This is a genomic window from Rhodoplanes sp. (genome assembly GCF_013377085.1).
Taxonomy (GTDB): domain Bacteria; phylum Pseudomonadota; class Alphaproteobacteria; order Rhizobiales; family Xanthobacteraceae; genus Rhodoplanes.
Genome location: NZ_JACAAX010000018.1, coordinates 1 through 57671, shown reverse-complemented (window position 1 = coordinate 57671; position 57671 = coordinate 1). Strand labels below are relative to the sequence as shown.

The 57671-nt window shown below is 69.3% G+C and carries 49 protein-coding genes and 1 pseudogene (1 of these 50 running past the window's edge); 25 read left to right on the top strand and 25 right to left on the bottom strand.

Annotated elements, in window-relative coordinates:
* A protein-coding gene (locus HXX10_RS14335) for a M3 family oligoendopeptidase (RefSeq protein ID WP_296523178.1) crosses the window boundary here: on the top strand, positions 1-899 show its 3' end. It extends 949 nt beyond the left edge of the window; the window shows 899 of its 1848 coding nt (coding positions 950-1848); the start codon falls outside the window, past its left edge; it ends in the stop codon at positions 897-899.
* A 177-nt stretch (positions 900-1076) separates the two neighbouring features.
* Here the strand turns inward: HXX10_RS14335 and HXX10_RS14330 are convergent, their stop codons facing one another.
* Positions 1077-1670, bottom strand: a complete 594-nt coding sequence (locus HXX10_RS14330) for a TetR/AcrR family transcriptional regulator (RefSeq protein WP_367141977.1) — start codon at positions 1668-1670, stop codon at positions 1077-1079.
* A 169-nt stretch (positions 1671-1839) separates the two neighbouring features.
* Between HXX10_RS14330 and HXX10_RS14325 the strand changes: the two genes are divergently transcribed.
* Together HXX10_RS14325 and HXX10_RS14320 are read left to right on the top strand one after the other, a co-directional pair.
* Positions 1840-2988, top strand: a complete 1149-nt coding sequence (locus HXX10_RS14325; protein WP_296523287.1) for an efflux RND transporter periplasmic adaptor subunit — start codon at positions 1840-1842, stop codon at positions 2986-2988.
* A 164-nt stretch (positions 2989-3152) separates the two neighbouring features.
* Positions 3153-6368, top strand: a complete 3216-nt coding sequence (locus tag HXX10_RS14320) for an efflux RND transporter permease subunit (RefSeq protein ID WP_296523175.1) — start codon at positions 3153-3155, stop codon at positions 6366-6368.
* 183 nt (positions 6369-6551) lie between these two features.
* On the opposite strand, the gene HXX10_RS14315 is transcribed toward HXX10_RS14320, so the two are convergent.
* Positions 6552-6740 carry a hypothetical protein gene (locus tag HXX10_RS14315; protein ID WP_296523174.1) on the bottom strand — a complete coding sequence of 63 codons (189 nt, stop codon included), beginning with the start codon at positions 6738-6740 and terminating at the stop codon, positions 6552-6554.
* A gap of 279 nt (positions 6741-7019) precedes the next feature.
* On the opposite strand from HXX10_RS14315, the gene HXX10_RS14310 reads away from it, so the two are divergent.
* From HXX10_RS14310 to HXX10_RS14290, 5 genes are all read left to right on the top strand, one after another.
* Positions 7020-8165, top strand: a complete 1146-nt coding sequence (locus HXX10_RS14310) for a poly(3-hydroxyalkanoate) synthetase (protein WP_296523172.1) — start codon at positions 7020-7022, stop codon at positions 8163-8165.
* 104 nt (positions 8166-8269) lie between these two features.
* Positions 8270-9649 carry an AarF/ABC1/UbiB kinase family protein gene (locus HXX10_RS14305; RefSeq protein ID WP_296523170.1) on the top strand — a complete coding sequence of 460 codons (1380 nt, stop codon included), beginning with the start codon at positions 8270-8272 and terminating at the stop codon, positions 9647-9649.
* A 95-nt stretch (positions 9650-9744) separates the two neighbouring features.
* Positions 9745-10446, top strand: a complete 702-nt coding sequence (locus HXX10_RS14300; protein WP_296523168.1) for a TetR/AcrR family transcriptional regulator — start codon at positions 9745-9747, stop codon at positions 10444-10446.
* Between the two features lie 58 nt (positions 10447-10504).
* On the top strand, positions 10505-12307 hold the full coding sequence (locus HXX10_RS14295) for a hypothetical protein (protein ID WP_296523166.1): 1803 nt from the start codon (positions 10505-10507) through the stop codon (positions 12305-12307).
* Between the two features lie 280 nt (positions 12308-12587).
* On the top strand, positions 12588-14126 hold the full coding sequence (locus HXX10_RS14290) for a DUF1254 domain-containing protein (protein ID WP_296523164.1): 1539 nt from the start codon (positions 12588-12590) through the stop codon (positions 14124-14126).
* On the opposite strand, the pseudogene HXX10_RS14285 reads toward HXX10_RS14290, so the two are convergent.
* From HXX10_RS14285 to HXX10_RS14265, 5 genes and pseudogenes are all read right to left on the bottom strand, one after another.
* Positions 14083-15093 (bottom strand): annotated as a pseudogene (locus tag HXX10_RS14285) (IS630 family transposase); the annotation flags it as partial. The gene HXX10_RS14290 and the pseudogene HXX10_RS14285 sit on opposite strands and share 44 nt — an antisense overlap.
* 102 nt (positions 15094-15195) lie before the next feature.
* Positions 15196-16428, bottom strand: a complete 1233-nt coding sequence (locus HXX10_RS14280; RefSeq protein ID WP_296523162.1) for a glycosyltransferase family 4 protein — start codon at positions 16426-16428, stop codon at positions 15196-15198.
* Positions 16425-16847 (bottom strand): GtrA family protein, encoded by a 423-nt coding sequence (locus HXX10_RS14275; RefSeq protein ID WP_296523161.1) that lies wholly within the window; start codon positions 16845-16847, stop codon positions 16425-16427. The genes HXX10_RS14280 and HXX10_RS14275 overlap by 4 nt, the downstream gene beginning before the upstream one ends.
* The gene (locus HXX10_RS14270; protein WP_296523159.1) at positions 16844-17587 is read right to left on the bottom strand and encodes a methyltransferase domain-containing protein; all 744 of its coding nucleotides are present in this window, start codon (positions 17585-17587) and stop codon (positions 16844-16846) included. Before HXX10_RS14270 ends, HXX10_RS14275 begins: the two co-directional genes overlap by 4 nt.
* Positions 17571-18839, bottom strand: a complete 1269-nt coding sequence (locus tag HXX10_RS14265; protein ID WP_296523157.1) for a glycosyltransferase family 2 protein — start codon at positions 18837-18839, stop codon at positions 17571-17573. Before HXX10_RS14265 ends, HXX10_RS14270 begins: the two co-directional genes overlap by 17 nt.
* 157 nt (positions 18840-18996) lie before the next feature.
* Here HXX10_RS14265 and HXX10_RS14260 point away from each other — a divergent pair, with 157 nt between their 5' ends.
* Complete coding sequence (locus tag HXX10_RS14260; protein ID WP_296523155.1) at positions 18997-19590, top strand: DUF2478 domain-containing protein; 594 nt, start codon at positions 18997-18999, stop codon at positions 19588-19590.
* A 43-nt stretch (positions 19591-19633) separates the two neighbouring features.
* Here HXX10_RS14260 and HXX10_RS14255 read toward each other — a convergent pair whose 3' ends face one another.
* The 4 genes from HXX10_RS14255 to HXX10_RS14240 form a co-directional block, all read right to left on the bottom strand.
* Positions 19634-20362: an ABC transporter ATP-binding protein gene (locus tag HXX10_RS14255; RefSeq protein WP_296523154.1), complete on the bottom strand. Its 729-nt coding sequence runs from the start codon at positions 20360-20362 to the stop codon at positions 19634-19636.
* A 3-nt stretch (positions 20363-20365) separates the two neighbouring features.
* A complete protein-coding gene (locus HXX10_RS14250) occupies positions 20366-21115 on the bottom strand; it encodes an ABC transporter permease (RefSeq protein ID WP_296523152.1) in 750 nt (249 codons plus the stop codon).
* A gap of 143 nt (positions 21116-21258) precedes the next feature.
* A complete protein-coding gene (locus tag HXX10_RS14245; RefSeq protein ID WP_296523150.1) occupies positions 21259-22245 on the bottom strand; it encodes an ABC transporter substrate-binding protein in 987 nt (328 codons plus the stop codon).
* Positions 22246-22446: 201 nt separating this feature from the next.
* Positions 22447-22650: a TOBE domain-containing protein gene (locus tag HXX10_RS14240; protein WP_296523149.1), complete on the bottom strand. Its 204-nt coding sequence runs from the start codon at positions 22648-22650 to the stop codon at positions 22447-22449.
* Positions 22651-22786: 136 nt separating this feature from the next.
* On the opposite strand from HXX10_RS14240, the gene modD reads away from it, so the two are divergent.
* Both modD and HXX10_RS14230 read left to right on the top strand, forming a co-directional pair.
* Entirely contained in the window at positions 22787-23641 is an 855-nt protein-coding gene (gene modD / locus HXX10_RS14235) for a ModD protein (RefSeq protein ID WP_296523146.1), read from the top strand.
* Between the two features lie 52 nt (positions 23642-23693).
* Positions 23694-24182: a TOBE domain-containing protein gene (locus HXX10_RS14230; RefSeq protein ID WP_296523144.1), complete on the top strand. Its 489-nt coding sequence runs from the start codon at positions 23694-23696 to the stop codon at positions 24180-24182.
* Here the strand turns inward: HXX10_RS14230 and HXX10_RS14225 are convergent.
* Positions 24082-24555, bottom strand: a complete 474-nt coding sequence (locus HXX10_RS14225) for a winged helix-turn-helix domain-containing protein (protein ID WP_296523143.1) — start codon at positions 24553-24555, stop codon at positions 24082-24084. The two genes, HXX10_RS14230 and HXX10_RS14225, sit on opposite strands and share 101 nt — an antisense overlap.
* A gap of 39 nt (positions 24556-24594) precedes the next feature.
* Entirely contained in the window at positions 24595-25446 is an 852-nt protein-coding gene (locus HXX10_RS14220) for a xanthine dehydrogenase (RefSeq protein ID WP_296523141.1), read from the bottom strand.
* Between the two features lie 632 nt (positions 25447-26078).
* On the opposite strand from HXX10_RS14220, the gene HXX10_RS14215 reads away from it, so the two are divergent.
* On the top strand, positions 26079-27821 hold the full coding sequence (locus HXX10_RS14215; protein WP_296523285.1) for an MFS transporter: 1743 nt from the start codon (positions 26079-26081) through the stop codon (positions 27819-27821).
* Positions 27822-27930: 109 nt separating this feature from the next.
* Here the strand turns inward: HXX10_RS14215 and HXX10_RS14210 are convergent, their stop codons facing one another.
* The 11 genes from HXX10_RS14210 to HXX10_RS14160 all read right to left on the bottom strand — a co-directional run bounded on the left by HXX10_RS14210 (position 27931) and on the right by HXX10_RS14160 (position 38734).
* Positions 27931-29382: a bifunctional serine/threonine-protein kinase/universal stress protein gene (locus HXX10_RS14210; RefSeq protein WP_296523139.1), complete on the bottom strand. Its 1452-nt coding sequence runs from the start codon at positions 29380-29382 to the stop codon at positions 27931-27933.
* 55 nt (positions 29383-29437) lie between these two features.
* Positions 29438-30208 carry a metallophosphoesterase gene (locus tag HXX10_RS14205; protein WP_296523137.1) on the bottom strand — a complete coding sequence of 257 codons (771 nt, stop codon included), beginning with the start codon at positions 30206-30208 and terminating at the stop codon, positions 29438-29440.
* Between the two features lie 99 nt (positions 30209-30307).
* A complete protein-coding gene (locus tag HXX10_RS14200; RefSeq protein ID WP_296523134.1) occupies positions 30308-31012 on the bottom strand; it encodes an ABC transporter ATP-binding protein in 705 nt (234 codons plus the stop codon).
* On the bottom strand, positions 30999-31826 hold the full coding sequence (locus HXX10_RS14195; RefSeq protein WP_296523133.1) for an ABC transporter ATP-binding protein: 828 nt from the start codon (positions 31824-31826) through the stop codon (positions 30999-31001). Before HXX10_RS14195 ends, HXX10_RS14200 begins: the two co-directional genes overlap by 14 nt.
* On the bottom strand, positions 31823-32878 hold the full coding sequence (locus tag HXX10_RS14190; RefSeq protein ID WP_296523131.1) for a branched-chain amino acid ABC transporter permease: 1056 nt from the start codon (positions 32876-32878) through the stop codon (positions 31823-31825). Before HXX10_RS14190 ends, HXX10_RS14195 begins: the two co-directional genes overlap by 4 nt.
* A complete protein-coding gene (locus HXX10_RS14185) occupies positions 32875-33747 on the bottom strand; it encodes a branched-chain amino acid ABC transporter permease (RefSeq protein ID WP_296523130.1) in 873 nt (290 codons plus the stop codon). The genes HXX10_RS14190 and HXX10_RS14185 overlap by 4 nt, the downstream gene beginning before the upstream one ends.
* Positions 33748-33832: 85 nt before the next feature.
* A complete protein-coding gene (locus HXX10_RS14180) occupies positions 33833-34990 on the bottom strand; it encodes an ABC transporter substrate-binding protein (RefSeq protein WP_296523128.1) in 1158 nt (385 codons plus the stop codon).
* A gap of 131 nt (positions 34991-35121) precedes the next feature.
* Positions 35122-36093, bottom strand: coding sequence for an LLM class flavin-dependent oxidoreductase (locus HXX10_RS14175; protein WP_296523126.1), 972 nt, complete (start codon positions 36091-36093; stop codon positions 35122-35124).
* A gap of 115 nt (positions 36094-36208) precedes the next feature.
* Positions 36209-36991 (bottom strand): CoA-transferase subunit beta, encoded by a 783-nt coding sequence (locus HXX10_RS14170; protein ID WP_296523124.1) that lies wholly within the window; start codon positions 36989-36991, stop codon positions 36209-36211.
* Positions 36984-37955, bottom strand: a complete 972-nt coding sequence (locus HXX10_RS14165; protein WP_296523121.1) for a CoA transferase subunit A — start codon at positions 37953-37955, stop codon at positions 36984-36986. The genes HXX10_RS14170 and HXX10_RS14165 overlap by 8 nt, the downstream gene beginning before the upstream one ends.
* Positions 37956-37960: 5 nt before the next feature.
* The gene (locus HXX10_RS14160; RefSeq protein WP_296523120.1) at positions 37961-38734 is read right to left on the bottom strand and encodes a LamB/YcsF family protein; all 774 of its coding nucleotides are present in this window, start codon (positions 38732-38734) and stop codon (positions 37961-37963) included.
* A gap of 177 nt (positions 38735-38911) precedes the next feature.
* Here HXX10_RS14160 and HXX10_RS14155 point away from each other — a divergent pair, with 177 nt between their 5' ends.
* From HXX10_RS14155 to HXX10_RS14125, 7 genes are all read left to right on the top strand, one after another.
* Positions 38912-39037, top strand: coding sequence for a hypothetical protein (locus HXX10_RS14155; RefSeq protein WP_296523118.1), 126 nt, complete (start codon positions 38912-38914; stop codon positions 39035-39037).
* A 38-nt stretch (positions 39038-39075) separates the two neighbouring features.
* Positions 39076-40167, top strand: coding sequence for a biotin-dependent carboxyltransferase family protein (locus HXX10_RS14150; RefSeq protein WP_296523117.1), 1092 nt, complete (start codon positions 39076-39078; stop codon positions 40165-40167).
* Complete coding sequence (locus HXX10_RS14145; RefSeq protein WP_296523115.1) at positions 40164-41030, top strand: GntR family transcriptional regulator; 867 nt, start codon at positions 40164-40166, stop codon at positions 41028-41030. The genes HXX10_RS14150 and HXX10_RS14145 overlap by 4 nt, the downstream gene beginning before the upstream one ends.
* A 120-nt stretch (positions 41031-41150) precedes the next feature.
* A complete protein-coding gene (locus tag HXX10_RS14140; protein ID WP_296523283.1) occupies positions 41151-43442 on the top strand; it encodes a xanthine dehydrogenase family protein molybdopterin-binding subunit in 2292 nt (763 codons plus the stop codon).
* Positions 43443-43581: 139 nt separating this feature from the next.
* Positions 43582-44412: a xanthine dehydrogenase family protein subunit M gene (locus tag HXX10_RS14135; protein WP_296523114.1), complete on the top strand. Its 831-nt coding sequence runs from the start codon at positions 43582-43584 to the stop codon at positions 44410-44412.
* A complete protein-coding gene (locus tag HXX10_RS14130; RefSeq protein WP_296523112.1) occupies positions 44409-45635 on the top strand; it encodes a 2Fe-2S iron-sulfur cluster-binding protein in 1227 nt (408 codons plus the stop codon). Before HXX10_RS14135 ends, HXX10_RS14130 begins: the two co-directional genes overlap by 4 nt.
* Positions 45636-45771: 136 nt before the next feature.
* Positions 45772-46758 (top strand): tripartite tricarboxylate transporter substrate-binding protein, encoded by a 987-nt coding sequence (locus tag HXX10_RS14125; RefSeq protein ID WP_296523110.1) that lies wholly within the window; start codon positions 45772-45774, stop codon positions 46756-46758.
* Between the two features lie 226 nt (positions 46759-46984).
* Here HXX10_RS14125 and HXX10_RS14120 read toward each other — a convergent pair whose 3' ends face one another.
* The gene (locus HXX10_RS14120) at positions 46985-47782 is read right to left on the bottom strand and encodes an alpha/beta fold hydrolase (RefSeq protein WP_296523108.1); all 798 of its coding nucleotides are present in this window, start codon (positions 47780-47782) and stop codon (positions 46985-46987) included.
* Between the two features lie 222 nt (positions 47783-48004).
* Between HXX10_RS14120 and HXX10_RS14115 the strand changes: the two genes are divergently transcribed.
* From HXX10_RS14115 to HXX10_RS14090, 6 genes are all read left to right on the top strand, one after another.
* Positions 48005-48397, top strand: coding sequence for a hypothetical protein (locus HXX10_RS14115; protein ID WP_296523106.1), 393 nt, complete (start codon positions 48005-48007; stop codon positions 48395-48397).
* Complete coding sequence (locus tag HXX10_RS14110) at positions 48394-51114, top strand: glucosidase (RefSeq protein ID WP_296523105.1); 2721 nt, start codon at positions 48394-48396, stop codon at positions 51112-51114. The genes HXX10_RS14115 and HXX10_RS14110 overlap by 4 nt, the downstream gene beginning before the upstream one ends.
* A gap of 30 nt (positions 51115-51144) precedes the next feature.
* Positions 51145-51996 (top strand): SDR family oxidoreductase, encoded by an 852-nt coding sequence (locus HXX10_RS14105; protein WP_296523104.1) that lies wholly within the window; start codon positions 51145-51147, stop codon positions 51994-51996.
* Positions 51997-52375: 379 nt separating this feature from the next.
* Positions 52376-53341: a tripartite tricarboxylate transporter substrate-binding protein gene (locus tag HXX10_RS14100; RefSeq protein WP_296523102.1), complete on the top strand. Its 966-nt coding sequence runs from the start codon at positions 52376-52378 to the stop codon at positions 53339-53341.
* A 237-nt stretch (positions 53342-53578) separates the two neighbouring features.
* Positions 53579-54865: an ATP citrate lyase citrate-binding domain-containing protein gene (locus HXX10_RS14095; RefSeq protein ID WP_296523100.1), complete on the top strand. Its 1287-nt coding sequence runs from the start codon at positions 53579-53581 to the stop codon at positions 54863-54865.
* A gap of 42 nt (positions 54866-54907) precedes the next feature.
* Positions 54908-57613 carry a CoA-binding protein gene (locus HXX10_RS14090; protein ID WP_296523098.1) on the top strand — a complete coding sequence of 902 codons (2706 nt, stop codon included), beginning with the start codon at positions 54908-54910 and terminating at the stop codon, positions 57611-57613.
* Positions 57614-57671 lie beyond the last annotated feature (58 nt).

The window sequence follows — 57671 nt, the reverse complement described above, 5'->3', positions numbered from 1 at the left end:
ATTGGGACCGCAACGCGCCGCTGCCCAAGGTCGCGACCCCGACGATTCCGTGGGACGAGGCGAAGGGCGCCGTGCTGTCGGCCTACGGGCAGTTCTCGCCCAAGATGGCGGAGATCGCCGAGCGCTTCTTCACCGACCGCTGGATCGACGCGCCGACCCGACCCGGCAAGGCGCCGGGCGCCTTCGCGCATCCGACCGTGCCGTCGGCGCACCCCTATGTGCTGCTCAACTACCAGGGCAAGCCGCGCGACGTGATGACGCTCGCCCATGAGCTCGGCCACGGCGTCCATCAGGTGCTGGCCGCCAGGAACGGCCCGCTGATGGCGCCGACCCCGCTGACGCTCGCCGAGACGGCGAGCGTGTTCGGCGAGATGCTGACCTTCCGCAAGCTCCTGGCCGGCCTCGAGGACAAGAAGCGCCGCCGCGCCATGCTGGCCTCCAAGGTCGAGGACATGCTCAACACGGTGGTGCGGCAGATCGCCTTCTACACGTTCGAGCGCGACATCCACACCGAGCGCCGCGAGGGCGAGCTGACCACCGACCGGATCGGCGAGATCTGGATGAAGGTGCAGAGCGAGAGCCTCGGCCCGGCGATCGAGCTGAAGGAAGGCTACGAGGCGTTCTGGGCCTATATCGGCCACTTCGTCCACGCGCCGTTCTACGTCTACGCCTACGCGTTCGGCGACTGCCTGGTGAACGCGCTGTACGCCGTCTACGAGAACGCCCACGAGGGCTTTGCCGAGCGCTATCTCGCCATGCTGGCGGCCGGTGGCACCAAGCCGCACGCCGAGCTTTTAGCCCCGTTCGGCCTCGACGCCCGCGACCCCGGCTTCTGGCAGGGCGGCCTCGGCCTGATCGCCAGCATGATCGACGAGCTGGAGGCGATGGAGACGGCGTAGGGGCTTCGGGCCGGAAGGCACCTCCTCGTCATTCCGGGACGCTGCAAAGCAGCGGGCCCGGAATCCATAAACACAGACCGGGGTTATGGATTCCGGGCTCGCGGGCTTACAGCCCGCGCCCCAGAATGACTGGATGTCTCAGGCACTGCGCCCGGAATACGAGGCTTCGAGGATCGCCTACACGGGCCACGCCCGCATCGCCGTGGCGGCGATCTTGTGAAGGTCGTCGCGGCTGGCGCCGCCGGCGGCGTGGATCGACATGCCTTCCAGCACGGTGGCGACGAAGCGGGCGAAGTCGGCCGGATCGAGGTCGTCCGGCAGCTCGCCTGCGGCCTTGGCGCTCATCAGTCGCTCGCACAGACGCCGCTCGCCTTCGCGGCGGCGCCCGATGAGCTCCTGGTGGACGTCCTGGGCCATGTCGGAGCAGGCGATCGTGCCGCGCACCAGCATGCAGCCGGGCGGGTTGCAGGCTTCGGTCATGAAGTCGGCGGTGCCGTGCAGCAGCCGCTCGACCATGTCGCGCGGCGACGGCGTGGCGAGCGCATCGTCCCAGAACTTGGTGCGGACCGCGACGTAGCGCTCCAAGACCTTGCGGAACAGGCCTTCCTTGTTGCCGAAGGCGGCGTAGAGGCTCGGAGGGTTGATGCCGATCGCGTGGGTCAGCTCCGCGACCGAGGCCCCCTCGTAGCCGCGGCGCCAGAACACCTGCAGGGCCCGATCGAGCGCCTCGTCCATGTCGAATCCACGCGGACGTCCCAGTCCCACGGCCATCACCTTCTTGTTTTTTACTGATCGCTATATAAGTCCCTTGACGGCGCCCGTCCAGACCTTTATGTAGCGACCACTAAATAAGTCGACGGAGCGCCACATGACCCCCAATCGTACCATTTTCGCCGGCACTGCGCTGGTCGCGATCCTGGCGGCCGGGACCGCCGGCGTGATGCAGCTCGGCATCGCCCCGGCGCGGTCCAGCACCCCGGCCGCAGCGGCGCCGGCGGCCGTGCCGGTCTCGGTCGCGGCGGTGGAGCGGCGGGAGGTGGCGCTGTTCGACGAGTTCTCCGGCCGGCTGGAGGCGATCGAGCGGGTCGAGGTGCGGCCGCGGGTCTCCGGCGCCATCCAGGACGTGCACTTCGTCGAAGGCGCCCTGGTGAACAAGGGCGACCTGTTGGTCACCATCGATCCGGCCCCCTATGCGGCCGAGGTGGCCCGCGCCGAGGCGCAGGTCGCCGCCGCGCAGGCCCGCGTCGCGCTTGCCGCCAGCGACCTCGAGCGCGGCCAGCAGCTCTTCGGCAACCGCACGGTGTCGCAGCGCGACCTCGACCAGCGCGTCAATGCCGAGCGCGAGGCCGCCGCCAACCTGAAATCGGCCGAGGCGAGCCTGCAGACGGCGCGCCTCAATCTCGGCTGGACCGAGGTCCGCGCCCCGGTGTCGGGCCGGGTCGGCCGCCAGGAGATCACGGTCGGCAATCTGGTGGCGTCCGGCGGCGGCGCGCCGGTGCTGACCACGCTGGTCTCGATCGATCCCATCTATGCGAGCTTCAACGCCGACGAGCAGGCCGTGCAGCGGGCCCTGAAGGGCCTCGGCACGACGGCCGACCCGCACACCGCGGTCGACCGCATCCCGGTGCTGCTGGACACGCCCCACGGCGAGCCGCTGCGCGGCTGGATGCAGCTCATCGACAACCAGGTCGACGGCCGCACCGGCACGGTGCGGGTGCGGGCCGTGTTCGACAATCCGAAGAGCACGCTGATGCCCGGCCAGTTCGTGCGGTTGCGCATGGGCCAGCCCAAGGCCGAGCCGGCCCTGCTGGTCAACGAGCGGGCGGTCGGCACCGACCAGGACAAGCGCTTCGTCCTGGTCGTCGGCGCCGACAACAAGGCGGCCTACCGGGTGGTCGGGCTCGGAGCCGCGACCGACGGCCTGCGGGTCGTCACCCAAGGCCTCGCCGAGGGCGAGCGCATCGTCGTCAACGGGCTGCAGCGGGTGCGGCCCGGCGCCGTCGTGGCGCCGAAGCAGGTCGGCATGGAGACGGCGTCGTGGTCGACGCCCAGCCCCGTGCACGTGACCGAGGCGACGGCGCGCGACTGAGCGCCGAAGGAAGCAACGTTTGCATTGCCGGTCATTCCGGGGCGCGCCGAAGGCGCGAACCCGGAATCCAGACACGAACTCAGAACACGACGTTGGATTCCGGGTTCGCCGCTCCGCGGCGCCCCGGAATGACCACCTGACGTGTTCTTAGAAAGACACCCCCGATGTCCTTCTCGCGCTTCTTCATCGATCGGCCGATCTTCGCCGGCGTGCTGTCGGTGCTGATCTTCCTCGCCGGCCTCCTCGCCATGCGGGTGATGCCGATCTCGGAATATCCCGAGGTGGCACCGCCCTCGGTGGTGGTGCGCGCCACCTATCCGGGCGCCAACCCGAAGGTGATCGCCGAATCGGTGGCGACCCCGATCGAGGAGGCCGTGAACGGCGTCGAGGGCATGCTCTACATGGCGAGCCAGGCGACCACCGACGGCCTGATGACGCTGACGGTGACGTTCCGGCTCGGCACCGATCCCGACAAGGCGCAGCAGCTCGTGCAGAACCGCGTCTCGCAGGCCGAGCCGCGGCTGCCCGAGGACGTCCGCCGGCTCGGCATCACCACGGTGAAGAGCTCGCCCGACCTCACCATGGTGGTGCATCTCCTGTCGCCCAACGACCGCTACGACATCACGTATCTGCGCAACTACGCGGTGCTCAACGTACGCGACCGGCTCAAGCGCATCGAGGGCATCGGCGACGTGCAGATCTTCGGCGCCGGCGACTACGCGATGCGGGTGTGGCTCGATCCGCCCAAGATCGCCCAGCACGGCCTGTCGCCCGGCGACATCGTGCGGGAAATCCGCAACCAGAACGTCCAGGCCGCCGCCGGCGTGATCGGCGGCCCGCCCAACGCCGCCGGCCTCGACTATCAGCTCTCGGTGAACGCCCAGGGGCGCCTGCAGAACGAGGAGGAGTTCGGCGACATCATCGTCAAGACCGGCGCCGACGGCGCCGTGGTGCGGCTGCGCGACGTCGCCCGCATCGAGCTCGGCGCCTCCGAATACGCGCTGCGCTCGCTCCTCAACAACAAAGCGGCGGTGGCGCTCGGCATCTTCCAGTCGCCGGGCTCGAACGCGCTCGCCATCTCGGACAATGTCCGCCGCGTGATGGCCGAGCTGCAGGGGGCCATGCCGGAGGGCGTCGCGTACGCGATCGTCTACGACCCGACCCAGTTCATCCGCGCCTCCATCGAAGCCGTCGTGCACACGCTACTCGAGGCCATCGCGCTGGTCGTGCTGGTGGTGATCGTCTTCCTGCAGACCTGGCGCGCCTCGATCATCCCGCTGCTCGCCGTGCCGGTGTCGATCATCGGCACGTTCGCCGTGATGTACGCCTTCGGCTTCTCGATCAACGCGCTGACGCTGTTCGGCCTGGTGCTGGCGATCGGCATCGTGGTCGACGACGCCATCGTCGTGGTCGAGAATGTCGAGCGCAACATCGAGGCCGGTCTCTCGCCCCGCGAGGCGAGCTACCGCGCCATGGAGGAGGTGTCGGGCCCGATCGTCGCCATCGCGCTGGTCCTGATCGCCGTGTTCGTGCCGCTCGCCTTCATCTCGGGGCTCACCGGCCAGTTCTACCGGCAGTTCGCCCTCACCATCGCGATCTCGACCGTGATCTCGGCGATCAATTCGCTGACGCTGTCGCCGGCGCTCGCCGCCCTGCTGCTGCAGGGCCACGGCACCCCCAAGGATGCATTGTCGCGCTTTCTCGACCGCGTGCTCGGCTGGTTCTTCCGCGGGTTCAACAAGGCGTTCGGCGGCGCCTCGCGCTCATACGGCGGCGGCGTCGGCCGGGTGATCTCGCATCGCGCCGTGGCGATGGGCGTCTATCTGGTGCTGGTCGGGCTCACGGTCGGGCTGTTCCAGGCGGTGCCGGGCGGCTTCGTGCCGGGCCAGGACAAGCAGTATCTGGTCGGCTTCGCCCGGCTGCCGGATGGCGCGACGCTCGACCGCACCGAGGAGGTGATCCGCAAGATGAGCGAGATCGCGCTCAAGACCGAGGGCGTCCAGGACGCCATCGCGTTTCCGGGCCTGTCGATCTCCGGCTTCACCAACTCGTCCAATGCCGGCATCGTCTTCGTCGGCCTCAAACCGTTCGACGAGCGCAAGAGCGCGGCGCTGTCCGGGCCGGCGCTGGCGCTGGCTCTCAACAAGAAATTCGCCGTGATCGAGGAGGCCTTCGTCGCCATGTTCCCGCCGCCGCCGGTGTCGGGGCTGGGCACCATCGGCGGCTTCAAGCTGCAGATCGAGGACCGGACCGGGCAGGGCTACGACGCGCTCAAGGCGGCGACCGACGCGTTCACGGCGAAGGCCATGCAGACGCCGGAGATCGCCGGCGTCTTCTCCAGCTTCCAGGTCAACGTGCCGCAGCTCTATGCCGACATCGACCGCACCAAGGCGCGCCAGCTCGCGGTCGCGGTGCCGGACGTTTTCGAGGCCCTGCAGGTCTATCTCGGCTCGGCCTACGTGAACGACTTCAACAAGTTCGGCCGCACCTACTCGGTCCGGGTGCAGGCTGACGCGCCGTTCCGGGCCCGCCCCGACGATCTCGGCGCCCTGAAGGTGCGCTCGACCACGGGCGAGATGGTGCCGCTCGCCGCCGTGCTGCGGGTGCAGCCCTCGGCCGGACCGGAACGCGCCATGCGTTACAACGGCTTCCTGTCGGCCGACATCAACGGCGCGGCGGCGCCCGGATTCTCCACCGGCCAGGCCCAGGACGCGGTGGCGCGCATCGCCGCCGAGACGCTGCCGAAAGGCTTCGATTACGAGTGGACCGAGCTGACCTATCAGGAAATCCTCGCCGGCAATTCCGGCGTGATCGTCTTCCCGATCGCGCTGCTGCTGGTGTTCCTTGTGCTGGCGGCGCTCTACGAGAGCCTGACCCTGCCGCTGTCCATCATCCTGATCGTGCCGATGGGGATTTTGGCCGCCATGACGGGGGTGTGGATCGCCGGCGGCGACAACAACATCTTCACCCAGATCGGCCTGATCGTGCTGGTCGGCCTGTCGGCCAAGAACGCCATCCTGATCGTCGAGTTTGCGCGCGAACTCGAGCTCGGCGGGCGCACGCCGGTCCAGGCCGCCATCGAGGCGAGCCGGCTGCGGCTGCGGCCGATCCTGATGACGTCGATGGCCTTCGTCATGGGAGTGCTGCCGCTCGTCACCTCGACGGGCGCCGGCGCCGAGATGCGCCGCGCCATGGGCGTCGCGGTGTTCTCCGGCATGATCGGCGTGACGCTGTTCGGCATCTTCCTGACGCCGGTGTTCTACGTCCTGCTGCGGGCGCTGACCGGCAACCGGCCGCTCAAGCATCCGGCCGGCGGGACGGAAGGCCACGGCGAGAACGCCACGCACGCCCACGAACAGACGCCCGCGCCGGCGGAGTGATCGAAAGCCGCACCGTCCTCGACGCGGGGTGCAAGGCTCGGTCCGCTTCACCTCTCCCCGGCGGGGAGAGGTCGGATCGCGGAGCGATTCGGGTGAGGGGGTGCTGAAGCCAGCGTTCGCGCCTTCACCCCGGCGCGCAGGAATGCGCCGATCCTCTCACCACGGGTGAGGGCAACATCCGCCTCACGCCCGGGCGGCGTGGCGCTCGGCGAACTCGGCGTAGCTGTGCTTCTGTCCGTCCGGACCCGTGATCTGCACGTCCGTGACGCCCTCGCCCAACAGCTCGTCGGCCTTCTTGATCGCTGCCGCGGGCGAGTCCCGCTTCAGGGTGATGGCGCCTGCGGTGTCGTGGCCGGTGATGGTGTAGCTCATGGGCCTCTCGCTGTTGATCCGTGGCGAGCATACAGGGTTCGGCGCGGGCGCGCGACCGGCCGCGGCGAAACCCCGCCGCGCGTGCGGACGTCTGGACACGCATGGCATTCCGCGCGTGGCGGCACCGGCTCGACACGCCGTGCGTGCTTGTGGAGGCCGGCCGGAAGGCGTAACCTGAGGTTGCGAGCTTTTCGGGCATGCGGACGCGTTCCGAGCCCATGCCCGTCACGCTGGGATCCGTGTCGATTCCGGCGGGGCCGTCAGTGCAGAGGGACGCGTATGGCGGGTCCGTCATTCCCCTCGGCGTTTCTGTGGCCGATGCTGGCCGCCATGTCGGCGAGCGAGGCGACCGCCGCCTTTGTGCACGACCTCGCCCGGATGACGGCAACCGAGGCGCCGCTGCGGCCGCCGCTGGTCCAGCCCGAATGGACCACCCCCAACACCATCGTGCTCGAGCTGCCGACCCTGTCGCTGCGCGACTTTTCGAGCCCCGGCCAGCCTGCCGACACGCGGCCGACCCTGATCTGTGCCCCGTATGCGCTGCACGGCGCGACGGTCGCCGATTTTGCGCCCGGCCACAGCCTGGTCGAGGTCCTCAGGGCTTGCGGGAGACGTAACCTGCATCTCGCCGAATGGCGCTCGGCGACCCCCGGCATGCGCTACTTCTCGATCGACACGCTGCTCGCCGACCTCAACGTGGCGGTCGACGAGTTCGGCGAGCCGGTCGACCTGATCGGCATCTGCCAGGGCGGCTGGATGGCACTGCTGTTCGCCGCCCGCTTCCCCCGAAAGGTGCGCCGGCTGGTGATCGGCGGCGCACCGCTCGACCTCGCGGCCGGCGATTCCGGGCTGTCGCGGCTCGCTGCGACCACCCCCCTCTCGGCCTTCACCGAGCTGCTGCGGTTCGGCGACGGACGGCTGCTCGGACAGCTCATGCTCGGCCTGTGGGGCCCGGCGCCGACCACGCCCGGCGCGATCCGGCACGAGCTGCAGCTTCCGCCGCCGAACCCGGACCTGCCGCCGTCCGTCGAGGAGGAGGCGCTGCACCAGCGATTCCGCGACTGGTACGACTGGACCGTCGACCTGCCCGGCACCTATTACCTGCAGGTCGTCGAGTGGCTCTACAAGGAGAACCGGCTGGCGCGCGGCGAGTTCGTCGCGCTGGGCCGACGGATCGACCTGTCGGCCGTGCGGCTGCCCGTGCTGCTGCTCGCCGGCCGCGACGACGCCCTGATCGGCACGGCCGCGGTGCTGGCCGCCGCAAAGGCACTGGGCACGCCGCGCGAAAACCTCGTGACCCAGGTGACGCCGGCCACCCATCTCGGCTTGTTCATGGGGCGCGGCTGCCTCACCGAGACCTGGCCCGGCATCGTCGCCTGGCTGGACCGATCCGAGCCCTCCCGCCCGGCCGCGACCGCGGCCTGACCCTTCTCCCGGCGCTCGGGGCCGTCGCCGGCGGCCCGTTCACGCTGACGCCGCACACCGGTGGCGCTTCGCCACCCACCACCCTATATCGGACACTCCGACCGATGGGTGCCATGAACGATCTCGAGAAGAACCGTTTTTCGGCGCGGGCCAAGCGCTACGCGCGAGTCGGCGCCAATGTGGGCGGGGTTGCCGCCCGGCTGGCGGCGACCCGCATCCTCAGCGGCAGTCACGATCGCGAGAGCGGCGCCGCGGATCTGGCCGCCGCACTCGGCAGCCTGAAAGGCCCGATCATGAAGGTGGCCCAGCTCATGGCCACCATCCCGGACCTGCTGCCGCCCGAATACACCGCCGAGCTCGCCAAGCTGCAGAGCGAGGCCCCGCCGATGGGCTGGGCCTTCGTCAAGCGGCGCATGCAGGCCGAGCTCGGGCCGGACTGGACGGCGAGGTTCGCCGGCTTCGAGCACAAGCCGGCCGCTGCCGCCTCCCTCGGCCAGGTCCACCGGGCGACCTCGCACGACGGCGCCGCCCTCGCCTGCAAGCTCCAGTATCCGGACATGCAGTCGGCCGTGGAGGCGGACCTGCAGCAGCTCGGCTGGCTGTTCGCGCTGCACCGGCGCATGGACCCGGCGATCGACACCACCGAGATCGCCAAGGAGATCGCCGCGCGGGTGCGCGAGGAGCTCGACTACGAGCGCGAGGCCAAGCATGTCCGGCTCTACCAGACCGTGCTGGCCGACGAGCCGAGCGTCCGGGTGCCCGGCGTGTGGCCGGAGCTGTCGACCCGGAGGCTGCTGACGCTCGACTGGCTCGAGGGCCGCAAGCTCCTGAGCTTCAAGGGCGACGACATCGAGATCCGAAACCGCCTCGCCACCGCGCTCTACCGCGCCTGGTGGATGCCGTTCGCCCGCTTCGGCGTGATCCACGGCGACCCGCATCTCGGCAACTACACGGCGTTCTCGCAGGACGGCGAGCCGTCCGGCATCAACCTGCTCGACTACGGCTGCATCCGCATCTTCCCGCCGCGTTTCGTGAGCGGCGTCGTCGACCTCTATCACGGGCTCCTGAAGAACGACCGCGACCAGACCGTCCAGGCCTACCAGGCCTGGGGCTTCCGCGATCTCACGCACGACGTCATCGACATCCTGAACATCTGGGCGCGGTTCATCTTCGGGCCCTTGATGGAGGACCGGGTGCGGACCATCGCGGACGGCGTCAAGCCGGGCGAGTACGGCCGCCGCGAGGCCTTCGTGGTGCACCGCGCGCTCAAGGAGAAGGGCCCGGTGACGATCCCGCAGGAATTCGTGTTCATGGACCGCGCCGCGATCGGGCTCGGCGGCGTGTTCCTGCATCTCGATTCGCGGCTCAACTACCATCGCCTGTTCAACGAGGCGATCGAGCACTTCTCGGTCGCCCAGGTGGCCGAGCGGCAGCGCAAGGCGCTCGCCGGCGCCGGCCTGCCGGCGAACGCCGGGCAAGGCTGACGCTTGTCGCACCGTGCCGGCTCCGAAACAGCGTGTTGCATCGCGCCGGGAGTGCTCTAAACGGATACGCACTGCTTCAGCCGAGAGCCGGGCCCATGCCGACGTCGAGAAGCTCCACGTCCACGCGCGCGCGGCATGGCAGCCGCCCGACCTCCGACCCGTCGGCCCGTCTGACCAAGCGCATCATCGAGGTGGCGACGACGCTGTTCCTCGGCGCCGGCTACGGGGCGACCACCATCGACATCATCGTGGCAAAGGCCGGGATCTCGAAACGGACATTCTATGCACACTTCGGCAGCAAGGCGGATCTGTTCGCCGCCGTCGTGATCCGTCTGGCCGAGCTGAATTTCCCCAGCCTCGACTCGCTCCAGGTGGCCACCGGTCCGCTGGAGCTGCAACTCGAGCAGGTCGCGGTGGAGATCCTGCGGATCACCGGAAAGCCGGAAGGAGTCGCGCTGGACCGGATGGTGACGGCGGAGGTGGGCCGGTTCCCGGAGCTCGGGCGGATTCTCTACGACTTCGCCGGCTCGCGCGTGCTGGGGGCGGTCTGCAAGATCCTCGACCAAGCGTGCGCCAAGGGCGAAATCGGTCCGCTGGACACCCAGTTCACGGCCCAGCATTTCCTCCAGGCCGCCGTGCTCGGCCCGCGCCGCTTCATCGTGCTCGGCCTCGAGGACAGCCGCATGACGCCCAAGAAGCTCGAGCGGCTGCGGCGGGCCGTGAGGCTGTTCCTCGACGGCGCCCGCGGCGCGACCCACGGAGCACGGACCGTGCCTCGACGGCCCTCCCGCGCTTAAGCGGTCCCTAACGCCGCTCGGCTAGGCTCGTCGCGAGCGACGGACAGGGGGGCGCGCGGTGGCGGAGGAGACCGTCGTCGTACAAACAAGCACTGCGGTCGGGCGTGCGGCCCTGCCCGCACCACTGCGGCAAACCTGCATCGGTTCGGCGCTGGCGATCCTGATCGGCCTCGTCGTCGCGCCGCCGCTGCTCGCGGCGCTGACCACGCAGGGGCTGCCGCAGTTCTATCTGGTCCGCCAGGATACGGTCTGGCTCGCCGTGACGGTGGCGCTGCTGCTCGCGCTCGCCGGGCTGCGGCTGCCGGTGCGGCGCCTCGCCGCGCTGCCGCCGCCCGACGCCGGCCCGACCGCTTGGATCGCCGCCGCCCTGGTCGTCATGATCGCGGCGGCGGGCACTTTCCTGGCCCTGCGCGGCTTTGCGCTGTCGCGCGACGAGATGATGGCCGATTTCGACGCCACCATCCTGCGGACCGGTCGGCTGGTCGCGGCGCTGCCGCCCGACTTTCGGGCGTTGCGCGACGCGCTGATCCCGGAATTCCTGCTGCCGGTGCCGGGCGGGGCCTTCTGGGTGTCGAGCTATCTGCCCGGCAATGCCGGCTTGCGTGCCGCCGTCGGGCTCGTCGTCGATCCGGGCTGGACCTCGCCGGTGCTGGCCGGCCTCGCCGTGCTGGCGCTGTGGCGATGCGGCCGCCGGCTGTGGCCGGACCGCCCCGACGCGACCGTGGTCGCCGTGCTGCTGCTCGCCGGCTCGACGCAGGTGCTGGTCACCGCCATGACGGCGTTCGCCATGACGGCGCATCTCGCGCTGAATCTGGCTTGGCTGGCGCTCTACCTGCGCGACGACCGCCGCGGCCATTGCGGTGCCGTCGCGGTCGGGGCGCTGGCCTGCGGGCTGCACCAAGTGGTCTTCCACCCGCTGTTCGTCGCCCCCTTCGTGCTGCATCTGCTGATGCGGCGGCGGTTCCGGCTGGCGCTGCTCTACATCGCGGCCTATGGCGTCATCTGCCTGTTCTGGATCGCCTATTGGCGCCTGGTGCTGCAGGCGGAAGGCGCCGGCGGTGCGGCCGCGCAGGTCGGTGCCGACTGGTTCGCCACGCGGGTGCTGCAGCTCCTCGCCGACTTCAGCCTCGGCGGCCTCGCCTTGATGATCGCCAATGCGCTGCGCTTCGTCGCCTGGCAGCACCTGCTGCTGCTGCCGCTCGCCACGCTGGCCTGGGGCGCCATCCGGCGCGACGAGGGGATCGCCCGGCCGCTCGCCGGCGGCATCGTGCTCACGCTCCTCGCCGTGTTCGTGCTGCTGCCCTATCAGGGCCATGGCTGGGGCTATCGCTACCTGCACGGCCTGATCGGCAATGCCTGTCTGCTCGCCGGCTACGGCTGGATCGCCGCGACGGCACGGGCGGATGCGGGCGAGCGCGCGGCCGCCGCCGTCGCGGTCGGGCTCGCGGCGACGCTGGCGATCCTGGTGATGCTGCCGGCGCGCATCGCGCAGGCCGTCCAGATGATGGCCCCGTATCGGGCCGCCATGGCGGCGATCGCGGCGACCCCGGCCGACATCGTGATGGTGGACCGCGGCGGGCTCGCCTTCGGCCACGACCTCGTGCGCAACGATCCGTTCCTGCGCAACCGCCCGCTGGTGCTCGATCTCGGCGCCGTCGACGCGGCACACCTGACGGCGCTGTGCAGCCGCCATACGGTCGCGGTGCTCGACCGCCGGCAGGGGCGCGCGCTCGGCATCATGGCGGACGAGACCAGCGATCCGGGCGGCGACCGCGACCGGGCGGCGCGACGTGATCAGATGCGGTTGCTCGGCTGCGGCACCGACCTGCCGATTGCGGGCGACGCGAAGACCGTTCGCTAGTGGTCAGAATCTGACATTTGGTACCCGATCCATGGGTCAGGCCGGGATGAAGAGCGGCCTGTCTTCTGTCCCTCTGCTCGCGAGTGCAGCGGACGCTCTGCCGAAGCCTTGGGTCGGCCGAGAGCGAAGTTGCCGCTTCGACAATTATGCCAGCAAAAAAAGGCAGCCTATCGTCGAAGGGCGTATGGCGACGCCCGTCGCCGTCGACGCCCGCTCCCCATCTTGGCGCGCAAACAGAACTGTGGCAGACCTTGCTCAAATTCTCTCTGGGAGCAATGCGATGAAGACTGTCCGGTGTGTTCGCGCATCTTTGGCGGCAAGCGTTGCGGTGGCATTGAACGTCGGGGGCACCCTCGCCCAACCGTTGACGGGCGCACCGACGCCCCCGGCATTCAAATTCACCACGCCGATGCCGCAAGGCGTCGTCGTGCCCGATAGCGTGGACACGCGGCTCGGCATATTGCGTTTCCTCGGCGGCGTGCCTGATCAGGCGAGCACAGACAAGATCTACGACAATCTCGACTTCCAGCGGGCGGTGCAGGCCTATCTGCTCGCACTTCCGGTGGTCAACCAGATGGCCAACCGCACCGCGACGCTCTCGATTGGCCCTGCCAATACGACCGTCCCGATCTGGGAGCAGATGGTGGACTCGAGGACCGTCGAACTGACGGCCAACGACAACACACCCTACACCTGGATGTGGCTCGATCTGCGCAACGGTCCGCTGGTGGTCGAGGCCCCGCCAAAGGTGCTCGGCACAGTCAACGACATCTGGTACCACTGGGCGGCCGATATCGGCTTCACCGGCCCGGATCACGGCGAGGGGGGCAAGTTCCTGCTCCTGCCGCCCGGCTACAAGGGTGACGTACCGCCGGGTTACTTCGTTGTCCGCCCGGGCAGCCTGAGCGTCTGGGTCGTCTGGCGCAGCTTCGTGGTCGACGGCAGCCCGGCGCCGGGTGTCGATCTCGTCAAGAAGATGACGAAGGTCTATCCGCTCGGGCAGTCCGGTGCGCCGCCGCAGATGAAGTTCGTCAACATGTCGGGCAAGCCATTCAACATGGTCGGCCCCGGCGACTTCCGGTTCTGGGAGTTGCTGAACGAGGCTTTGCAGAACGAGCCGACCGAGGCAGTCGATCCCACGACGCTCGGCTTCTGGGCCTCGATCGGCATCCAGAAAGGCAAGCCGTTCGCGCCGAATGATCGGATGAAGAGGATCCTGACCGAGGCGGCGGCCGTGGGCGACGCGACGGGGCGGGCCCTGTTCTACCGCAACCGCGAGAAGGAGGCGCTTTTCTTCGACAATCGGAATTGGAAGCGCCCGTTCATCGGCGGCTACAGGTTCGAGTGGCAGCCGGGTGTCGCCAACCTAACCGGTAGCGCGATGTACTTCTTCGCTGCGACTGGCGTCACGCCGGCGATGGACACGCAGATCGTCGGGGAGGGTTCGACCTACCCATGGACGGCGACGGACGCCGACAACAATCCGCTCGATGGGGGCAAGAGCTACAAGCTGCACCTGCCGCCGCACATTCCGGTCAAGACGTTCTGGTCGGTGATCGTGTATGACGCGCAGACCCGCTCGATGCTGCAGACCGATTCACAGTTCCCGAGTGTGAGCAGCCAGAGCAAGACGGTGCGAGCGAATGCCGACGGCTCCGTGGATGTGTATTTCGGCCCGAAGGCACCTGCCGGGCACGAGAGCAACTGGGTTCAGACCGTCCCTGGCAAGTCGTGGTTCACAATCCTGCGCCTCTACGGCCCGCTGGAACCGTGGTTCAAGCAGGAGTGGCGGCCGGACGACATAGTGCTGCAGCCGTGAGCTGGTGGAGCGAATCTAACGCGTGGTGCCCGCACCTCACGGCGGCGATGATCTTGTCCGGGTCCCCGGTCCATGTGAAGGGGTTCGGGGCGGCATTGGTTTCGGCGACGAAGCGATTGATGGCGGCCTGGAGGTCGACGACGGATCGGAAGACGCCGCGTTGCAGACGGCGTCGACTGAGCTTGACGAAGAAGCCCTCGACGGCGTTGAGCCACGAGCACGAGGTCGGCGTGAAGTGGACGACGAAGCGCGGGTGGCGATCCAGCCAGGCGCGCACCTTCGGATGCTTGTGGGCGGCGTAGTCGTCGAGGATGACGTGGATCATCTTGCCGGCCGGCACCTCGGCCACGATGGTGTTCAGGAATCGGATGAGTTCCTGAGAGCGATGGCATTGCATGTTGCGGCCGATGACGGTGCCGTCGAGGACGTTCAGTGCTGCGAACAGGGTCGTGGTGCCGTGACGCTTGTAGTCGTGCGTCATGGTGCCGAGACGTCCCTTTTTCAGCGGCAGGCCCGGCTGGGAGCGGTCGAGCGCCTGGATCCGGCTCTTCTCGTCGACCGACAGCACGATGGCGTGGGCCGGGGGATCGACGTAGAGGGCGACCACGTCGCGCAGCTTGGCGACGAGCTTCGGATCGTTCGAGAGCTTGAACTGCCGGCACCGCTGCGGCTGCAGCCCGTGCGCCTTCCAGATGCGGCGGACCGCGCTCGCGCTGATGCCGCTTGTCCGCGCCATCAGATCGGCGGTCCAGTGGGTGGCCTCCGTCGGCGGGTCGGTCACGGTGAGCGCCACCACGCGCTCGGCCACCTCCGAGCCTAGCCGGGGGATGCGCGAGGGGCGTGTCTTGTCGGTAAGGAGGCCGTCGACGCCGACCTCCATGAACCGCTACTGCCAACGCCAGGCGTAGGTCTTCGACGTGCCGGTCTGCCGCATGATCTCGGTGAAGCCGATGCCGTCGGCGTTCAGGCGGTTTGACGGTGACCGAAGTCCCGGGGCGCATTGGCCAGGCTCGCACGCCAGCCCGAAAAGCAGAATCCCGTCCAGGACTCTTCCGTCAGGCAGAGACCACTAGCCCGCCACCGCGGGCGTGCCGGACGGCGTCGGCGCCGCGCGCCGCGTCGCCAGCCGCCGCACCAGCATGGCATGGCGCGCGGCCGTGCGATCCCAGGCATAACGGTCGCGGGCAAAAGCGGCACGGGCGTCGCGATCGCCCGCCGCGCAACCCGCCGCGAGCAACCGGTCGAGCGCGGCGGCAAATCGCTCGGCGGTCGCGGCGGGATCGTCCGGCGTCACCGGCACGCCGGTGAGGAATCGTTCGGCGGCCGGATCGGCGCGCGCGCTGTCCTCGCCGCACAGCACCGGCAGGCCGCAGGCGAGCGCCTCCTGGACGACCAGCGGGAAGCCTTCGCCGGTGCTGGGCAGCACCAGACAATCGCTGGCCCGGTAGAGCGGCGCCAGCGCCGCGCCCGACAGCGAGCCGAACACCCGCACATTGGGCTGTCCGGCGCCGCCCGGATCGAGCGGCCCCCAGCCGGCGAACGCGAAGGTCACGTCGGGCCGCAGGCGCGCCATGGAGACCAGCGCCGCGATCCCTTTCTTCTCGACGAAGCGGCCGACGAACAGCGCGATCTTGCCGTCCCCGGGCAGGCCGAGCCCGCGGCGCGCTTCGGCGACGACGGCCTCGTCGGCGGCCGGCGCAAACACGTCGGTGTCGACGCCGTTGAAGATCAGGGCCGGCGGCGCGCGAAAGCTCAGGCCGGCGAAGTGGCGCGCCGTGGTCTCGCTGATGAACACGGTCTGGTCGGCGCGTGCCAGCAGCGGCCGCGCGACCAGCCGGTCGGCCAGCGTCATGGCGGCGCGCAGCAGCGGATTGCGATAGGGCACGACGCCGATGTGCTGGACCACCATCACGGGCGTTCCACAATGGCGTGCCGCCGCGACGGCGGCGAGGCTGGTGAGATAGAGCGCGTCGTGCACGACGACGACATCGGCCGCTGCGACCTCGCGGGCGATGGTGCGCAGCGCCGGCAGCCCGGGCACCGGAAACGGCACGCCGATGGCGCGCTCGACCAGGTTGGCGGCGCCGACCGGGACGGTGCGCACCCCCTCGGCGGCCGGCGGCGGCGAGTCGTCGGTGGCGAGCCAGGTCACCGCGATGCCAGTGCCGGCGAGCTCGCGGGCGAGCCGGCCGGCGACGATCTCGATGCCGCCGCGGTGGCTCTCGAAGAAATGCGTCACCATCAGGAGCCGCAGCGGCCGCCCGGCCGCCTCGGCGCGCTCGGGTGGCGGCAGGGTCGTCATCGCGGCGCGCCCGTGTGGTCGGCCCAGGTGGCGGGCGCCGGCGCCGGCCGGCCCGGCAGGATCGCCCAGCGCGAGGCGACGAAGTTCCAGGCGACCATCACGACGGTGGCGATCGCTGTCGCCGGACCCGGGGCGAGGCCGGCGAGACCGCACAGCCCGAACAGCAGCACCGTGTAGAGCGGATAGTTCGACGCCATCGCCAGCGTGTAGCGGCGAAACGACGCCCACGACCGGCGGCCGACAAAAGTCCAGTGGACATGCAGCAGGTAGCCCGGCACGAGCACCAGCGGGAAGGCCAGTACGGTCGCCGGCAGCCAGTGCAGACCGAGAGCGCCGAAGCCCCCCATCAGCGCGATGTTCAACCCGGCACAGACCGCCCCGACCACCAGATAGCGGTGCGGCGCGCCGATCCGGATCATCCCCGCGGCTCCGCCGGGGCCGAGAGCGTCACGTACACGCAGGCGTTCTCGCGGGTGATCCAGGCCGGCGTGACGGCGTCCTCGACGACGGCGCGGGCGTTCATCACCACGGCGAGCGCCCCCGCGATGGCGCCGCCGACCACAGGGATCTTGCGCAGCGCATAGGCGGCGCCGGTGAGGCGCAGGATCGTGGTCCAGGCGAGCGGGCCGACCACCGGCACGCAATCGCTGGTGACGAAGCCGTGGTCAGCCATTTCGGCGACCAGACCTTCGCGGGTCCAGCGCCGGTGGTCCTCCGGATGCGGGTGATAGAGCCACGAGCCGTGGGTCGACAGCAGCAGGCGCCCGCCCGGCCGCAGCACCCGGCGCGCCTCGGCAAAGTAGGTCGTCAGGTCGCGGACGTGCTCCAGCACCTGGAACGACAGCACGAGATCGCAGCTCGCATCGGGTGCGCCGATATGGCCGGCGGCATCGATGGTGACGTCGCCGCCGGAAAAGTCGGCGCCCACATAGGTCATGCCGGCGTCCTGGAACAGCGTCGCATAGGGGCGCGAGCCGCAGCCGAAATCGAGCGCGACGCCGCCCGGCCGGGCGATCCGCGGCACCGTCGCCTCGACGGCGGCCGTGAGGCCCTTGAGGACCAGCCAGTCGGTGTCGATCGGGCGCGGCTCGCGGCGTCGCTGCGCCGAATGCCGCCCGAAGCTCGCGTCGGTCGCCGCCGTGTCAGCGAGGAAGGCCATGCAGCACCTCGTATCCGATCTCTGCCTCCGGCCGCGCCTGCGGATCCGGCTCGGGTTCGCGCAGGAAGGCCGCCTCGTTGCCGCCCAGGATGGCGAGCAGGAAGCCGCCGAGCACGTTCTGGGCGCCGACCACCACCAGCGAGGTGCCGATCACGGCCGGCAGCACGCTGGCGATGGCGCCGAACTGGTGCGCCGACCACCACGCCGCGACGGCGACCAGCACGGCGAGGCCGGCGATCAGCAGGCCGAGGCCCCCGAACAGCATGGTCTCCAGCGAGACGAAGCGGGCGAGCCGCGCGGTGCGCGGGCTCGGCGGCCGGTAGCCTTCGCGCACCCCGTAGAGATGGCCGGCGGCGGCGAGCAGCCCCGCCGTGTGGCCCAGGCCGATCAGCGCGCCGGCCAGCACGATCCAGTAGTTGCCGATCGGGGTCGGCAGGCCGGGGGCGAAGAGCGCCATGGCGCTGGCGAACACCAGAATGGCGAGGCCGAGCGCGCCCGCGAAGGCGGCCGGGAAGGCGAACACCCAGGACGGGCTGAGGATCAGCAAGTAGCGCAGATGCCGCCAGCCGTCGCGCCACGGGCGCAGATGCGGCGGGCGGTCGCGCAGGTCGGGCGACAGCGACGCAGGCGTCTCGGCGATCCGGCAGCCGAGCAGCGCCGCCTTGATCACCATCTCGCTCGCGAACTCCATGCCGGTGCTGGTCAGCCGCAGCCGCGCGAAGCAGTCCTTGGTGAAGGCGCGCAGGCCGCAATGGGCGTCGCTGACGCCGGTCGTGAACAGCAGGTTGAGGATTCCGGTGAGCACCGGATTGCCGATATGGCGGTTCTTCCAGGGCATGGCGCCGGGCTTGATCTCGCCCTTGAAGCGCGAGCCCATGCACAGGTCCGCCCCCTCGATCAGCCGGCCCACCATGGCGACGGCCTCGCGGAAATCGTAACTGCCGTCGGCGTCGCCCATGACGATGTAGCGGCCGCGCGCCGCGCCCGCCCCACCGATCAATGCTGCGCCATAACCGCGCCGCCGCACCGGCACGACGCGGGCGCCGAGCGAGCGGGCGAGGTCCTGGCTGCCGTCGGTCGAGCCGTTGTCGGCGATGAGGATTTCGCCTGCCAGGCCGAACGTCCGCGCCATGGCGTCGAGCGCCACCTTGGCATTGGCGATGCAGGCCGGCAGCGAGAGCGCCTCGTCGAGGCACGGCATCACGATCGTGACGTCGACGGCGGCCGTCGTGCCGTCACCCACCAACGCCATGGCCAGGTCCCCGCGGTCGATTGTGAACAGACGTCTCGGACCGTAAACCGGATGGGTTAAGGCTCCGTTCGGGCCGATGGCGGAACCTGCGCGGGGGACCTCTCCCGGCGCGACACCACGCCTTGAAGCTGTAGCCATGTCGATATAGGATTGCGCGATGCTGACCGATGCGGGACGGGACGATGCGGACGAACCGGGCGGTGCGGGGCCGATCCCCATCGCCGCTGTCGGGGGCGCCCGCAGCTCCGTCATTCAGCCGCTGCTCGCCGAGTTCGCGGCGCGGCGCTCCCGCGAGGGCATGCGGGTGGTCGGCGTGGTCGAGGAGCCGTGCCCGGACGGCGGCGACTGCGCCTTGTTCTTGCGCGACCTCGCCACCTCGCTGCGGATTGCCATCAGCCAGAACCTCGGCCCCGGCTCGACCGCGTGCAACCTTGATGCGGGCGGGCTCGCTGCCGCCTGCGGGCTGGTCCAGACCGCCATCGCGGCCGGCGCCGACCTGGTGGTCCTGTCGAAGTTCGGCAAGGTGGAGGCGGACCGCCACGGCCTCACCGAGGCCTTCCAGGCGGCGATCGCCGCCGACCTGCCGATCGTCACCGCGGTGGCGCCGTCGCTCGCCGAGGCCTGGACGGCATTTGCCGGGCCGCTGTCGGTCCCGGTCGCAGCCGAGGCGGAGGCGCTCGAGGCGTGGTGGAGCCGGCAGGCCCGGGCCAAGGCAGCAGCACGGTCAGGCGAGCCGGCTCACCAGCGGTAGCGCGCCGGCACCGCCCAGGCGAGCCGCCAATCGACGCCGCGCGTCAGACCTGAGCGGTCGCCGCGAGCAGCGCGTCACGCACCGCCGGACGGTCGAGCAGCGCCGCGGCGGCAAGGTGGATTTTCGACGGCGCATCGACCGGGGAGGTCCGCTCGTCGTGGACCACCCGGGCGGGACGCGGCGACAGTACCACCAAACGATCGGCGAGCCGCACCGCCTCGGTGACGTCGTGGGTGACGAACAGGGCCGCGAGGCCGGTCTCGGTCACGGCCGCACGGACGACGTCCTGCAGGTCGCGACGCAGCCCGACATCGAGGGCGGCGAAGGGCTCGTCCATCAGCACCAGATCGGGCGCGACCATCAGGGCGCGGGCGATGGCGACGCGCCCCTGCATGCCACCGGACAGCGCCGGCGGCCGCTTGTGCAAATCGGTAGCCGAGAAGCCGAAGCGGCCGAGCAGCGCCGCAGCGCGGGCCCGTCGCTCCGCCGTGCGCACACCGTTCGCGGCGAGGCCGAAGGCGGCATTGTCGAGCGCCGACCACCACGGCAGCAGCCGCGGCTCCTGGAACACCACGGCGGTGCGGGCGAACGTGTTGGCGATCCGCCCATGGGAGGCGCGCGCAAGCCCGCAGGCGAGCCGCAGCAGGCTGGTCTTGCCGCAGCCGGACGGACCGAGCAGCACCACGAGCTCACCCGGTGCGATCGCGAGATCGAAGCCGGCCAGCACCGGGCCGTCCCCGTAGCGAAGCGTGACGTTCTCGAAGCGCAGCACGGTTCACCCCGTCGCCACGGCGGCCGGACGACGGGCACCGAGGAACCGACGGATCGGCGCCAGCAGCAGGCCGTCGCAGACGAGCAGCAGCGCGACGACGAGCAGAATCCACGCCATCGTCTCGGCGAGGTCGAGATGCGCCCGTGCCGTCGCGATCTTGCCGCCGATGCCGGTGCCGCCGCCCAGAACCTCGGCCATCACGCCGACCTTCCAGGCGAAGGCGAGCGCGGTGGCGAGCGCCGGCAGCAGCGGGTCGAGGAGCTGCGGCAGCACCAGCATGCGCAACCGCAGCAGCGGCGGCGCGCCATAGACCCGTGCCATCTCGGACAGTTTCGGGTCGCGCGCCAGGATGCCCTGGAGCGCCGCCGAGAAGACGATGGGGACGACCGTCACCAACACCGTGAAGGCGGGGGCGAGGCCGCGCGGCCCGAACCACAAGAGCGCCAGCACCACCCAGGCGATCGGCGGCACGCCTAGCGTCACGGTGACGACCGGGCGCAGCGCGGCGCCGAGCGGAGCGACCACGCCGGCCGCGATCCCCAGCGCCACACCGAGCGCGGCGCCGACGAGCCATCCCGCGAGCGCGTTGGCGCCCGTGACGGCGAGCGCCGGGCCGGCCTGCCCCGACGTGATCAGATCGACCAGGCACGACACCGTCTCGACCGGCGACGGCAGCACGAACGGGCCAAAGACGCGGTGGCCGAACTCCCAGGCGAGCGCCAAGGAGACGAGGCCGAGCGCACCGAAGATCAAGTTCGAGATGCGTCGGTCATTCCGGGACGGCGCAAAGCGCCGGACCCGGAATCCAGCCACACCCTCGGAGCATGTCGCTGGATTCCGGGTTCGCGCTTTCAGCGCGCCCCGGAATGACATGGGTCTGTTCTCCGACTCCGCCATCACATGTCGAGATAGAAGCTGTCGTCCGGCAACCGTCCGCCGAGCGCGTCCGGCGAGAGCTCCAGGATGGCGCGGTAGAACGTCTCGAGCTCCGCCTTCACGGCGCGGGCCGGCGCGACGTCGATGTTGAAATGATCGAGCGAGCGCTCGAACACCATCGGCCGCATCGCCATGGTGCGCTCGGCCAGCGTCGCCGCCTCGCCGCGATTCGCCAGCACCCAGGCTTTGGCGGGCGGGAGCCCGATACGCAGCGCGGCGAGAAGCTCCGGCGACTCGTCGATCAGGCTCTGATGCAGGGCGACGCCGGCCATCGGGATGCGCGCCTGGCCGAAATGCCGACCCCACGCCTCCTGCAGGCTGACGGCGCGGCGCAGCGTGCGGCCCTGCTGGTGCGCCATCATGATGGCGGCGGTCGCCGGCGGCTCGGACAGGATCGCGGTCGTGGCGCGCCCCGCCGCGAGCATCTGGGCGGCCTCCATCGGGGTCTGCACATAGGTGAGCGCGATGTCGCGGTCGGGATCGATGCCCTCGCGCCGCGCGATGGTGCGGAAGACGAGGTCCGGCATGTCGTTGCGGAAGAAACCGACCACCGGTTTTCCGCGCAGATCCGCGAACGTGCGGATGCTCTCGTCCGCCGTGACGATCGACAGATGCCCCATGCTGAGGATGCACAGAAGCCGCAGCGGCATACCGCGATTGGCCAGATTGGCCGGCACATGGGTCGGCGTGGTGAACAGGCGCGAGCGGCCCGAGACGAGGCCGGCGCGCAACTCGTCGGTGTCGCGCCACAACCGGAAGGTCGCGCCCGGCGCCGCCGCCTGCAGGCCGCCGGCATCGAGAAGGCGCACCAGCACGATGGTGGCGGCGTTGGGCGCGCCGAGGATCTCGATGGTCTCGACCGGACGGCTGGCGGCGGATCGGGCGGTCGCGAGCGTCGCCACACCGGCGAGGCCGGTGGCGAGCAAGGTTCGTCTGGACAGGGACATGAGGCACTCGTGGGGATGGACACCCGGCGATGTGCTGTATACACGAGAATATAGCTCAAGGCACGCTGGATCGTCGTCGCGTGTCGGTCCGGATCGCGGCCGAGCGTGCGGCCCCGAACACCGGCTCCACAGACAGGGGCTGGGACGTCAGGGCTCGCCGTTTCACGGCGAGCCGGACAGGTCGCTGGTCGGGAGCGCCGATCAGACGCCGATCATCACGTCGGACGCCTTGATCACGGCGAACGCTGTCTGGCCGACCACGAGGCCGAGCTCGGCGACGGCCTCGTTGGTGATCGACGCCGTGACCACGGCACCGCCGATGTCGAGGCGGACATGCGCCGTGGTGGCGCCCTTGTTCACCTCGAGGACCTTGCCTTCGATGACGTTGCGGGCGGAAATCTTCATGTCGGTTCCTCTGCGGGTTGGTGCGGCGGCATCGCCCGCTCCGGTCATGGGACATCGTCGCGATCGCTTTGCTGTACCAGTTTGGATATAGCACAGCAACCGCCACCGGGCCCCATGCCCGCACCAGGAGCTCGTCATGCTGCCCGCCGCCCTGCCCGATCACGTCCTCGACGCACTGCTCGCCGACGACGTGCCGCTCGGCGACCTCACCACCCATGCGCTCGGCATCGGCGACGCGCCCGCCCGCATGAGCTTCGCGGCGCGCGAGCCGATGGTGGTCGCGCTGTCGGAGGACGCGGCGCGGCTGATCGGGCGCGCCGGCGCGACCGCCGTCGAGCTCGAAGCGGCCTCCGGCAAACGCCTGGAGCCGGGCGAAATAATCCTCGTCGCGACCGGTCCGGCCGCGGCGCTGCATCGAAGCTGGAAGGTCGCCCAGACGCTGGTCGAGATCGCGTCGGGCATCGCCACGACGACACGGGCGATCGTCGAGGCGGCGCGGAGCGTTTCGCCGGACGTCGCGGTCGCCTGCACACGAAAAACCGTGCCGGGCGCCAAGGCGCTGTCGATCAAGGCGATCATGGCGGGCGGCGCGGTGCCACACCGGCTCGGCCTGTCGGAGACCGTTCTGGTGTTCGACGAGCACCGACGGTTCCTGAAAGACCTCCCGGCGGGCGAGATCGTGGCGCGGCTGCGCCGCACGGTCCCGGAGAAGAAGATCGTGGTCGAGGTGGCCACCGTGGACGGCGGCGCCCTCTGGGCGGCGGCCGGCGCCGACGTGATCCAGGCCGAGAAGTTTTCGCCGGCCGACGTCGCCGCGCTGGTGCAGCGGCTGCGCGCGGCCGGATCGGCCACGATCGTCGCGGCCGCCGGCGGCATCGGCCCCGACAATGCCGCCGCTTATGCCGCCGCCGGCGCCAAGGTGCTGGTCACCTCGGCCCCCTATACGGCCAAGCCGCGCGACGTGCAGGTCCACCTGGTTCCGCAGGACTGAGCCGATTGCCGCAGAGTCGCCGGCATGGCGCGTTTCTGGCATGGTGGCGGGCATGCCGACCGACACCCGCCCCACCACCGCGTCGACCATCGCCCTCGCCACCACGCTCGACGCGCGCGTGCTGCGCCACGATCCGGAGTGGGGCCTCTCGACGCTGTTCTTCGGCGACGGCGAGCTGCGGGTGCCGCTGGTGGCGGCACCGGTCGATTCCGGCGTGCGTGTGACGATCGACGCGCGTGACGTCGCGGTGGCGCTGTCGCGCCCCATGGACGTGTCGATCACCAACCGGCTGCCCGGCTCCATCGTCGCGGTGGAGCGGCTCGCCGCGCCCTATGCGCGGGTGCGCTTCGACCTCGGCACGACCCTGCTCGACGCCCTCGTGACGTGGGAATCGGTCGAGCGGCTGGCGCTCGAGCCGGGCCTTCACGCCTGGGCGATGATCAAGTCCGTTGCGATCGGGAACGAGGCGGTTCGGCCGTCGGATCTGCCGAGCCCGCGCCGCTGGCCCGTGGTTCGAAATCCGGATCGAGAGCCGCGGTGAGCTCGGCGAGCGTCCCGGCGCCGCTCTTGCGGGCCTGGCGCTCCAGCGAGCGGTAGAGCGCGATCAGCCGCTCGCCGAAAACCGTCAGCGCCGCGCCGCCGCCGCGCCGGCCCGGGAAGGTGTCGACCACGGCCGTCTCGAAGGTGTGGTTGAGGGCGTCCACCATCAGCCAGCATTTGCGGTAGGAGGTGCCGAGCGCGCGGCTGGCGCCGAGGATCGAGCGCACGCGCCGGATCGTCTCCAGCAGCCGGATGTCCTCCGGATCGAGGCTGCCGCCATTGCCGAAGGCGAGGCGGAGCTCGATCGCGGTCACGGTCGGGGCGGGGGCCGCGGGGACGGTCGAAGGCTCTGCCGATTTCGCAGGGGCGGTCATGGCGGTTCGGGCCTGTCGGACCGGCCGGTCGGGCCGGGCTCACCGGTCTCTTGCGTAGGTCAGGATCCGGCCGGAGGCAAGCGGCGCGGCCCGCAGCCGGATGGCGGCGAGCGTCGCCTCGGCGATTCGTCGAGGCCGCTCGTCGAGGCCGGTCCAGCGCGCGTTGCGGCCGCGTGGGTCGATCTCCAGGAGCTTGACGCCGGCCGGCACCTCGAGCCCGTCCCGCACCGAGCCGCGCAAAGCTCCGTCCATCGGGGCGACGACCGGAACGCCGTCGAGATGGCCGACCGGAAAGCCGACGAACACCCGCTTGCCGATCTCGACGGCGCTGCGCCAGCGCCCCGCCACGGTCGAGTAGACGAAACGCTCGCGCCCGACCCCGCCGAGCGGGCTCGGCACGCCGTCGGCGACTTCGGTCCGCCCCGCCGTCACGGGCCGCACCGGAACGGCGGGCCGGGTCTCGACGGCGACATCGCAGTTGGCACCGACCAAAAAGCCTGGGCCGAGCCCGACCGCGATACCGGCGAGATGGCGCAGATCCGGCGTCTGCCGGCGCTTGTGCAGCCGCGCGTCGACCAGCACGTCGATCCGCCCATGGGCCATCAGGTCGAGGAGGCCGAGCCGCGTCACCGCGACGGAGTTGTCCAGCGCCAGCACGGGGGCGATGTCGACGCAGCGGTCGGCCCGGCGCCCCAAGACCTCCTCGACGACGGCGACGTCGTCATAGAGCGCGTCGTGGAACGCCATGGCGCGGCGGATCACGGGCGGGTTCGGATCGTGCGCCAGCACGACGGCCTGACCGGCGCGGGTGAGCAGCACGGCGACCGCCGAGGCGATCTCGTTGGTGCCGAGAACAACGGCGAGCGGACGAGGCGGATCGGGGCGGAACATGGGCGCGGTCCCTGGCTTTCGGAACCCGTTTTGCAAGCCGCGGGCCAACCGGACATGGCGCAATCTAATAATGATATCAATGGCGAACTGCTTCGGTGGGGATCATCAGACACCCGCTGTGCTATATCCTACACGACATAGCTTTGAGGTGTCGGGGACACGACACCGGCAGCCGCCCCCCCCTCGTGGTCACCGGCGCCGCGATCTGGTGTGCCCGCCGACCGCACCTCTCTTCCACCCAACGATGTGGGTCGTCGCACTTCGATGCGGCAACTCGTCACGGCCGTAGTCAAGTCGATCTGTGCCGCGTCCAGGTCTTACGCAGATGCAGCACTTCGAACAATGCGAAATCAGGCTGGTTCCCGAGTTCCGTCGAGCGCGCCGCAAGTCGTGTTCGCACCGCAAAACACGCCCGGCGGCGGGCGACGCTGGCTCGCCCTAGACCAAAGTCTAGGTTCTATGGGGCAAACTACTTAATTCAGTATGCATCCCGAACAAAGAGAGCCGGACAAGTTTACCGCCGGCCGAGATCGTCTTGGGCGGGCCCGATCGGGCCCAGGGAAACGTTCAGCATCAGGAGGGACTGCGGGATGAGTGTGGCTGCAACGATGGGCCGCGTGAAGGCGAGCCCCATGTCGCGCGAGGAGAAGCGGGTCATTCTCGCCTCCTCGCTCGGCACCGTGTTCGAGTGGTACGATTTCTATCTCTATGGATCGCTCGCCGCCGTCATCGGCGCCCAGTTCTTCTCCGCCTATCCGGAAGCAACCCGCAACATCTTCGCCCTCTTGGCGTTCGCGGCGGGCTTCCTGGTTCGCCCCTTCGGTGCGCTGGTGTTCGGCCGCCTCGGCGACATGGTCGGTCGTAAATACACCTTCCTGATCACGATTCTGATCATGGGAACGTCGACCTTCCTGGTCGGCCTGCTGCCGTCCTACGAAACGATCGGCGTGGTCGCGCCCATCACCCTGATCGCGCTGCGCATGCTCCAGGGCCTCGCGCTCGGCGGCGAGTACGGCGGCGCCGCCGTCTACGTGGCCGAGCATGCGCCGGCGGGACGACGCGGCTTCTACACCTCGTGGATTCAGACGACGGCGACGCTCGGCCTGCTGCTGTCGCTGATCGTGATCATGTTCACGCAGATCTACGTGAACGCCAACTTCGCCGAGGTCGTCACGGCCAGCGGCGCCAAGCTGTCGCCCTTCGCGGCCTGGGGCTGGCGCATTCCGTTCCTGGTCTCGGTCCTGCTGCTCGCGATCTCGGTCTGGATCCGGCTGCAGATGGCGGAGAGCCCGGCTTTCAAGAAGATGAAGGAAGAGGGCACGCACTCCAAGGCGCCGCTGTCGGAGGCCTTCGGCCAGTGGCGGAACGCCAAGATCGCGCTGCTGGCTCTGCTCGGCCTCGTCGCCGGTCAGGCGGTGGTGTGGTACACGGGCCAGTTTTATGCCCTGTTCTTCCTGCAGTCGATCCTCAAGGTCGATGCCTTCACGGCGAACGTGCTGATCGCCTGGTCGCTCGTGCTGGGCACCGGCGGCTTCATCCTGTTCGGATCGCTGTCCGACCGCATCGGCCGCAAGCCGATCATTCTGGCCGGCTGCCTGCTCGCCGCCCTGACCTACTTCCCGCTCTTCAAGTGGCTCACAGCAACCGCCAATCCGGCGCTGTATGACGCCCAGCAGAAGACCCAGGTGGTTGTCGTCACCGATCCGGCCCAGTGCTCGTTCCAGTTCAACCCGACCGGAACGGCCAAGTTCACGTCGCCCTGCGACATCGCCAAGGCCGCCCTCGCCCGTCTCGGCGTCGCCTACACGGTCGAAAACGGGCCGGCCGGCACCAACACGGCGATCCGGGTCGGCGCCAACCAGGTGATGGGCTACGACGCCGCCAAACTCGCCGGTCCCGACGTGACCAGCGTGCCGGCCGCGTTCAACAAGTCGCTCGGCGACGCGCTGACGGCGGCGGGCTATCCGCCGGCCAACAACCCGAGCGTGGTGAAAATCCCGATCGACCCGAAGGCCGGTCTCGCCAACTTCGCCAAGATGTTCGATATCTTCACGGCGCAGCGGCTGACCCTGATCTTCATCCTGACCATCCTGGTGGTCTACGTCACCATGGTGTACGGACCGATCGCGGCGGCGCTGGTGGAGCTGTTCCCCACCCGCATCCGCTACACCTCGATGTCGCTGCCCTATCACATCGGCAACGGCTGGTTCGGCGGCCTCTTGCCGGCGACCTCCTTCGCCATGGTGGCCCAGACCGGCGACATCTATTTCGGCCTCTGGTACCCGATCGTGGTCGCCGTCGGCACCGTGATCATCGGCGCGATCTTCGTGCCGGAGACCAAGGATCGCGACATCTTCACCTACCAGGGCAACTGAGCGCACGCGCCCGCGTGTTCGGCGAAGATGGACGGGCCGCCCTCACGGGCGGCCCGTTTCGCATTGTTCGGATCCACCGGCGGAATGCCGATCCGGAACGCCGCTCCCCTCACGCTCCGGTAGGGATCAGCATCGGACGATAGATGCGCCTGGCCTCCGCCACCTCCTCGTGACGCTTGATGCGTATCACCGTGATCGGGCAGAGCGCCTCGGCGACCACCTGCGCCGAGACGCTGCCGAGATGCCGCCGCAGCGCCGAGGAGGCCCGCGCCCCCATGACGATATGGTCGACGTCGTTGTGCGCCGCATAGGTGAGGATCGCGTTCGCCGGATCGAGCGCCTCGACGACGTGGAAGCTCACCCGCGTGTCCGGCAGGCGCAGCGGCGCGGCCCAGTCCTTCAGGGCGACCAGCCGGTTCACATACATCGAGCGGCCGGCCGGGTCGGTCGTGTCGTCCATGCCGGTGAGCTTGGTCTTCAGCACGGTGAAGCAGGCGAGCCGCGCGCCCGGCTCGGAGTCCAGCACTCGGGCAACATGCCGGCGCACCTCCTCGGCGAGCGGGTCGGAGCCGGACGCGAGGTCGACCGCCGCCATCACCAGCGCGGCGCCGGACTGTCGGGTCGCCATCGAGGGCTGGATCGGTGCGAGGTTGGCGCGACGGCCGGCGAACATGCGAACGAGCTTGCGCCAGCCGCGCGGCTGGTGGGCGTCGGCGTCGGCCCGCGCCGTCAGCACCACCTGCTCGGGATTGCGCAGGTCGAACACGAGCTGGCCGGCCGTCGCGTAGCGCCGGCCCGGATCGATCTCCATGCATTTCAGGATGATTTCCTGCAGCCAGCGCGGCACGTCGCGCGAATGGGAGCGCGGCGGCACCGGCGCGTGATAGAGCCGGCGCTGCATGCCGGCCTTGGTGGTCGGTTCACCGAACGGCCTCTCCCCCGTAGCCAGCTCGTAAAGGATGCAGCCGAGCGCGAAAATGTCGCTCGCCGGGTTGCGACGGTCGCCGAGAACCTGCTCCGGCGAGATGTAGGCCGGCGTACCCATCGGCACCGCGCTCTCCTCGGCCAGGAGGTCCGGCAGCTCCTCGTGATGCGCGAGCCCGAAATCGATCAGCACGGCGCCGCGCTCGGCCAGGATCACGTTGCCGGGCTTGAGATCCAGGTGGATCACCTTCTGCCGGTGCAGCGCGGCGAGCGCGGTGCCGATTTGGATGCCGTAGATCGCCACCGTCTGCCAGGAGAACGGCGCGCGCTCCATCTCGGCCGCCAGCGTATTGCCGGCCACGTATTCCATCGCGATGAACGGCGTGTCGGCGAAGTCGCCCGAGGCGAAGAAGTGCGGCACATGGGCGCCTTCGAGACGCTTGAGGATCATCTCCTCGACCTCGAAGCCGACGATGGTCGAGACATCCTGACCCGGGTCCAGAAACGGAATTTTGAGCAGGATCGGCTCGGTGATGTCCGGATGCGTGGCGCGCCAGATCGATCCCATCCCGCCCGAGCGCAGCCGCTCGGTCAGAGTGAAGCCCTCGATCACCCGGCCGACGTCGAGATCACGCATGGGTTCCCCCTGTCGATCCGCGCGGCCGGACGATCCATCGCCGTACCGCCCCGCATCAGCGTCCATGAAACAGGCGCTCACCCAACCATTCCGGCAGGCCCGCCGCGTTGATCTTCCGCACCGTCGCCTCGATGTCGTAGGGCTCGCGCCGCATTGCGATGGTGCGCTCGGCCGTGTCGTACAGGCCCCAGCAGGCGCGGGGATTGCGATCGCGCGGCTGGCCGACGGCGCCGAGCACCACCACATGGCGCCGCAGCTTCGACAGCGGCACGGTCTTGCCGGGCTGCGGGTGGAAATGCGAGGCGGGTCGTCCCGTGAGCGCATGGAACAGCGCCGGCACATGGGTGTGGCCGCAGAAGGTCACGAAGGCGTCGGTCGCGGCGAGGCTTTTGTCCGCGTCGGCACGGTCGTGGACATAGGTCCAGGCGGCCGGCTCGCGGGCACTCGCATGCACGTAGAGCCGGCCATCCTCGGCGTGGGTCAGCGGCAGGGCGCGAAGGAACTCGCGCTGCGCCGGGCCGAGCTGCTCGCGCGTCCAGTCGATCGCCCGGCGCGCCGTCGACGACATGGCGCAGGTATCGGCCGCGACGGCCTCGTCGTGATTGCCCTGGACCACGACGGCGCCGCCTTGTGCCAGCTCGGCGACCCGGTCGAGCGCCTGGGCCGGGTCGGGACCGTAGCCGACGATGTCGCCGAGAAAGACGAGACGCTCGACGCCAGCCTCGCGCGCCGCCGCGAGGCAGGCATCGAAGGCCTCGGCGTTGCCATGGATGTCGGCGAACAGTCCGATCTGCAGAAGGGGTCTCCCGTCCCCGGGGGCCAGCATGCGAGCGCGCCGTGCCAGGAAAGCAGATCAGGCCCACCCGTGACAACAGGCTCGGCAGCCGTGGAGACGGCGCGGCCGGCCGTCGCCGGCCCGCGGGCGTCACGCGCCCAGATAGGCCTGCCGGACGTAAGGGTCGTCGAGGAGCTGGCGGCCCGTGCCCGTGAGGGTCACGCGGCCCTGCTCCAGCACATAGGAGCGGTCGGACAGCTCCAGCGCCGCGAAGGCGTTCTGCTCGACCATGACGACCGTGACGCCGTCCTTGCGGATGCCCTCGATGATCTCGAAGGTGCGCTCCACCAGGTTGGGGGCGAGGCCGAGCGAGGGCTCGTCGAACAGCACCAGCTTGGGCCGTGACATCAACGCGCGGGAGATCGCCAGCATCTGCTGCTCGCCGCCCGACAGCGTGCCGGCGGCCTGGCTGCGCCGCTCGTGCAGGATCGGGAAGCAGGCGAACAGCTTGTCCATGTCCTCGGCGATGCCGTCGGCGTCGCGGCGCAGGAAGCAGCCCATCTCCAGGTTCTCCCGCACCGTCATGTACGGGAAGATGCGCCGCCCCTCCGGGCAGTGGGCGATCCCGAGCTCGAGCACGCGCCGCGCCGAGGCCCTGGTGATGTCGTGGCCGTCGAACGTGATCTTGCCGGCGGCCGGCGTCAGCAGGCCCGAGATCGCCTTGAGGCTGGTGGTCTTGCCGGCCCCGTTGGCGCCGATCAACGTGACCAGCTCGCCGCGCGCGACCGTCATGGTGAGGTCGCGCACCGCCTCCACCTTGCCGTAGCGACAGACCAGACCCTCAACCTCGAGCACGGACGTACCTCTCGCCCAGATAGGCCCGGATGACCTGCGGGTCGCGCTGGATGGCGGCGGGCGGCCCGTCGGCGATGATTCGGCCCTGGTTCAGGCAGACCACCCGGTCGGACACGCCCATCACCATCTTCATGTCGTGCTCGACCAGCAGCACGGTGACGCCGCGCGCGCGGATGCGGCCGAGCAGCGCCATGAAGGCGCCGGTCTCGGACGGGTTCATGCCGGACACCGGCTCGTCGAGCAGCAGCAGGGTCGGCTCGGCCGCGAGCGCGATCGCCACCTCGAGCAGCCGCAACTCGCCATAGGGCAGCGACGCAGCGGTCTCGTGGGCGCGGCCGTCGAGGCCGACGAGCGTCAGGATGTCCCAGGCGGCTTCTCGCAACCGCGCCTCGTCGCGTTTCACCCCGGGCAAGCCCAGGATGATGGCGAGCGGATGCTGCCTGGCGCGCAGATGCAGCCCGACCAGCACGTTGTCGAGCACGGGAAGGCCGTTGAACACGCTGGTCTTCTGGAAGGTGCGCACGACGCCATGCGCGGCGATCTGATTGGGCTTGAGGCCGAGCAGCGGGGCGCCGCGATAGACGATGCTGCCGCTCGCGGCCTGGATGTAGCCCGTGATGGCATTGAAGGCCGAGGTCTTGCCGGCCCCGTTGGGGCCGATCAGCGACAGCACCTCGCCCTCGTTCACCTCGAACGTCATATCCTCGACCGCCGTGAGCCCGCCGAACCGAATCGACAGGCCGGTGACGACCAGGGCCGGCGCGCCCGGAGCAGCGGCGGCGGCCGGCGCGGTGCTGGTGTCGAGCGCCGTCACGGTTGCGCCTCGACGACGACGGTGGGGCGCGCGGGCGGCGTGCCGCTGCGGCCGGCCCAGCGGCGCCAGGCGTCGCGCAGCGCCGGCACGATGCCTTCGGGCAGGAAATAGACGATCAGGATCATCAGCACGCCGTACACGACCCACTGGATTTCCGGCATCACCTCGAAGCCGCGCAGCACCTCCGGCAGGATGCCGAAGATCAGGCCGCCGACGATCGGACCGGCGAGCGTTCCCTTGCCGCCCGTGACCACCATGATTACCATGGTCACGGTATAGATGAACAGGAAGACGTCGGGGTCGACGATCCGCACGTAATGCGCATAGACGGCGCCGGCGAGACCGGCGAGACCGGCCGACACCACGGTCGCCAGCACCAGAAAGCGCGTCACGTCGATGCCGACCGAGGTCGCCAGCGGCTCGTTCTCACGCAGCGCGATCATGGCCCGGCCGGCGCGCGAGCGCACCAGGCGGCGGATGATCACATAGGTGAGGATGGCGACGCCGAGCACCAGATAGTAGTTCGGCAGCTTGCCGATGAAGTCGATCTGGCCGACGCCGGGAATGCCGAGCTTGAGGTACGGAATGTTGTTGAGCGCCATCGGCCCCTGGGTGAGCTCGAGCCAGTTCAGCGCGACGAGGCGCGTCACCTCGGCGAAGCTCACCGACACGATGACGAAATAGGCGCCGCGCACCTTGAAGGAGATCTTGCCGATCATGAAGCCGCACAGGCCGGCGAACATGACGGCGACCAGCATGGCGAGCCACACCGGCTTGGGCTCGAGCGACACCGTCGTCTCGCCCCACACATGGATCTCGAAGCCGAGCGACACCAGGCTCGACACATAGGCGCCGATGCCGAAGAAGGCGACGTGGCCGAGGCTGAGCTGACCCGTGTAGCCGAGCAGCAGATTGAGGCTCATCGCCGCAACGATGAAGATGCCCGTGATGATCAGCACGTGGAGGAAATAGAGATCGTTCATCCACAAGGGCAGCGTCACCAGGAAGGCGACCCAAGAGAGCGACGACGCGAGCGTGACGGCGCGGCTCATCCGATCCGCTCCTTGCGGGCGAACAGTCCGGTCGGCTTGAACAGCAGGATCAGGATGATCAGCAGGAAGCCCATGGCGTCGCGGTAGCCGGACGAGATGTAGCCGGCGCCGAGCTCCTCCATGAAGGCGAGGATGAAGCCGCCGATCGTGGCGCCCGGAATGCTGCCGAGCCCGCCCAGGATGACGATGGCGAAGGCTTTCAGCGAGGCGAGATCCCCGATGGTCGGATAGACCACGAAGACCGGGCCGAGCAGCGCACCGGCGGCCGCGGCGAGCCCGGAGCCGAGCGCAAAGGTGGCGGTGTGGACCGTGTCGATGCGCACGCCCATCAGGGCGGCGGCCTCGCGGTCCTGGAAGGTCGCCCGCATCGCCTTGCCGAGCCGGGTGCGCTGGATCAGCACATTGGTCGCGGCAATCAGCACGACGGCGACGGCGAACACGAACAGCCGCGTCCACGACACCGAGATGGCGCCCATCACCAGCGGCGCGGAGGGGAACGGCGAGTTGATCGACTTGGCCACGCCCGACCAGGCGAGCTGCTCGATGTTCTGCATGGCGATCCAGGCGCCGATCATCACCAGCATGGTGGTGTCGATGTCGGCGCCGCGCAGCCGGCGCAGCAGCACGATCTCGATGACGGCGCCGAGCGCCACGCCGAGCGCGATCGCCAGCACGATCGACACCATGAAGTTGGCGCCGATCAGCATCACCCACATGTACATCATGTAGGCGCCGAAGGCATAGAGCTCGCCATGTGTGAAGTTCACCACCCGCATGATGCCGAAGATCAGCGTCAGGCCGATCCCCAGCAGCGCATAGGTGCCGCCCAGGATCATGGCGTTGAGGGCGTGCTGGAGAAACTGGTCCATGGATCCGGAGCGGGGGGTGACGGAGGCGGAGGTCGACGCGAAGGCATGCGCGCCGCCCGGAGGCGGCGCGCCGTGAGCGGAGCGATCAGAGACCGGACTTCACCACCTTGCCGCCGTCGATCTTGACCAGATAGACGGAGGGGATGTTCTGGCCGCTCTCGGAGCCGGCCGGGCCCTGCTTGATGAACTCGATGTTGCCGTAGACGCCCTTGACCTTGGTCTTCCACAACGCCTCGGTGATGGCGGCGGGCTCGGCCTTGCCGGCGATCTTGATCGCCTCGGCGATCGTGAAGATGCCGTCGTAGCCGCGGAAGCCTTCGGTGAGGCCGCCCGGCTCGTGGCCGCGCTTGGCCCACTCGGTCATGTAGCGCTTGGCCGGCTCCGGATTGGTCACCACGTCGGGGAACCAGGGCGGGAAGAACACGGTGTGGAACGAGCCGTTGGCCGCATCGCCCGCCTGGGTGACGAGCTGATCGGGCGAGTTCGACCCACCCGTCGTGATGATGCGGGTGTTGAGCTGGAGCTCCTTGGCCTGCTTGAGGATCAGGGTGACCTGCTCGACCGCGGTGGTGACGAAGAGCGTGTCGCCGCCCGACGCCTTGATGCGGGTGAGCTGCGCCGAGAAGTCGGTCGCCTTCGGGTCCATCGTCTCCATGACCCCGATGGCGACGCCGTTCGCCTTCAGCATCTTCGAGTATTCGGCCGCCGAACCGATGCCGAAATCGTTGTTGGTGTTCAGGAAGTCGGCCTTCTTGATGCCGAGCTTGGCGACCAGCGGCTTGAAGGCGACCGCCTCCATCTCCGAGGTCGGGCTGATGCGGAACACGTAGGAGTTGCCGGACGTAGTGATCTTGCCGGAAGACGAGGTCTCCACCACCAGCGGGACCTTGTACTCCTGGATCTTCGGCATGATGGCGAGCGTCAGCGTCGAGCTCCACGCGCCCATGATGGCCGGGACCTTGTCGCGAACGATCAGCTTCTCGACCGTGCCAACGGCCTCGGTCGGGTTCGACTTCGAGTCCTCGATGACGAGCTGGATCTTCTTGCCCAGCACGCCGCCGGCCGCGTTGATCTCGTCCTCGGCGATGCGGGCGCCCTGCGCCACGTAGTTGCCGGACGCGGCGAAGGCACCCGTGAGGGGCTGCGTCACCCCGATCTTGATGGTCTCCTGGGCGAAAGCCGGTCCGGCGAGAAGGCTCGCGCCGAGCACGGCGAACGCGATCTTGACAGAACTGGTATGCATTGCGGTCTCCCTGTCGTTTCTGGGATTTTCAAGCAATCTTCATGCCGTCTTGTCGTTGATTTCGCAGTTTTTTGCTGTCCCGACGGGCGTGTCCGTTCCTGCTTTCGGCTGTGCGGCGCAGCGTCGCCGGATCACTTCGCGCGCAGCTTCGGGATGATGTCCTTGGCGATCGCCTCGATCTGCTCGGCCTCGTAACGATAGGGGACGAAGATGATGCGGTCGATTCCCGTCGCGAGATGCGCCTGGAGCTGCTCGACGCACTCCTCCGGCGTGCCCATGATGGCGGAATCCATGGTGGATTCCGACCAGGCGGCGTAGTCCCATTCGGTCTGCAGCCACTCTTTCATCGGCCCCTCGATCTTTTCGCGCGGGCCCACGCAAATGGGGAGCTGGTTGGTGGAGATCAGCTCGTCGGGATTGCGGCCGGCCTCCTCGGCGAAGCCGCGCACCTTGGCCCAGACCCGCCCGAACGCCTCGGCCGTGTAGTAGTAGGTCAGCCAGCCGTCGCCCTTGGTGGCCGCGCGCTTGAGCACGGCGTCGACATAGCCGCCGATCAACAGCGGCGGGCGGGGCTTCTGCACCGGTTTCGGATACATCACGGCGCCGCGCAGCTTGTACGGGTCGTAGTCGCCCGAGACCTTCTCCTCGGTCCACAGCCGGTCGATGATCTCGAGGCTCTGCTCCATGATCTTGCCGCGCTTGGTGAAGTCGACGCCGAGCGAGTCGAACTCGCGGCGATACCAGCCGACCGCGGCGCCGACCAGCAGGCGGCCGTCGGAGATGTGGTCGATGGTGGCGAGCTCCTTGGCCAGCAGCACCGGATTGCGCATCGGCATCACCAGGATGCCGGTTCCGACTTTTATGCGCGACGTGCGGGCCGCGACCGCTGTCAGGATGGTCAGCGCTTCGAGAATGGGAAAATTCGGGTCGACGCCGAGCAGGGTGTGGTCCCAGGCCCACAGCGACTCGAAGCCGAGCTCCTCCATGCGCACGCCGTACTCGATCAGGCCCTTCGCGCTCGGCATCTCCGGAAACCGGGTGAAGTTGCGCATCGCGATGCCATAGACGGTCTCTTTCTTGGGGGCCGAATTCTGGGGGGCCATGCAAATCCTCCGGTCGCAGCGCGACCCTTGCTCGTTGTCGGACGTCGGCGCCGCCGGGGCGTGGCGGTCGCAGAATGGTCTTCGCATCGCCCGGGCGAGCCGGGCGACGCGGCACTCAGGCCGTGTAGAGGCGGCCGGGATCGAGCTCGCGGATCAGCGCCAGCTCCTCGCTGCGCGGCAGCGCCGTGGTGGTGATCTCGGGCACACGCCGCAGCGGAAAGCCGGTGTTGTCCTGCACCTGCTCGAAGCTGACGCCGGGATGCAGCGCCAGCACCTCCATCTCGCGGGTCTCCTCGTCGAAGCCCATCACGGCGAGATCGGTGACGACCCGCCACATGCCGCCCATCGGCAGGCCACGCTCGGCGCGGCTGGCGCCGCCGTCGATCCAGCCGGGAGACGTGATGAAATCGACATGCTCCACGAAGCGGCGCTTCTCGTGCTTCATGGCGACGATCATGTAGGTCAGCGACGAGATGTCGTTGCCGCCGCCGGTGCCCGGCAGCCGGATCGTCGGCTTGTCGGCCGGGCCGATGAAGGACGAGTTGAGGTTGCCGAAGCGGTCGATCTGCGCCCCGCCCATGAAGCCGACATCGATGTAGCCGCGCTGGAGCAGCAGCAGCACGTCGGTGCTCGGCAGCACCATGTTGGCGCGGCGGGTGCACCGCTGCTCGTTGGTCGAGGGCGGCAGCTCGCCCGGCACGATGAACGGGCCGATGACGCCGCCTTCGAACAGGATGGTGAGGCGCGGCGCGTGGTTGCGCTGGGCGAGCGTCGCCGCCAGCAGCGGGATGCCGACGCCGGCGAAGACGATCTGCCCGTCGACGAGCAGCCGCCCCGCCATGATGGCGATCAGCTCGGAGGCCGTGTAGGCGATCGAGGCGGATGTCTGCTCAGTCATTGAAGATCACCCGGCCGCGGCGGCTCGCCGTCAGCAACGTTTCCATGCCGACCATCGAGAGATAATCCGGCCAGCTCTTCGGGCCGTAGACATACTCGTCGAGATACTGCTTCGCCCCCGCGACCGGATCCTTGGAGGTGAGGGCCGCGTAGCGGTCGAGTTGCGCGAAAATCGGCTCGTACTGGCCGTAGCATTCGTGCGGCACCGAGCCGTAGGGCACCTCGACCACCGCCTCGACGGTGAAGAACGGGATGCGGGTGTGGTCGGGCGCGCGGCGGATCTGGTCGTTGGAGACGATCCGCTCGGTGGTGAGGATGACCTTGTTGGCGGCCATCGCGATGTCGATGTCCATGAACTGCAGGCCGTCGAGTTGCGCATTGCCGTATGCGTCGGCGCGCTGCACGTGGATCAGCGCCACGTCCGGGTTGAGCGCCGGCAGCGCCATCAGGCGCTCGCCCGTGAACGGGCAGTTCATCGGCTTCACCTCGTCGCCGCGGATACGGGCGACGTCCGAGCCGATCATCGAGCGCACCGGCATGAACGGAATGCCCATGGCGCCGGCGCGGAAGCGCAGGCCGATCGCCATGTGGCTCCACTCGTCGAACTCGGCGAGCTCCTTCTCGACATGATGGCGCATCACCTTGGAGATGCCCCACACGATGCCCTGGCTGAACCAGCTCGAGATGATCTTGCGGCCGAGCCCGGAGGCGAACACCAGATCGCCCTCGGTGGAGGTGATCGAGCGCGAGATCGTGAGGCCCTGCTTGCGGGCCCGGATCAGCGCCCAGATCATCGCCATCGGGGTGCGCGACAGCGTGCAGCCGCCGAGCGCGACGTGATCGCCGTCGGAGACCAGCGTCGCGGCCTCCTCCAGCGTCATCACCTTCTCGCGCAGGCCGCGATCGCGCGCCGCGACGTCGCGGCGCAGCGTGTCGTAGGACTTGACCAGCGTCTCTTTGCTCATCGGCCTCACAGATCCATCTCGGTCAGCGGCACGATTGCGATGCCGGCCTTCTCCAACGCGGTGCGGGCCGTGCGAGCGACGCCGACCGCCGTCGGCTCGTCGCCATGGACGCACAGCGTGTCGGCCTCGACCTTGATGGTCTTGCCGTTGATCGACGTCACCTCGCCGTCCGTCGCCATGCGCACGGCCTGCCGGCTCGCCGCCTCGGCATCCTTGAGGACGGTTCCCGACAGGGCACGCGACGCCAGATTGCCGTCGTCGAGATACACGCGATCGACGAAGCCCTCGCGGGCGAGGCGCAGGCCGAGCTTCTCGGCCGCCCATTGCATCCTCGAGCCGAACAACGCCACGTAGATGATTGCGGGATCGACCGTCTTGATGGCGCGGCCGATCGCCAGCGCATAGTCTTCGTCCTCGGCCGCCATGTTGTTGAGGGCGCCGTGCGGCTTCAGATGCGTCACCTTCAGGCCGGCATACTGGGCCATGCCCTGCAGGGCGCCGATCTGATAGGCGACCATGTATTCGAGATCGGCCGGCTTCATCTGGATGCGGCGGCGCCCGAATCCCCACAGATCGTTGAACCCCGGATGGACGCCGACGCTGACGCCCTCCTGCTTGGCGAGCAGGCAGAGGCGATGCATCGTGTTCGGGTCGCCGGCATGGAACCCGCAAGCGACGTTCGCCGACTTGATGACGGTCATCAGTTCAGCATCGTTGCCGATATTATAGGCACCGAAGCCTTCCGCGATATCGGCGTTGAGATTGATGCGCTTCGCCATTGCTCCTCGCGCTCGCTTCGGAAATCACGGAACGCCGACTTTTCCGGCAACGCCGGGGATGGACGACTGGTCCTATTTATAGGAAAACCATACAACAACCGCGCTCCCGCGCAACCACCCGGGCTGCCGTTCTTTCGGGCGCGGGACGAGGAGGCGCAGCGGGTCGCCGAGAGCGAGATGTCGAACGCGCAGCACCCCCTGCCCCGCATCCGGACCGGGGGCGACACCACGCCTGTGGTGAAGTCCGGAACCAGGATCACGATCGTGCCCGGGCCGGCCGCCGCGCACGAGGCCGTGCCGTGACGGACGCACCGGCCACATCCGCGCCGCCGGATGCGCCGATGCTGCGCGTCGTCGCCCCCGGGCCGATGACGACCCTGCAGGACGGCGGCCGCATCGGCCACCAACGCTTCGGCATCCCGGTGTCGAACGCCATGGACCCGGTGGCGCTCGCCGCCGCCAACCTGCTGGTCGGCAATCCACGCGGCACCGCCGCGCTGGAGATCGCCTATCTGGGGCCGACCCTGAGGGTCGAGGCCGAAAGCGTCCGTTTCGCCTGCGCCGGCGGCACCGCCACCATCGAGGTGCTGGACGCCGACGGCGAAGCGCCGCCCCGAAAGATCGCACCGCTGACCAGCGTACGGCTCACCCGCGGCCAGTCGCTGCGCATCGGCGGCCTGTCCGGCAGCATCGTCGGCTATCTGGCGGTCGCGGGCGGCTTCGACGTCGTTCCATTCCTCGGCAGCAAGGCGACGTTCGTGCGTGGCGGCCTCGGCGGCTTCTGCGGGCGGGCGCTGCAGGCCGGCGACCTGTTGCCGCTCGCTGCGCCCTTCGCACCCCCGCGCGACGAGCTGATGCTGGCCGCGCTCGATGTCGCGGCCCCGAGCCGCGTGCGCGTCGTGCTCGGGCCGCAGGACGACTATTTCAGCGAGGTCGGGCTCGACACGTTCTTCGGCTCGACCTTCACGGTGTCGGCCGCGACCGACCGCATGGGCATGCGGCTCGAAGGACCGGCGATTGCACATAAGGACGGCTTCAACATCGTCTCGGACGGCATCGCGCCCGGCGCCATCCAGGTGCCCGGCGACGGACTGCCGATCGTGCTGCTCGCCGATCGCCAGACCACCGGCGGCTATCCGAAGATCGCGACCGTGATCTCGGCCGACCTGCCGGGCCTCGGCCGGCTCGGGCCGGGCGCATCATTGTCGTTCGAGCGTGTCGACATCGCCACCGCGGTCGCGGCGCGGCGCGCGCTCACGACCATGATCGACGGCCTGGCGGCCAAGCTGGCGCCGGCCGGCGGCGACGTCGACATCGCGGCGCGGCTGCTGGACGAAAATCTGGTCGGCGGCTTCATCGACATGCATGCTGAACCGATGCACGCGGACGAGCAGCACGCCGTGGGCGCGGCCGCAGGGGAGGATCGCGGATGAGCACGGCCCGAGCAACGTCGGCTCCCGGACGGCGACGCACGGTGCGCTCCGACGCCGACAGCCGCGTGCCGCGCTACCTGCAGGTCGCCTCGGTGCTGCGGCGCCGGCTGCGCGACGGCATCTGGTCGGTCGGCGAGAAGATTGCGACGCTGGAGGAGCTGGAGCGCGAGTTCGACGTCGCCCGCGTCACGGTGCGGCAGGCCATCGAGCTGTTGCAGACCGAGGGGCTCCTGCGCTCGCACCAGGGCCGCGGCACCTTCGTCACCAAGTCGGTCGACAACCGCCGCTGGCTGCAGCTCGCCACCGACTGGGAAAGCCTCGTCTCGATGATCCGCGAGAACGTGCCGCACCCGCTGCCGGCCGGCCCCGACGGCACGCCACGCATCGAGGCCGGCGAAGGCCGCCCGGCCGCCGCCTACCGGTTCCTGCGCAGCCTGCAGAAGCGCGGCGACGAGCCGTTCGGCTATGCCCGCGTGCATATTGCCCGCGATCTGTACGCCAAGGCGCCGAAGCAGTTCGCCTCCCGTGCCGCGCTGGTCGTGCTCACCGAGATGAAGGGCCTCGCCATCGCGCGGGCCCACCAGAGCCTGACGATCGGCGCCGCCGATGTCGAGGCCGCGAAGCTGCTCGGCATCGGTCTCAACGCGCCGACCGCCGAGGCGCGCTGCGTCGTCACCGATTCGGCCGGCGTCGTGATCTATGTCGGCGAGATCACCTATCGGGGCGACTGCGTCAGCCTCGACATCGAGCTGCGCGGCCCGGCGGCAGGCGGCGCAGCCGCCAGCGGCACAGCCGCCGGGACCGCGACGACGAAGCCGGCGCGGCTGCGCAGCCGGGTTGCCCGCCCGAAGGGGCGCGGATAGGATCGACTTGTTCTATTCTTGGAACAAGTTCGGAACGACGACGAGACCGGGACAGGACCGCTGATCGTGACGGACGCAGGCATCGGGGCGCGGCTGCCGCGCAAGGAGGACGACCGCTACATGCGCGGCCGTGGCCGCTATGTCGGCGACATCCGGCTGCCCGGCATGCTGGAGGTGGCGTTCCTCAGAAGTCCGCTGGCGCATGCCCGCATCGTGTCCATCCGGGTGCCCGAAGCGTTGCGCGAAAAGGTCGTGCTCGCCGGCGATCTCCTCGACGTCAAGCCGATCCGCGCCGACACGACGCTGCCGGGCTTCAAGTCGTCGACCCAGCCGGTGCTGGCGGGAGACCGCGTCCGCCATGTCGGCGAGCTGATCGCGCTGTGCATGGCGCCGACCCGGGCCGAGGCCGAGGACATCGTGGCCGAGATCGAGGTCGAGTTCGACGAGCTGCCCGCCGTCACCGAAATGCTGGCCGGCCGCGCGCCCGACGCGCCGCTGCTGCACGAGCAGTGGGGCGACAACCTGTTCCTGATCTCGCTCACCGACGTGAGCTCGGCTGAGATGAAGGCCAAGGCCGCCTATAGCGTGACGCGCGAGCTGCGCACCGCGCGCCAGGTGATGAGCCCGATCGAGGGGCGCGGGGTCGTCGCCGAATGGGACAGCCGCGTCGAGCAGCTCGTCGTTCACAGCGCCACCCAGCAGCCCCATATCGTGCGCTCCGGGCTCGCCGAATGCCTCGGCCTCGACGAGGGCCGAATCCGTGTGATCGCGCCGGATGTCGGCGGCGGCTTCGGCTACAAGGGCATCCTGCTCGCCGAGGAGGTGGCGCTCGCCTGGACGACGCGCCGGATCGGAAAGCCGCTCCGCTGGATCGAGGACCGCCGCGAGAATCTCACGGCCGGCGCCGATTGCCGCGAGCATCACTACCGCCTCACGGCTTACGCGGACGCAAACGGCCGCCTGCTCGGTCTCGACGGCGAGGCGAGCGTCGACTGCGGCGCCTACTCGGCCTATCCGTTCTCGGCCTGTCTGGAAGGCGGCCAGATCGGCAGCCTGCTGCCCGGCCTCTACGATTTCGCGCACTACCGCTGCCGCGTCCATTCGGTGGCGACCAACAAGCCACCGATCCTGCCTTATCGCGGCGTCGCCCGCACCGGGGCCTGCTTCGCCCTCGAAGTCACCCTCGACGCTCTGGCGCGAAAAATCGGCATCGAGCCGACCGCGCTGCGGCTGAACAGCCTGGTGCGGCCGGAGCAGATGCCGTTCGACAACATCGCCAAGCGGCATTTCGATTCCGGCGACTATCCCGAAGCGCTGCGCCGCGCCATCGCCGCCATCGACCTTCCCGGCGTGCGGGCCCGCCAGAAGACAGGCGAGCCGGACGGCCGCCGCATCGGCATCGGCTTTTCCATGTATGCCGAGCAGGCCGGCCACGGCACCAGCGTCTACTCGGCCTGGGGCATCCCGTTCGTGCCGGGCTACGAGCAGTGCCAGGCGCGCTTCACGCCGGACGGCGGGCTGGAGCTGCGCATCGGCGCCCACAGCCACGGCCAGGGCCTGGAGACGACGCTGTCGCAGGTGGCGCATTCGATCCTCGGCGTGCCGCACGACCGCATCAAGGTCGTCCACGGCGACACCGCGCTGACCCCCTACTCGACCGGCACCTGGGGCTCGCGCTGCATGATCATGTCGGGCGGCGCGGTCGCGGCCGCCTGCGACACGCTGGCCGAGCGCGTCAAGCATATTGGCGCGTCGCTGCTCCAGGCCGAGGTCGCCGCGGTGCGACTGGAAGGCGGAGAGGTGGTCGGCCCCAACGGCCGCATCGGCATCGCCGAGATCGCCCGCACCTGGTATCGCCGCCCGCAGGATCTTCCGCGCGATGTGGATCCGGGAGGCCTGGAGGTCACGGCCGGCTACAAGGCGGCGCGCGACACCGGCACGTTCAGCTACGCGGCGCATGCCACCGTGGTCGCGGTCGATCCCGAGACGGGCGAGACCGAGATCCTCGACTACGTCATCGTCGAGGACGGCGGCGTGCTGGTGAACCCGATGATCGTCGACGGCCAGATCATCGGCGGCACGGCGCAGGGCATCGGCACGGCCTTCTACGAGGAAATGCTGTACGACGAGCGCGGCCAGCCACTCGCCTCGACTCTGTCCGATTATCTACTGCCCGGTCCCACCGAAATGCCGAACTTGCGCATCCTGCACATGGAGACGCCGTCGCCCTATACACGCTTCGGCCAGAAGGGCATCGGCGAAGGCGGCGCCATCGCGCCGCCCGCAGCCCTCGCCAACGCCGTCAACGACGCGCTGCACGACCTCGGCGCCGAGCTCCTGATGTCGCCGATCACGCCACGCCGCATCGTCGAGGCGATCGCCGCGGCGCAAGCTCGCGAGGCCGCGGAATGAAACCGAACCCGGTCATTCCGGGACGGCGCGCCAGCGCCGGGCCCGGAATCCAGCGGCTTGCACCGCGGTCTTGGCTGGATTCCGGGTTCGCGCTTTCAGCGCGCCCCGGAATGACCAGAACTGATCAGGCGGACCCCTCATGAAAGCCGCCGCCTTCGACTACGCCCGCCCGGACACGATCGCCGAGGCCTGCGCGCTGATCGCCGGCGATCACGACGCCAAGCTGATGGCGGGCGGACAGTCGCTCGGCCCGATGCTGAATCTGCGCCTGGCGCAGCCCTCGCTCCTGGTCGACATCACCCGCATCAAGGACCTCGCCCGCATCGAGGAGCGAGACGACGCCGTCACGTTCGGCGCCATCGTCACGCATGCGGCGATCGAGGATCGCCGCATCGCCGACCCGACCCACGGATTCCTCTCCCGCGTCGCGCGCGGAATCGCCTACCGGGCGGTACGCACCCGCGGCACCATTGGGGGCAGCCTCGCCCATGCCGACCCGGCCGCCGACTGGGTGTCGACCCTGACCGCGCTCGGCGCCGAGATTTTTCTGACCGGCCCGGACGGAGCGCAGCGGCGTGTGGGAATGAAGGACTTCATCCACGGCGCCATGAGCACGGCGCTGGAGCCGGGCGAGATTCTGGACGGTGTCCGCATCCCACGCTTCTCGGCCTCGGCGCGCTTCGGCTTCGAGAAGATCTGCCGAAAGACCGGCGAGTTCGCCGAGGCCATGGGTGTCGCCGTGCACGATCCGGAGCGCGGCGTCTGCCGCGTGGTGGCGGGCGCCGGCGGCGGCCGGCCCGTGGCGATCGAGGCGAGCCGCGGCGCCGGTGCGCGGCTCCTGGATCGGTTCAATGACGCCGCCGCAGTTCGCGACATGCTGATCGAGGCGGGCGTGACGGGAGACGACTACAAGATGCGCCTTCAGGTCGCCGCAGTCCGGCGCGCCGTCGCGGAGCTCGCCGCGCGATGACCCACATCACCATCGAGGTCAACGGCAAGCCCGTCACGGCCGACGTGACCCCGCGCACCCATCTGGCCGATTTTTTGCGCGAGCACCTGCTGCTCACCGGCACCCATATCGGCTGCGAGCACGGCGTCTGCGGCGCCTGCACGGTGGAGATCGACGGCGAGATCGCCCGCTCCTGCATCACCTTCGCGGTGGCGTGCGACGGCGCCCGCGTGCGCACCATCGAAAGCTTCGACGACGATCCGCTGATGGCGCGCATGCGCGACGCCTTCTCGACCTCGCATGCGCTGCAGTGCGGCTACTGCACGCCCGGCATGCTGATCGCGGCGCGCGATCTCGTCCGTCGCAAGGCGGCGGAGCCGGGCCTCGACATCCGCACCGAGATGAGCGGCAATCTGTGCCGCTGCACCGGCTATGCCGGCATCATCGAGGCGATCGAGACCGTCACGGCGGAAGCGCCGGCCGTGCCGGCGCTGGCCGGCTACCGATGGGTCGGCCCGGCGCCCGGCCCCGGCGCGGCGACGACGCAACCAACGAAAGCACCGGTCCCGACGGCGGCACGTCCTGTCACGCCGGCCGCGCCAAAAGCCGCGCCGCCCGCCGTGGCGTCACGACCCATCAAGGTCGAGGTCGGGGCCATCACGGTGGTCGACGGCGAGACGCGCTTCACCGAGAGCTTCGTGCTGGAGCATTCCCGCGCCGCCGTGTGGGATCTGATGCGGGATCCGCAGAAGGTCGCAGCCTGCATGCCGGGCCTGGCGCTCGATCCGCCGGCCGCCAACGACCACCTGACAGGCCGCATGGAGGTGAAGCTCGGGCCGATCTCGGCCGGCTTTTCCGGCGAGGGCGCGATGAGCCGCGACGACGCCGGGCACCACATGATGATCGAGGGCCGCGGCAGCGACCGCAAGAGCGGGTCTCGCGCCTCGGGGCGGGTGGAGTACGTCCTGTCCGAAACCGCGACGGGCGGCGGCGGCGCCGGAACGCGTGTGGACTGCGTCATCGCCTTCACGCTGCAGGGGCCGCTGGCCCAGTTCGGCCGTTCCGATCTGGTCCGCGATCTCGTCGCCCGCATCGGCGAGGCGTTCGCCCGCAATGTCGACATGCGGCTGCGCGCCCCCGAGGGCGCCGTGGTGGCGCCGGCCGAACTCGGCGGATTTTCACTGGTCCTTGGCGTGCTTTTGGGGCGTCTGCGCCGCTTGCTTCTTCGCCTGCTCGGCCGATAAGCTTCGCTCCTGCATGTCTTCCGGCGGCTCCCCACGCCGCCGCCTCATCGATTTCCCACGTCGTCCCGCCCTGCCTGTCGAACGACCGGAGAGGTCTCGCATGCGTCATCCCTCGGCACGACCTTCTCACGATTCCTTGAAACTTCGCATCTCGCGCCGCTGGTGGACGGCGGCCTCCGCCGCCCTCGCGTTCCTTGCCCTCACGGCGGCGGGCGAGGCGCAGCCTTGGCCGACCGCGCGGCCGATCCGGGTGATCGTGCCGCTGACGGCCGGCAGCGCCACCGACGTCCTGGCCCGCACCGTGTTCGACCAGGTGTCGAGGCAGATAGGCCAGACCGTCATCGTCGAGAACAAGCCCGGCGCGGCGCAGACCATCGGGGCCGCCATGGTCGCCAAGGCCGAGCCCGACGGCTACACGGTGCTGGTCAACTCGTCGTCCCACACGGTGGTGCCGTCGACCTTCTCGAACCTGCCGTTCAACGTGGCGACCGACTTTGCCGCGGTGGCGCCGCTCGCCAGCATCCCGACCGTGATGGTGGTCTCGCCAGCCAAGAACTATGCGGACGCCGCTGCGTTCGTGAAGGCCGCCAAGGCGAGCCCGGGCTCGATGACCTACGGCTCGGGCGGGGTCGGCAACTCGACCCATTTCGCCGCCGAGCGGTTCCGCCTGGCGGCCGGCTTCGAGGGTGTGCATGTGCCCTACAAGGGCGCGCCCGAGGCGCTGTCGGAGGTCCTGACCGGCCGCATCGACTTCTATTTCTCGCCGGTGCCGCCGACGCTGTCGCTCGTCCGCGACGGCCAGCTCCGCGCGCTCGCGGTGTCGAGCGCCAAGCGCTCCAGCGCGCTGCCCGACGTGCCGACCACGGTGGAGGCCGGCTTCCCCGAGTCCGGCTACGAGTTCTGGATCGGCGCGTTCCTGCCGGGCGCGACACCGCGCCCGATCGTCGACCGCCTGGCCCAGGAGGTCGCGAAGGCCCTGCAGGTGCCGACGGTGCGGGAGCGCCTCGCCCAGATGGGCGCCGATCCGATGCCGATGGGACCGCGCGAGTTCGACGCCTATGTGGTGAAGGAGATCGACGCCAACGCGGCACTGGTGAAGGCCGCCGGCATCAAGTTCAATTGACGCCGGCGCCACACTGTTCGACTAGCAGTGCTGCACTTGTCGCGTCATCCAGCACAGCATCTCGATCGTCATGCCCCGCGAAGGCGGGGCATCACGTAATCCTGGCAAATGCTTTGGGACACCGCAATCACCGGGAGTACTGGATCGCCCGCCTCCGCGGGCGATGACGGTAATGGACGTTTTCGCGAGAACGAGCGGGCGAGAGACCCTCGCGGTCGGCGTCCCCTCACCCCGGCGCGCGCAGCCAGTCGATCAGGAGCCGGTTGAAGCGGGCCGGGTCCTCGACATTGGGCAAATGGCGGGCGTCGGCGAAGGCGTGATAGCGGCCGCGCGGCAGCAGGGCGGCGAGGCGCTCGTTCTCCGCCAGCGAGGTCGCCGGATCGTCGACCCCGCAGACCACCAGGGCCGGCGCGGTCACGCGGACAAGCTCGCGCGTGAAGTCGAAGTCGGACAGCGCGGCGATGCAACCGCAATAGCCGTCCGGCGTCGTCGCCGCGACGGTCGCCCGGATCTCGTTCCAGCGTCGCGGATGCCGCGTCCGAAATGCCGGCGACAGCCAGCGCTCCATTGTGGCGTCGGCGATCGGCGCACAGGTGCCGGCCTGGCGCACCGCGGCGACCCGCGGGCCCCAGATGGCCGCAGCATTCACCAGCGACCTCGGCGGCGCCTCGCACAGCACCAGCGACTCGACCATCGGGCCGCGGGACAGCGCGAAGGCCTGGGCGATCATGGCGCCGACCGACAGGCCGACCAGATGCACGCGCGCGATGCCGCAGGCGGCCAGCACGGCGGCGATGTCGTCGGCGAGGCCGGCGAGCGTGTAGTCGCCCGGCACAGGCCGGCTGCCGCCGTGGCCGCGCATGTCGATCCGCAGCGCCCGATAGCCGGCCTGCAGGACGGCCGGGACCTGCTCGGCCCACATGCCGCCGTCGGCCGCCAGTGCATGCGCGAAGCAGACCACCGGCGCATCGGCGGGCCCCAGCAGGTCGTAACTCAGCGTGCGGTCGTCGATGACGGTCAGCATGGCGGGTTTTCCGTTGCGACGTCGGCGCGGCGCAGGCGCGCCGGATGTTCGTGAGGAGAGGCGGGATCGAGAGGCTTTTCACCCATAGGGCCGGCGCCCTGCCGGATCAATTCGCCGCGACCCGGGGCGCGGCGGCCTCCGTCAAAAACCCAAGGCTCGCCCGCACCGACAAACACCGGTAAGATTCGCACGGTATTCGTCGGAGCATCCAAAAGGGCCCCCATGATCAGCACCGCACGTCTCGCCGTCCTCGTGCTCGCCGCCGGGACGGCCGGCATCGCCGCGATGTCGGGCCCCCTGAAAGCGCAGGACGTGCGCGGCATCGAGGCCTGCAGCCAGGAAACCAAGATCGAGCGTCGCACCGGCTGCATGCAGAGCAACATCGAGTATCTGCAGCAGCTCATCGCCCGCAACAACGCCGCCGCCAACCAGCGGCTAGCCGCGGCGGCCGCCGAGATCGCCGCCTTGAAGGCGTCGCTCGCGGCCCTGCAGGCCACGGTCGACAAGCTCGCGGCCGGCAAGCAGGCAGACGCCAAGCCCACAGATACCAAGCCCGCGGACGCCAAACCGGCCGAGACGAAACCGGCCGCCGGCAAGGCGGCGGCACCCAAGTGAGCGAGACGGGCGCAAGCGGCTCCGGCGCGAGCAATCCGGTCGCCAGCGACCTCGCCGCCACGGCCGAGGGCCGGCGGCTGGCCGAGGCAGATGCCGGCACGCGCACCTGGCGCCAGTGGGGCCCGTATGTCAGCGACCGCCAATGGGGCACGGTACGCGAGGACTACAGCGCGAACGGCAACGCCTGGGGGTATCTGACCCACGACGCGGCGCGCAGCCGCGCCTATCGCTGGGGCGAGGACGCCATCGGCGGCTGGTGCGACGCCGCCCAGCGGCTCTGCCTCGGCGTGGCGCTGTGGAATGGCGTCGACCCAATTCTGAAGGAGCGCCTGTTCGGCCTCGGCAATGCCGAGGGCAATCACGGCGAGGACGTCAAGGAAGTCTATTATTATCTCGACGCGACGCCGACGCATTCCTATGCGCGGATGCTCTACAAGTATCCACATGCGGCGTTCCCCTACGCGCGACTGGTCGAGGAGAACGGCCGGCGCGGCAAGCACGATCGCGAGTTCGAACTGATCGACAGCGGCGTGTTCGACGACAACCGCTATTTCGACGTCGCCATCGAATACGCCAAGGCCGATGTCGACGACGTGCTGTTGCGCATCACGGCGACCAATCTGGGCGCCGCGCCGGCGCGGCTTCACGTGCTGCCGCAGATCTGGTTCCGCAACACCTGGTCCTGGCAGCCCGGGACCGACAAGCCCGCTCTCTCGGCCGAGGGTGACGCCGCGGTGCGGGCCGTCCACCAGACCCTCGGGGTGCTCACGCTGCACCTCGAGGCGCCCGCGGCGCTGCTGTTCTGCGACAACGACACGAACGTTCCGAGAGTGTTCGGCGGCGCGCCACGGCCCGGCTTCTTCAAGGACGCGATTCACCAGCGTGTCGTGAACGGCCGCGTCGATGCCGTGAACCCGGTCCGCACCGGCACCAAGGCCGCCGCCCTGCACGTCCTCGACATTCCGCCCGGCAAGCGCGCCGTGGTGCGGGTGCGGCTGTGCCCGGGCGACCGCCGCCCCGGCGCGTTCGCCGACTTCGACGCCATCATGCGGGCCCGCGCCGCGGAGGCCGACGCCTACTACGCCGCCCTGCAGGCGCACATTCCCGATCGCGACATGCGGCACGTGCAGCGCCAGGCACTCGCCGGCATGCTGTGGTCGAAGCAGTATTACGGCTACGACGTCGCCGAATGGCTCGCCGGCGATCCGGGCCAGCCGTCCCCGCCGGCGGCGCGGCGGCACGGGCGCAACAGCGCCTGGACGCATCTCGGCACCTCGACCGTGATCGCCATGCCGGACAAGTGGGAATATCCGTGGTTCGCGGCGTGGGACTGGGCCTTCCATCTCGTCACGCTGGCGCTGGTCGACGCGCGCTTCGCCAAGGATCAGCTTCTGCTGCTCTGCCAGCCCTGGCTGATGCATCCGAACGGCCAGCTTCCCGCCTACGAGTGGAATTTCGGCGACGTGAACCCGCCCGTCCACGCCTGGGCGGCGCTGCGCATCTACGCGGCCGAGACGGCGCGGCACGGCAAAGGCGACCGCGCGTTTCTCGAATCGGTGTTCATCAAGCTGCTGCTGAACTTCACCTGGTGGGTGAACCGCAAGGACCATGGCGGCCGCAACGTCTTCCAGGGCGGCTTTCTCGGCCTCGACAATATCGGCGTGTTCGACCGCTCGCTGCCGCTGCCGGTCGGCGGCACGCTGACCCAGTCGGACGGCACCTCGTGGATGGCGATGTTCTGCCTCCACATGCTGAAGATCGCGCTGGAGCTCGCCCGCGAGGACCCGGCCTATCAGGACATCGCCTCGAAGTTCTTCGAGCACTTTCTCCTGATCGGCGGCGCCATGACCAATCTGGGCGGTGAGGGCCTCGGCCTGTGGGACGACCAGGACGACTTCTACTACGACTGGCTGATCCTCGACTCCGGCGAGCGGATGCCGCTGCGGCTGCGCTCGATGGTCGGGCTGATCCCGCTGTTCGCCGTCGAGGTGTTCGACGAGGAGCTGTTCGCGCAGGCGCCGGCGTTCACGCGACGAATGGAGTGGTTCCTGGCGCATCGCCCCGAGCTCGCCGCCCTGGTGTCACGGCCGCAGACGCCGGGCGCCGGCGGCCGGCGTCTGCTCGCGGTGGCGCGCGCGTTCCGCATGAAGAGCGTGCTGGCCCGCATGCTCGACGAGACCGAGTTTTTGTCCGACCACGGCATCAGGGCGATCTCGCGGGTGTATCGCGACCGCCCGTATGTGTTCGAGCGCGACGGTTTTCGGGCCGAGGTGCGCTACGCGCCGGGGGAATCCGACACCGGCCTGTTCGGCGGCAACTCCAACTGGCGCGGACCGGTGTGGATGCCGGTGAACTATCTGATGATCGAGAGCCTGGAAAAATTCGGGATGTTCTACGGCGACGGCCTGACGGTCGAATGCCCGACCGGGTCGGGCCGCATGCTGTCGCTGGCCGCGGTCGCCGACGAGCTGCGCACCCGGCTCACCCGCCTGTTCCTGCGCGACCCGCAGGGACGGCGCCCGGTGTTCGGCGACAATGCCCGGCTGCAGACCGATCCGCATTTCCGCGACCACCTGTGGTTCCACGAGTATTTCGACGGCGACGACGGGCGCGGCGTCGGCGCCTCGCACCAGACCGGCTGGACCGGGCTGATCGCCAATCTGATCGACGAGCTCCACCGACCGGGCCGCCGCGCGGCCGGCGGCGGCGACACCTGAATCCGCGACACGAACCCCGAGGAGACCCCCATGGCCGCGCCGCAGACCAGCGACTTCAACACCGACCTGCCCGACTACGACCGCATGCCGAAGCTGCTCTCCGGCCAGACCGCGCTGGTGACGGGGGGGAACTCCGGCATCGGCGAGGCGGTGGCGATCGCCATGGCGAAGGCCGGCGCCGACGTGGTGGTCAACTACGTGGCCGGCACGGCGGATCATGTGGTCGCGGCGATCGAGCGCGAAGGCCGTAAGGCGCTCGCCGTGAAGGCCGACGTCTCGCAGGAGGACCAGGTCGTCGCCATGGTGGCCAAGGCGATCGAGACCTTCGGGACGCTCGACATCATGGTGGCCAATGCCGGCCTGCAGCGCGACGCGGCCCTGACCGAGATGACCAAGGCACAGTGGGATACCGTCATCGGCGTCAATCTCACGGGACAGTTCCTATGCGCCCGCGAGGCCGCCAAGGAGTTCAAGCGGCGCGGCGTGCGGCGCGAGGTGTCGGTCGCGGCCGGCAAGATCATCTGCATGAGCTCGGTGCACGAGGTGATCCCGTGGGCCGGCCACGTCAACTACGCCTCGTCCAAGGGCGGCATCCAGATGATGATGAAGAGCCTCGCCCAGGAGCTGGCGCCGCACCGCATCCGCGCCAACGCGATCGGCCCCGGCGCGGTCCGCACGCCGATCAACACGTCGGCCTGGAACACGCCGCAGGCCTATGCGAGCCTGATGACGCTGGTACCCTATCGCCGCATTGGCGAGCCGCAGGACATCGCCAATGTGGCGGTGTTCCTGGCCTCCGACATGGCCGACTACATCAACGGCATCACCATCTTCGTCGACGGCGGCATGACCTGCTATCCGGGTTTTGCGACCGGCGGGTGAGGGCCGACGGCTTCCGTCGTTCCGGGGCGGCCCGCAGGGCCGAGCCCGGAACCCATAACCCCTGTCTCTCGAAACATCCAGCACAGGGGCTATGGATTCCGAGCCCGCGCGCTCTTGCGCGCGTCCCGGAATGACGGACTCCGGATGCGGCCTGGTCGACGATCCAGGCCGCTCATATGCACCTGCTTCGCGTCCGCTCTCTGCTGCAGCGCACACGCCGCGGGCGACCTCCAGCGGATACCATAAGGGTTTGGTCGGACCATGCCGGGCATGCGCGCCCGCGCGGCGCATGCTATCAATCGCCGCCAGCCTGCATTCCCGGCGGCCGGTTCCGGCCCGCTCGATCTTCCCGGAAAGAAGGGCAAGGAGGACATCGCAGATGCGTTTGACGACGATTGCCGCGGCCTTGGCGTTCGCAGCGAGCCCAGCGGTGGCGCAGACCTATCCCAATCGCCCGATCACCATGGTGGTGCCGTTCGCCGCAGGCGGTCCGACCGACACGATCGCGCGGGTCACCGCCGCGACCATGGGAAAGACCCTCGGCCAGCAGATCATCATCGAGAACGCGGTGGGCGCCGGCGGCACCATCGGATCGGCCCGCGTCGCCCGCGCCGACCCGGACGGCTACACGCTGCTGATCCACCATGTCGGCCTGTCGACGGCAGCGACGCTCTATCGCAAGCTGCCCTACGACACCAAGACGGCTTTCATCCCGCTCGGGCTGGTCACCGAGGCGCCGCAGACCATCATCGGGCGTCCGGACTTCGCGCCGAATACGCTGAAGGAGCTGATCGCCTACATCAAGGCGAACGGCACCAAGGTCACCTACGCGCATGCCGGTCTCGGCGCCGCCTCGCAACTCTGCGGCATGCTGCTGCAGACGGCGCTGCAGACCCAGGTCACCACGGTGCCCTACAAGGGCAACGGCCCGATCATGAACGACCTGCTCGGCAAGCAGGTGGACATGACCTGCGACCAGGCCACCAACACCACGGGCCCGATCACCTCGAAGCAGGTGAAGGCCTATGCGGTGACCACCAAGACCCGGGTGAGCACCTTCCCGGACCTGCCGACCGCCGACGAGGCCGGCCTGCCCGGCTTCGAGATCAGCGTCTGGCACGGCGTCTACGCCCCCAAGGGCACGCCGCCGGCCATTGTCGCAAAGCTCTCCGAGGCCATCGTGGCCGCCATGAAGGACCCCGACCTCGCCAGGCGCTTCCACGACATCACCACCGACCCGGTGGCGCCCGAGCGGGCGACCCCCGAGGTCCATCAGAAGATGCTGATCAGCGAGATCGACCGCTGGGCGCCGATCATCAAGGAGGCCGGCCAGTACGCCGACTGACGGCAGCCGTATTCGCGACGACGAACGGCCGGGCCAACCCCGGCCGTTTCTGTTTTCAGAACGGGATCGGCCGCCAAGCGGCGCCGAGAGCCCCATTTCTGACCATGCCCTAACTTGCGGCATATGGGGTATCGTCACTCGACGCCGCTGCACGTCGAGCCTAGAAATATGGCGGCGGCCCGGTACGTCAGACCGCGGTCCTCGACGCGACCGCGGCCGGGACCGCGGGAGCGATCGATGCAGATCACGGGCATGCTCTACGGCTCCACGCTCCTGCAGTTTGCGGGATTTCCGACGTCCGAGGTGCTCGGGCCGGCGGCCAGCGAAGCCGAGATCAAGAGCCTCATCGACCGGCACGGCGGAATCATCATCAAGCCGGTGTTCAAGGGTGGCGTCGGCAAGAAGGGCAAGGCCGGCCTGATCGGCATCGCCCGCGACCTCAAGACCGCGCTGAAGGAGAAGGAACGTCTCTATTTCGCCGAGATGCAGTCCGGCGGCTTCACCTTCAAGGCGAACGGCGTGACCTTCGAGAGCCTCGTCCCGGCCGAGCACGAGGTCTATTTCTCGATCACCGACGCGACCCATTTCCGCGCCCCGACCATGACGCTGACCCACAAGGGCGGCGTCGACATCGAGGAGCTGGACAAGAAGGAGGTCGCCCAGATCCCGTTCGACTCGCTGACCGGCCTGAAGGCCTTCGTGGTGGCGAACGCGCTGTCCGAGCTGCACGCTCCGAACGCCATCATCTCGCCGCTGGTGCAGACGCTGCCCAAGCTGTGGGAACTCTATCACAACTACGGCATGACCACGCTCGAGCTCAATCCGATCCGGATGCGGCCGGAGCGCGACGGACGCCTCACGCCGGTCGCCTGCGACTTCAAATGCGGCTTCGACCGCGACGACAGCCGCTGGCTGCGGCTCGGCCTGCCGGCGCATCTGTTCGCGGTCGACTACTCGGACTTCGAGCAGGAGATCAACCAGCTCCGCACCTATCAGGGCCAGAGCGACGTCTACGTGATCAATCCGCAGGGCACGATTCTCGCGCCGACCTTCGGGGGCGGCGCCAACTCGCTCGTCTCGGAGATCCTCGGCGACCTCGCGATCATCTCGTCGGACTTCGGCGGCAACCCGCCCTACGCCAAGATGCGCGAGGTGGCGCAGATCTGCTTCAAGCACTGGCTGAAGCAATCGAACGTGCTGTTCATCGTCGGCGGCAAGGCCAACAACACCGACATCTTCGAGACCCTGCGGGCGATCTCGGACGCGCTGCGCGAGTCTTTCTCCAAGAACGGGCCGACGCCGCTCTACGTCGTCGCGGCCCGCGGCGGCCCGAACCTGATCCGCGGATTCGGCGCGCTGCGCGACACCGTGGAAGCGCTCGGCCTGCCCTACCGGTTGTTCGGCTTCGACTCCGACATCAGCGAAGTGATCAGCTACGCCAAGCAGGCCGACGCCTGGATGCGGGCGGGCGGGCGCGCCGCGGTCGCCGAGAGCCTCAAGATCGCCTCGCCGACGGCCGCCTGACCGTCCACCCCGATGCGCCTCGCTCCCTCACCGGACACGACCATGCACAAAGAAGGCATCAGCTCCTTCAAGTATTACGTCGGGATCAGCTCGCTCGACCAGGTGGCCTCGCGGCACGACCGGGTCTGCGTGCTCAATGTGCTCGGCGGCGAATCGAAGGACGTGACCCCGGTCGGCCACGTCTACTCGGGCGGCAACGTGGTGTTCGGCACCTCGCCGGGCCGCAGCGGCCAGTGGCTGAAGACCTCGCTCGGCGGCATCCCGGTTTATAACGACGTGCGCGAGGGGCTGGAGAACGGCCACCGCTTCAACTGCGGCGTCATCTATCTGCCGCCCTCCGGCGCACGCGACGGCGTCGCCGAGCTGATCCGGGTCAATCCGGAGCTGCGCAAGATTTTTATCGTGACCGAAAAGATGTCCGTCCACGATTCGCGAGAAATCCGCGCGATGGGTCAGCAGAACGGCATCGACATCTTCGGCGGCAACAGCCTCGGCGTCGCCGACTCCTGGAACGAGGTGCGCATCGGCGGCGCGCTGGGCGGCGACGCCCCGCGCGAGGCGCTGCGCCGCGGCTCGATCGCCATCTTCTCGAACTCGGGCAACTTCACCACCACGATGGCGACCTATCTGCGCATGGCCGGATGGGGCACCACCACGCTGATCTCGAGCGGCAAGGACGTCTACATCCAATTCGCCGCGCCCGAGTTCGCCTTCGCGCTCGCCAACGACATGCGCAGCAAGGCGGCCGTGCTCTATGTCGAGCCGGGCGGCCATTACGAGCTCGACGCGCAGTTCACCAAGCCGGTCGTCGCCTGCGTGGTCGGCCGCTGGAAGTCGAAGCTGACGCGGCCCGTGGGACACGCCGGCGCCATGTCGGGCGGCGACGACGACGCGCTCGCCAAGGAACGCTGGTTCATGGAGAAGTTCGGCGTCGACGGCGTGTTCACGCCGGAGCGGCCGATGTTCTCGCGCCGCGGCGCCGTGGTCACCAACATCGCCCACATCACCCACGCGCTCACCGCGGTGATGCAGGCGAACGCCTGCCTGCCCGACTTCGAGCCGGAGGGCAATCTCAGCCTGAAGCCGTGGTTCGGCTCCAATATGGGCTTGGCGCTGCCGAGCGAGCTCGACCTGCCGGTGGTCGAGGCGATGGCGCCCTATGGGCGCGAGATCGCCCGCCTGAACCGCCAGATCGGCGCGGTGTTCCCGCGCCAGTCCATGAAGGACGCCTCGGGCGCCTCGCAGATGGATCCGGTGACCCAGGTCACCACGCTCAACGGCGTCTCGGTGCTCGACGCCGCCCAGCATCCTGTCGAGGCGAATGTCGCGCTGGCGCTGCTGCGCCAGGTCGGCGGTCCGAACGATCGGGCGCTGATCAACACCCTGATCGGCGCCAGCCTGAACCTCTCCGGCACGCCGATGCTGGCCGCCGCGCAGGCCGCCCGCGAGGCCGGCAACGCGCCGAACGCCGTGATGGCCGCCGCCGTCGCCATCGCCGGTCCAAAACCCTTCGAGGCGACGCGCCGGCTGGTGCGGCTGCTGATCGAGGCCTTCGTCAACGCCAAGCTGGCGAGCGTGCTGGACGACGGCTTCGACGTCGTCAGCGTCGTGATGGACGAGGCGAACCGCGCCCTGTTCGTCGCCGACACGCCCGACCCGAAGGCCGAGGCGCTGATCGCCGGCGTCGCGGCGCGCGGCGCCAAGGCGCCATTCGTGCGCTGGCTGCGCACGCTGCCCGGCCATCCGACCCTCGATGCCGTGCGGGCCGCCATCGCCTGCTCGCTCGCCTGGGGTCCGCTGATGCGCAAGCGCATCTCGCCCGTGACGGCCGAGACGCTGCCGTGGTGGATGCACCTGTTCGGCGTGATGATCGGCGCCTCGGTAGACGCCTCGCAGCACACGCCGGATGGCTTCTGCGGCTACGACGACGACGCGCTGATCGGCTCGGCGTCGCTCAACGAGGCCGCCTACAAGGCCCTCACGGGCCGCGCGGCCGAGCCGGATTCGCTGTTCGCCTTCCAGACCCTGATCGGCCTCCTGCTCTCCAACGGCCCCGGCACCATCTCGGCCCAGGGCGCCAAGGGTGCGGTCGCCTCCGACGGACCGGAGGCGCCCGACCGCGTGCAGCTCAACAAGGCGATGCTCGGCTTCCTGACCCATTCGGGCTACGCCCATGGCGGCAACGGCTACGAGGGCATCGCCTTCCTGATCGATCAGTTCGCGCCGCTCGAGCTCGCCGATCCCGGCAACCGCGATCACGGCATCGACCTCGCCGCACTCGCGAAGAGCTATGCCCAGTCCTACAAGGCCTACAAGTCGGAGAAGAAGTCGGCCGGCAGCGCCGAGCTGCAGAAGATCCCGGGCGTCAACCACCCGGTGTTCAAGGACAAGCCGATCAACAATGATCCGCGCGAGGTGTTCGTGCGCGAGCTGTACGAGCGGCGCGGCGAGTACAACGTCTTCCACGAATTCTACCACGCCGTGGTGCAGGCGCTGTTCGACGCCGGGGTCTCGCGCAACGTCTATTGCGTGAATGTCGACGCGCTGATCTCGGCGATGCTCCTGAAGATCCTGTGGCGGCCGTTCCGCGCCGGCGAGTTCGGCCGCGACCGGCTGGAGACCGCGGCCTTCACGATCTTCCTCTACGCCCGCATGCTCGGCTGCGCGGCCGAGACGGACGACCACATGAATCGTGGCCGCGACATGGACACGCGCACGCCCGCGTCCAAATGCACCTTCGTGTCGTGAACAGTCATACGGTTTCCGGGTGATCAGCTCGGATTTATGATGTCTGACCACCAATGGA

Excerpts from the sequence above, each read along its gene's own strand:
- HXX10_RS14330 (WP_367141977.1), bottom strand. The coding sequence starts at position 1,670 with ATGGCCGTGGGACTGGGACGTCCGCGTGGATTCGACATGGACGAGGCG.
- HXX10_RS14325 (WP_296523287.1), top strand. The coding sequence starts at position 1,840 with ATGCAGCTCGGCATCGCCCCGGCGCGGTCCAGCACCCCGGCCGCAGCG.
- HXX10_RS14320 (WP_296523175.1), top strand. The coding sequence starts at position 3,153 with ATGTCCTTCTCGCGCTTCTTCATCGATCGGCCGATCTTCGCCGGCGTG.
- HXX10_RS14315 (WP_296523174.1), bottom strand. The coding sequence starts at position 6,740 with ATGAGCTACACCATCACCGGCCACGACACCGCAGGCGCCATCACCCTG.
- HXX10_RS14310 (WP_296523172.1), top strand. The coding sequence starts at position 7,020 with ATGGCGGGTCCGTCATTCCCCTCGGCGTTTCTGTGGCCGATGCTGGCC.
- HXX10_RS14305 (WP_296523170.1), top strand. The coding sequence starts at position 8,270 with ATGGGTGCCATGAACGATCTCGAGAAGAACCGTTTTTCGGCGCGGGCC.
- HXX10_RS14300 (WP_296523168.1), top strand. The coding sequence starts at position 9,745 with ATGCCGACGTCGAGAAGCTCCACGTCCACGCGCGCGCGGCATGGCAGC.
- HXX10_RS14290 (WP_296523164.1), top strand. The coding sequence starts at position 12,588 with ATGAAGACTGTCCGGTGTGTTCGCGCATCTTTGGCGGCAAGCGTTGCG.
- HXX10_RS14280 (WP_296523162.1), bottom strand. The coding sequence starts at position 16,428 with ATGACGACCCTGCCGCCACCCGAGCGCGCCGAGGCGGCCGGGCGGCCG.
- HXX10_RS14275 (WP_296523161.1), bottom strand. The coding sequence starts at position 16,847 with ATGATCCGGATCGGCGCGCCGCACCGCTATCTGGTGGTCGGGGCGGTC.
- HXX10_RS14270 (WP_296523159.1), bottom strand. The coding sequence starts at position 17,587 with ATGGCCTTCCTCGCTGACACGGCGGCGACCGACGCGAGCTTCGGGCGG.
- HXX10_RS14265 (WP_296523157.1), bottom strand. The coding sequence starts at position 18,839 with ATGGCGTTGGTGGGTGACGGCACGACGGCCGCCGTCGACGTCACGATC.
- HXX10_RS14260 (WP_296523155.1), top strand. The coding sequence starts at position 18,997 with ATGCTGACCGATGCGGGACGGGACGATGCGGACGAACCGGGCGGTGCG.
- HXX10_RS14245 (WP_296523150.1), bottom strand. The coding sequence starts at position 22,245 with ATGTCCCTGTCCAGACGAACCTTGCTCGCCACCGGCCTCGCCGGTGTG.
- HXX10_RS14240 (WP_296523149.1), bottom strand. The coding sequence starts at position 22,650 with ATGAAGATTTCCGCCCGCAACGTCATCGAAGGCAAGGTCCTCGAGGTG.
- modD (WP_296523146.1), top strand. The coding sequence starts at position 22,787 with ATGCTGCCCGCCGCCCTGCCCGATCACGTCCTCGACGCACTGCTCGCC.
- HXX10_RS14230 (WP_296523144.1), top strand. The coding sequence starts at position 23,694 with ATGCCGACCGACACCCGCCCCACCACCGCGTCGACCATCGCCCTCGCC.
- HXX10_RS14225 (WP_296523143.1), bottom strand. The coding sequence starts at position 24,555 with ATGACCGCCCCTGCGAAATCGGCAGAGCCTTCGACCGTCCCCGCGGCC.
- HXX10_RS14220 (WP_296523141.1), bottom strand. The coding sequence starts at position 25,446 with ATGTTCCGCCCCGATCCGCCTCGTCCGCTCGCCGTTGTTCTCGGCACC.
- HXX10_RS14215 (WP_296523285.1), top strand. The coding sequence starts at position 26,079 with ATGTCGCGCGAGGAGAAGCGGGTCATTCTCGCCTCCTCGCTCGGCACC.
- HXX10_RS14210 (WP_296523139.1), bottom strand. The coding sequence starts at position 29,382 with ATGCGTGATCTCGACGTCGGCCGGGTGATCGAGGGCTTCACTCTGACC.
- HXX10_RS14205 (WP_296523137.1), bottom strand. The coding sequence starts at position 30,208 with ATGCTGGCCCCCGGGGACGGGAGACCCCTTCTGCAGATCGGACTGTTC.
- HXX10_RS14190 (WP_296523131.1), bottom strand. The coding sequence starts at position 32,878 with ATGAGCCGCGCCGTCACGCTCGCGTCGTCGCTCTCTTGGGTCGCCTTC.
- HXX10_RS14185 (WP_296523130.1), bottom strand. The coding sequence starts at position 33,747 with ATGGACCAGTTTCTCCAGCACGCCCTCAACGCCATGATCCTGGGCGGC.
- HXX10_RS14180 (WP_296523128.1), bottom strand. The coding sequence starts at position 34,990 with ATGCATACCAGTTCTGTCAAGATCGCGTTCGCCGTGCTCGGCGCGAGC.
- HXX10_RS14175 (WP_296523126.1), bottom strand. The coding sequence starts at position 36,093 with ATGGCCCCCCAGAATTCGGCCCCCAAGAAAGAGACCGTCTATGGCATC.
- HXX10_RS14170 (WP_296523124.1), bottom strand. The coding sequence starts at position 36,991 with ATGACTGAGCAGACATCCGCCTCGATCGCCTACACGGCCTCCGAGCTG.
- HXX10_RS14165 (WP_296523121.1), bottom strand. The coding sequence starts at position 37,955 with ATGAGCAAAGAGACGCTGGTCAAGTCCTACGACACGCTGCGCCGCGAC.
- HXX10_RS14160 (WP_296523120.1), bottom strand. The coding sequence starts at position 38,734 with ATGGCGAAGCGCATCAATCTCAACGCCGATATCGCGGAAGGCTTCGGT.
- HXX10_RS14155 (WP_296523118.1), top strand. The coding sequence starts at position 38,912 with ATGTCGAACGCGCAGCACCCCCTGCCCCGCATCCGGACCGGGGGCGAC.
- HXX10_RS14150 (WP_296523117.1), top strand. The coding sequence starts at position 39,076 with ATGCTGCGCGTCGTCGCCCCCGGGCCGATGACGACCCTGCAGGACGGC.
- HXX10_RS14145 (WP_296523115.1), top strand. The coding sequence starts at position 40,164 with ATGAGCACGGCCCGAGCAACGTCGGCTCCCGGACGGCGACGCACGGTG.
- HXX10_RS14140 (WP_296523283.1), top strand. The coding sequence starts at position 41,151 with ATGCGCGGCCGTGGCCGCTATGTCGGCGACATCCGGCTGCCCGGCATG.
- HXX10_RS14135 (WP_296523114.1), top strand. The coding sequence starts at position 43,582 with ATGAAAGCCGCCGCCTTCGACTACGCCCGCCCGGACACGATCGCCGAG.
- HXX10_RS14130 (WP_296523112.1), top strand. The coding sequence starts at position 44,409 with ATGACCCACATCACCATCGAGGTCAACGGCAAGCCCGTCACGGCCGAC.
- HXX10_RS14120 (WP_296523108.1), bottom strand. The coding sequence starts at position 47,782 with ATGCTGACCGTCATCGACGACCGCACGCTGAGTTACGACCTGCTGGGG.
- HXX10_RS14115 (WP_296523106.1), top strand. The coding sequence starts at position 48,005 with ATGATCAGCACCGCACGTCTCGCCGTCCTCGTGCTCGCCGCCGGGACG.
- HXX10_RS14105 (WP_296523104.1), top strand. The coding sequence starts at position 51,145 with ATGGCCGCGCCGCAGACCAGCGACTTCAACACCGACCTGCCCGACTAC.
- HXX10_RS14100 (WP_296523102.1), top strand. The coding sequence starts at position 52,376 with ATGCGTTTGACGACGATTGCCGCGGCCTTGGCGTTCGCAGCGAGCCCA.
- HXX10_RS14095 (WP_296523100.1), top strand. The coding sequence starts at position 53,579 with ATGCAGATCACGGGCATGCTCTACGGCTCCACGCTCCTGCAGTTTGCG.
- HXX10_RS14090 (WP_296523098.1), top strand. The coding sequence starts at position 54,908 with ATGCACAAAGAAGGCATCAGCTCCTTCAAGTATTACGTCGGGATCAGC.